The organism is Actinopolymorpha sp. B17G11, assembly GCF_040196095.1.
Lineage (GTDB): Bacteria > Actinomycetota > Actinomycetes > Propionibacteriales > Actinopolymorphaceae > Thermasporomyces.
On the sequence record NZ_JBEFTW010000012.1, the window covers coordinates 1 to 57,671 of the forward strand.

Consider the following 57,671-nt stretch of genomic DNA (forward strand, 5'->3'; position numbering starts at 1 on the left):
CACGTCGACCACTGGATCCTCGACGACACCGAAGTGCCCCGAGTGGAAGACCTCGACCAAGCCCTCCACACCGCCGACGTCACCCTCCTGCTCCAAGCCCACACCGCCTACAACCCCAAAACACTCCGAGCGGCCCGACTACTCTTCGACACCCGGGGCGTCAGCGACGGGACAGCCGAGGTGCTCTGACCATCGTGCTCTCACCACCCCGAGTACACCGCCGACCATGACGTCATCACTCGACCACGAAGTGGGGCACCTGACGGCATCCAGGCTCCCACCGAGCGGATCCGGAGTAGTCCTCTTTCGGATCAAAGCGCCGCTGACGGGACGTGCCCAGATCATGGCTGGATCTCGGGCGAGAGCGCTGCGACCTGGTTGGCCGCCCACGTGGCAATGGGGCCGTGCCGTGCCCTACCATCGCCCGATGGGCACCGCGCGGCTCGGCCCACGGAGACGTAGGAGACCCGCCCGCGAGTGTGGAGCGCACGAGCGGACTACGACGATTGGACGGACCGGCCAGTGAGAATGCGTGGGTATGCGGCCATCGGTGGCGTGGCGTGGCTGGCGATCGTGACACTCGCAGCAGCCGGTTCGGCCATCGGACTTGCTACAGCAGTATTGTTTGCCGTCCTCGGCCTCCTGGTGCTTGGCACCCTCGCCACCATCGTCACCACACACCGGTTGCTCCAGAGGGTTCTAGCAGGCGTATCGCGACTCGATACGTCGAAGATCGATGCAGATCTCAACGCGACCGGAAACCTTGTTCGCCGGGACCTTCGCAAGACCTTCCGGCAGGTCGAGGCGATGCAGAACCTCTACGCGATCCTCGACATTCAGCACGCGCTCCCTGCATCCAGAGGCTTCCCGGCCTCACCTGATCTGTTGCTGTTCCTGGTCGACCTGGTAGACCGCCACCGGCCACGAATGATCGTCGAGTGTGGGAGCGGCCTGTCCACCCTTTGCCTCGCGCTTGCCATGCGCCGCTTCGGTATCGACGGCAAGGTCGTGGCACTGGAGCACCTTGCCGAATACGCCGAACAGTCCGAAGAGCTTCTCCGCAGGCACGAAGTAGGCAACCTCGCCGAGGTTCGTCGCGCACCCCTGGAGCCGTTCGCGTTCGACGGCTCGTCGATCGACTGGTACGCGGAAGTTGCTTGGAAGGACCTCGACGGTATCGATCTGCTTTTCGTGGACGGGCCACCAAGCAAGCTGTCGCGGAACGCGCGTTACCCGTCGATCCCGTTGCTGTACGACCGACTGGCCGCCAGTGCGCACATCGTTCTCGACGACTACGCGCGTACGAAGGAGAAGGCCGTTGTCGAACGGTGGCGTAACGACTACCCGAGCCTCGTGGTCGAGAACATTTCGCTGGAGAAGGGCGCTGCGCTACTTACACGCCGCTGAGTCGCTGTAGAACCCGCGATCCGGCACGCCGTGCCCGCCATACAAGGTTGATCCGCCCAACGCGGATGGCAAGGCTCGCGGAGTCCGGCACCTGCCGCGCATACCTCGGCCACTGGAACGGCTTTCCCCACCGGACGCCGCCAGTAAGGCTGGGCTGAGACGGGACGGGGATGTCGCGGTAGGTGTCGGTCGTCCCCACGCGAATGTGCACCGTCCACTCTCCTTCGGGGAGATCGTCCACATCAAGCCGCGCGGTGAACCTCCCGCTGTCGGACACGATGGGCATGGTCCGGATGATGCCGTCCTCGGCGTGGAGCGCGACCGCGACAGGGTTGTGGTCGACGAGATCGAACCGTCCATCAACAGCAAGCGAGGTGCCGTCCCAGACCGCGCGGTCAAGCCGTACCGCGTCGCTCAAACTATGTTTGCTCTCGCCGATGTCGACGCTGAGGTTTCCGTACGGAACGGTGAAGTAGGTCGCTACCGCCTGCAGGCCAGCGTTGCCGTCATCGGCGAGATGCAGGGCTGTGGTGGTCCGAAGCTCAGACGTCCGCTGGCTTCCCAGCCGGGCTGTCCTGGTGAAGCCACCACGCCTGACTCTGAGATAGAGGTCCCAGATACCGTCGGGAAGTGGCCTGCCGTCGGCCACGTCAAGGATGTTCAGGCGTGCCTCGAATCCTCTTTCGTCAGTGTGGGACGCAGTCACGGAGTACTCCGGGGCCTCGGTGTCCCTCTCACGGACAGCGATCTCAATCGTGGAGTCCTCTGGAGCGAGCACCCGATCGAGCCCAGCAGTGCCGGTAAGGTGCAGCTCGGATCCCGTGAGGGTGTACGTCATCAGTTGGTGGCTGACCGTCAGGTAGTCGGTGACATCGAAGTACCTGTCGGCAATCGACACGTCGGGATCGCGGAAGTACGGCAGATTGGCGAAACAGCGATCACCCTCGACTGTGAGGTTGAAAGGCCGGTAGCTCCGCTCGAAGAGATGGACCTCCATCAGGACGTCAAGGAGCTCGCGTTCGACCAGGTGATACCGGAGCCGGAGCGACCACGGGTGCAGCCGCTGTGCAAGTTCTGGCGTGAGATGGGTTCGGACAAGTGCGACGATCCGCGCGAACAACGCTTCCTTCTTGGCCCGATTCTTTTCTCTGGAGAGGTGGCTCATCACGTGCCGCAGCTCCAACTCGAAGTGTCGCCGCAGCAGGTGCTCGCGCTTGTCTGCCGCGGGAACTTCACTGGCCAACAGCGCGCACATGCGTTCCAGGACGGTGAGCCGGGACTCGGTGCCGCCCGACCTGGTGACGTGCTTGCCGTCGTCGCGGCGGATGGCGAAGTAGCAGTCATAGTCGGCCACGACCGAGATCCGGCGTGCCCGAAGGTATGCCAACGCGGTGAAGGGCTGGTCCGAACAGTTCGACAGATCGGTGGGGAAACGTATCGAGTGCTCCTCGAGCAGGTCTCGACGGAACAGCTTCAAGCAGCACAACGTCCAATAGACCCTGGAGCTGAAGAGATCGGCATCGGGCTGGTTGCTACGGAACATCGACTCCGGCACGCCGCGTCCGCCGACTCCCTTCATCTTACCCAGCACGATGTCAGCGGCGTTTGTCTCGGCGGTCCGGAGCAGCCGCTCCAACGCCTCGCGACCGAGATAGTCGTCTGCATCGACGAAGTAGACATAACGACCCCGGGCGAGATCGAGACCCTTGTTGCGTGGGGCTGCCGGACCTCCAGACGCCTCCTGGTGAACTGGCTGGATCACATCCGGGTGCAGCGCCGCCCACCTGTCCAACTCCTCTCCGGTGCCGTCAGTCGAGCCGTCGTCGACCACGATGAGCTCCATACGCTCGGTCCCGAGAGACTGCGTAAGGACGGAATCAAGGCATTTGGTGAAATACGGCATCGCGTTATGCGCCGGAATGATGACGCTGATGTCAGGCACACGCATGCGGTCCTCCCCTGGATCGTCGCGATGATGAGCAGCCCGTTGACCTGCAGGATCACCTGGCTGCGGAGAGCAGGGCTTCACATTGAAGCCAGCTCGTAGGTCTCCAAGGCCCGGCCGCGAGCTGGCTTCCACTCACAACAAGCAATCGGTCGAGTCCGAATCGCAGGCAATGCCTACTAATTAGATCGGAATTGATTGAGGCTAACTTGACGACAAGGCAGGCTTCTTCGAGGCGTTGTGCTTGACACTCCACTCGGCTAAAGCTGCCTCGAGGTCCCCTTTCGCATTGATGCGGTCGAGAAAGGATGGAAAGTCCGTTTCGGCAGATTCGAGCCACATCGTCATGGCGCTCCGGCCATGAAGGAAGGTCTCTATGTTGGCCGTCACGGTGTCGACGTAGTGGCGACAAACCTCGAGGCGCCGCTCCTCTGGCCAATCCTTGACACGCTTGACGATTCCGTGTCCGAAAGCGCGAATCATCGATGCGCGGTACGCAGAGTTCCAGCGCTTGAGAAAGCTACGGGCAACGGCGTCAGGATCTCGGCGGAGGTGGACGTACAGAACCGGGCTGTCGCTGTATCGAGCACCGAGAGCCCCGAGGTGCCAGCTAAGCCGATTGTCGACCTCCACGTGGTCCGCCGGAAAGTCAAACCGCTCCGGGCCGACAAGCCGGGCTCGGGACTCGTGGCCGGAAGTGTAGTTCGTCAGGTGCCCGCATGCCCGAGAGAATGTAACCGATCCACACCGACCGGTGCAGAGCACGAATATATTCACCGCCGCATGGTTCCACAACGACGTCACCCAGGCAACCAGTCGCGGGATCCAACCACGGCCAACTGGTCAGCCCCACACGCGCTGTCTCACGCGACCCACGAGGGGACGACCTGGGCCAACCGGTCCGGGTCGGACAGCAGGCGGATCACCGTGACGGCGCCACCGGTGACCGTGAACGCCATGACCGAAACCGGCCGCCCACCCACCGTGATGAGGATGCCCGGGGCACCGTCGACGACCGCCGGATGACCCAGTGCGCCCGAGCGTGCGCCCAGCGTCGCCTTAGCCGCGACCTCGTTCGCGCCGCGGACGACACGGCTCCCCGCGGGGCTGGTTTGCCGGAGCTCGACATCGGGGGCGAGCACGGCGAGCAGTCCCGCAATGTCACCCCGGCCGGCTGCCGCGAGGAACGCGTCGACGACCTCCTGCTCCGCCGCCTCCGCTGCGGCCGCCGGCTTCCCCAGACGGATCCGTCCGCGTGCCCGGCTCGCCAGCATCTTCGTGGCGGCGGTGCTACGGCCGAGGATCGCGGCGATGCCGTCGAACGGGATCTCGAACACGTCGTGGAGGACGAAGGACACCCGCTCGGCCGGGGTGAGGGCGTCCATGACGACGTACAGCGCGAGGCCGACGGAGTCCGCGAGCAGGACTTCCTCCTCGGGATCCGCCCGGGAGCCCCCGGCGTCCTCCCGCCCGAGCACCCCGACGCTCAGCTCAAGCGGCTGCTCGCCCCGCACGCCGCGCCTGCGGAGCATGTCGAGGCAGATCCGTCCGGTCACGGTGGTGAGCCAGCCGCGCAGGTCTTCGATACCCCCTCCGCCGGTGCGGGCGAGGCGCAGCCACGCCTCCTGCACGGCATCGTCGGCGTCGGCGTGCGAGCCGAGGATGCGGAACGCGATCGCTTGCAGATAGGAACGATGGCTCTCGAACTCGGCGGCGATCTGTTCTTGCTCAGTCACGGTCTTCCCCCCGGCGCGGGCGGCTGTGTCACCTATCAGGACGCATCGCGAGCCCCTGAGGTAACGCCCGGACCGGTGCTACTTCCCGCCGCGGCCGGCGTTACCTCCTGCCGCCGCCGTACGTCGTAGTGCCGTCCAGAGATCCACGATCTGTCCCACGGAGGAACGATGAAAGCACGAATCCAGAACGCGGGGGTTCAGCCCGACGTCGCCACCGGCGTCCAGCACCTCTTCAAGGCCATCTACGCCGGGGGCGCACCCCGTCAGACGCTGGAGCTGGTGCATCTGCGCGCGAGCCAGATCAACGGCTGCAGCGCCTGCGTCGACGCCGGCGCCGAGACCTCGAGGAAGGCCGGTATCGGACCTGAGAAGCTACTGGCCCTCGCCGCGTGGTACGAAAGTCCGCATTTCGACGACGCGGAGCGGGCGGCGCTCGCCCTCACCGAGGCCGCGACCCGGCTCTCGGACCGACCCGGCGCGGTCACCGACGAGATCTGGGCGGAGGCCGCCAGGCACTACGACGAGGGGCAGCTCCATGTCCTGGTGCTGATGGTGGCGGTCACCAACTTCTTCAACCGCATCAACACAACTCTCCGGGTGCCGGCCGGGACCCGGTGGGACTGACGCCGAACAGGGCGGCACGCGGACGGTCGTACGCGTGCGTCTGTTCCCTTCAGACGAACGGACATGCCGGCACCGGCATCGCCGATCGCAGCACTTTCGGTGGCATCTCGACCCGCAGTCGAACGCTTGACAAGTGCTGCGTCGGTCAGCGATTGTGCCGCCACGGCGGTGACCGGTCGCCGAGCTGTGGAACATCCCGCCCCAGTCGGAGTTCCATTGACGAAGGGGAATTCGCCCTCTCGGTCGTCGATATCACAAGCCGTTCTCTCCACCACCGCGTCGCTGGGGGACGAAGGTGTTCAGAGGAGGCTTGTCATGACCAGGCACGCAAGCTTCAAGAAGGTCGTCCGGCGCCACGCCGAGCAGACCGGGCAGCGCTATACCGGGGCGTTGACCGATCTCGAGGGCCTCGGTGCGCGCATGGACCACGTGCCCGCCGCTGACCGGCTGCTCGCGCATCTACGGGATCGGTACGAAATCGACGCGACGGCGGCGACGAAGCTGAGTCTGCACGCCACGTACGTCTTCCGCATCGACAGGAATGACGGCGACCCGTGGATCGCCCGTGCGTTTCACCCCGCCCGTCCGAGGGCCGGCACCGAGGGCGACGCCGCGATCCTGCGATTCCTGGAGCGGCACGACAACCCCGCAGAAGCGTTGGGGGATGACCCCAGCCGTGAAGGCAGCCCGCGTCAGGACCTGCTGGCCTCCCTGTCGTTTCTCGACGCGGCGGACACGAAGGTCGCGGAGGCCCATCGCAAGCGATTCGAGCAGCTCCGCGACCAGGTGCGCGCGGCCGATGACGCTCACGGTCTTCCCGAGGCGTTGCTCCACGGCAACCTCATGGCCAGCCCCGATCACGTGGTCGTGACCGAGCAAGGTCCGGTGGCAATCCATTGGATGGGATCTGGGCGTGGTCCGCGCCTCGCCGACTTCGCCTACCTGATGTGGGGCACCTGGCTCAATGAGGAAGCGATCGACGCGGGCGTCAACGCCTACAGCCGACACATCGAGCTGACCGACGACGAACTCGACCGACTCGAGGCGGTGATGCGCAAGCGGCCGCTGTACCTCATGGCCTACACGTACCGGCGTCACATCGACAGGCACCACGACGGCGGCGCCGAAGTCGACTGGAAGTGGTTCAACCCCGAGTACATCCACGCAGCTGCGGCCGCGACCAGAGCCGCGTTTCGCAGATAGATGGCGTTCGCGAAATGGTGGGAAAGCTGAGGGTTCTGGGCGCGGCCGAGCACAACCTGCGTGACGTCAACGTCACGTTCGGGCCCGGCGTGACTGCCGTCGTCGGCGTGTCCGGCTCGGGGAAGTCGTCGCTCGCGTTCGACGTGATCTACACCGAGGCGCGGCGCCGGTTCATCGAGACGCTCGCACTCGGCCGTCGAGGCGGACGCGTGCCGGCCGCGCAGGTACGCAGCATCGAGGGGTTGGGGCCGGCGGTCGCGATTGCCCAGAACGTGCTGAACGTCAATCCGGCTTCGACGGTGGCGACGTCGGTTGGCTTGCACCCGTTCCTACGCATTCTCTACGCCCGATTCGCCGACGTCTCCTGCCCGCGTTGCGAGGTGCCGGTACGGGCGGTGTCGCGCGAAGAGCGGCTCGCGATCGCCTTGGACATGCTCGCGACCGCGGGCACTGTCGAGGTCGAGGTGGCGGTGGTGCGGAGCCTTCGCCGCAGCCACGCGCGTCTGCTTGCCGGGCTGCGCGGACAATTCGATTCGGTCACGATCGACGGGCGTCCGTGGGCGGCGAACAACTCCAGCCGCGTGCCGCGGCTCGACCCGACGGTCCCGCACGACGTGGTCGTACGCGTCGCCACGCTGCAACAGGGAGCGTCGGCGGCGGACGTTCGCGCCACGCTGGAGCGTGCTGACGCGTTGGGCTCACCGGAGGTCCGTCTCGGCGGTACTCCGGTGCTGCGGGAGCCGATCTGTCCGAGGTGCTCCGCCTGGGTCCGGCCGCTGGAGCCGTCCGCGTTTCGCGACGCGGCGGTTCCTCGTGGGGGGACGATCCCCACACCCCCGCTGCCTCGTGGGGGGACGATCCCCACACCCCCGTTGGACACGTCGTCGCATCGCATCGCCGGCGTCACCCTGACCGAGTTGCTGGCCCGTTCGGTGAGCGAGGTTCTCGAGTTCGTCGACCACCTGCCAGTCGGCCTGCGTGCTGCACGAATTCAGGATGAGCTGCTGCGGCGACTGAGGCCGCTGGTCACGTTGGGCCTCGGCCACCTCAGCCTCGACCGGTCGATGCCGACACTGTCGCGCGGAGAGGCGCAACGGACGCGACTCGCGGTCGTGCTCGGGGGCCGGCTCGAAGACCTCCTGCATGTCCTCGACGAGCCGACCATCGGGCTGCACCACACCGATCTCAAACGCCTGCTGGATGCCATCGCGTCGTTGCCGGGGCCCGTCCTGATGGTCGAACACGACCGGGCCGCGATCGCCATGGCCGACGATGTCGTCGAGATCGGCCCGGCCGGAGGCCGCGGCGGCGGCCAACTCGTCTTCCAAGGGACGCCCGCCGAACTGTGGCGCGCCGGCACGGCGTCCGGTCGCGGCTTCTCGGCGACGACGCGCACGCGTCGTGAGCGCCGCCCGCTCGCGGAGGGGCGGATCGGCATCACTGGCGCCCACCTGCGCAACCTGCGCGACCTCGACTGCGAGATCCCGCTCGGGGCGCTCACCGTCATCACGGGCCCGTCGGGAGCAGGCAAGACCACGCTCGCCCGCGACGTGTTGCTGGCCTCGATCCGAGCCAACGCACCGATCGGTTGCTCGACCTTCGACGCTCCAGCCGTACGCGCGATCGCCGTCGATCAGAAGCCGCTGGGCAACAACCCGCGTTCGAATCCGGCGACCTATACGAAGGTGCTCGACCGAATCCGCGACGTGTTCGCGAACGAGACCGGGCGGTCCGCGTCGGAGTTCACGTTCAACCGAGCCGAAGGGGCGTGCCCGGAGTGCGAGGGGATGGGCGCGGTCGCCATCAGCCTCAGCGACCTCGCGCCCATCTGGATGCCGTGCGAGGCCTGCGACGGCCGCCGCTACCGGCCGGAGGTCCTCGAAGCAACGTGGGAAGGTCGGTCGATCGCCGACGTGCTGGAGTTGAGCGTCGACGAGGCCCACACGCTGTTCGCCGAGCACCCGTCGGTGACGCGCATCCTCGCGACTCTGCAGGAGGTCGGGCTCGGCTACGTCACGCTCGGGCAAGCCTCACCCAGTCTCTCCGGCGGTGAAGCGCAACGCGTCCGCCTCGCTCGCGAGGTGACCAAGGCAAAGTCCGGCGACCTCGTGCTGCTCGACGAGCCCACGACCGGCCTTCACCCCGCAGACCTTGGCCGGCTCCTCGACGTGCTCGACACACTGACCGCCAACGGTTGCACGGTGGTCGTCGTCGAACACCAGGCAGACGTGATCGCCTCCGCCGACTGGCGCATCGATCTCGGCCCGGGCGGTGGCCCTGACGGCGGAGGTCTGCAGCACAGCGGCCCACCCGTTGCCGAGAAACAACCAAGAGTCACGCCGCGGGCCAAGCCACGCGCCGTCCGACGCTCGAGCGACGCCATCCGGGTGCGAGACGCCCGCGCCCACAACCTGCAGGGTGTCGACGTCGACTTCGCCAAGGGCCGATTCACGGTCGTGACGGGCGTGTCGGGTTCGGGCAAGTCGTCGTTGGTCCACGACGTCGTCGCCGCCGAAGCCACGCGGCGACTGCTCGAGTGTCTGTCGGTCTACGAGCGCCAGTCGGTACGCGAGGGACCGGAAGCCCCGGTCGACTCGCTCACCGGGCTGGGCCCGACGATGACCATCGACGCGGGCGGGACGAACCTCGGTCCGGGTGGGCCTGCCGCCGAGCATGCGGCCCGGACGACCGTCGGCCGCTCCAGCGACCTCGACCGCCTCATCACGCTCGTCCTGGCGCGCGCCGGTGTGAGGACCTGCCTCGCGTGCGGTGGTGACAACGTCTGCCGTACCTCACCTAAGCCTGAAGGGGTGTGGGCCTGCGACGACTGCGCGACGAGCGCGGTGCCGATCGAACCGCGTCACCTCATCGGGTCGCCCGCGGCCGTCTGCCCGCAGTGCCTCGGTCTCGGCGTCGAGCGGGAATTCAACTTCGACAAGGTGATCGTGAAGCCGGACGCACCGTTCGGCTCGGGAATCTTCGGCGGACCGCTCGCGTGGGTGCACGTGACCTCCGCGGACCAGTTCCTGCAGGCGCTCATCAGGCGCTACGACTTCGACCCGACCACCACGCCATGGTCCGAGATGTCAGACGAGGCCCGGCACGCGATCTTGTTCGGCGTCGAGGGTTGGGTCGGCCTGAACCACTGGGCCCAACACGACCTGGGCGGCAAGGAAACCACGGTGTTCCCGTGTCGGGAGTGCGGCGGGAAGCGGCTGCGCGCCGCGTACTTGGCGATTCGCCTCGATGGCCGCGACCGCAGCGACCTGTTCTCGGCGTCGTTCACAGAGCTCGAGGACCTACTGGCGTCGATGGACGAGCCGGACGACGAACACGCGGCGAACGCCCGCGCAGTCGCGTTGCAACGTCTCGGCTTCCTGGGCTCCGTCGGGCTGGGCTATCTCCAGCTGGACCGGATGACCTGGAACCTGTCCGCGGGCGAGGCGCAGCGGATCAAGCTGGCGTCGGTGCTCGGCGGCGGGCTCGTCGGCATGACCGTTCTGCTCGACGAACCGTCCCGAGGGCTGCATCCCTCAGAAGTAGCCGCGCTCGCCGGCGCCCTGAGCGAGTTGCGCGACGCCGGCAACACCGTGATCGCCGTCGAACACGACCCGACGCTCATCCGCGCCGCCGACGACGTCCTCGAGATCGGCCCCGGTCCGGGACGTGCCGGCGGCCGCCTCATCGATCTCGACAGCGACCAGTCGGTCACCCGGGCGGTGCGCGACGGAGGAATCTCGGTCCCTCGCCGCGACCGCCGGGTGCCGACTGGGTGGATGCACGTCACGGGCGTACGTGAGAACAACCTGCGCGGCCTCGACGTCCGCATCCCGCTCGGCGTGCAGGTCGGCGTGTGCGGTGTGTCCGGGTCGGGAAAGTCCTCGCTCGTCGTCGACACGATCGCGCTGGGGCTGGCGCGACCGAAGACCAACATCACCGGCGTCGGTGTCATCCGCGTCCAGCCCGGCGTTCACGACGCCATTTCGGGAGCGCCCGCCCGCACCATCGTCGCCGACCAGGCCCGCGCCGAGATCACCTCACCCGGCATGTTCCTCGGGCTCATCAACGCGGTCCGCAAGTCGTTCGCCGCCAGCGAAGTGGCCCGCGAGCAGGGCATCACGATCAAGGACCTCGCCTACGGCTGCGACGCCTGCGGCGGCAAGGGGACGTGGCAGGAGGGCATGTCGTTCCTGCCGTCGGTGACCCAGATCTGCGAGGCGTGCGGCGGTTCCGGCTACCGCCGCGAGGTCGCTGCCCTGGTCGAGCGGGGCCGAACCCTCGCCGACATCGAAGCCCTCACCATCGGCGAACTCGTCCAGGAGTGGGGCGACATCGACGCCGTACACCGCGTCGGCGACGCCGCTCTCGCGCTCGGCCTCGGCTACCTCATCGTCCGCCAGCCCGGTTGGAGCCTCTCGGGCGGCGAAGCGCAGCGACTCAAGCTCGCCAAACAGCTCGCGCGCCCCGCCAAGGAGGGCAGCCTCTACGTCCTCGACGAGCCCACCGTCGGTCTGCAGGTCACCGACGTCGCCGTGCTTGCTCGCGCCCTCGACACGATCGTCGACGCCGGCAACACCGTCCTCGTCGTCGAACACGACCCGATGTTGCTCGCCACCTGCGACTGGCTCATCGAGCTGGGTCCCGGTGCCGGACCCGACGGTGGCGAGATCGTTTTCGAGGGCCCACCCGAAGAACTCGCCAAGGCCGACACCGCCACCGCGCCGTACCTCCTCGAGGCCCTCACATGAAGATGACATCGCTCCTGCTCGGAGATCCGTCCCCGTCGCTCCAGTGGCGCGCGGCGGTCGAGCTCGAGGGAATCACCGCTGACAACGACGACGTGCAGGCGTCGCGCGCCGAGATCCGCGAGAGCGCCGTGGTCCGGTCGCTCCTCGCTCGGCTCGAAGCCGCGCGCCACCGGCCCAACGCTGCGGGCTACCTGCTCTGTCAGCTCGCGTACCTCGGGTACGCAGGCCCCGAGTTGGGTGACGCGGTCGACGCCATCTTCGCCCGCCAGCAGGCGGACGGGTCGTGGCGAGTTTGGCTCGACGACGACAACGATCAGCCCGCACCCAAGCCCACCCGGAAGGCACAGCCACAGTTGGCCCCATCAGACGGCCCGCGGTTCGTCCCCATGCAGACCGTCGTGCCGTTGCGCGGCATCGCCGCCGCGGGCTTTGCCACCGACCCTCGTGCCGAGCGCGCCTACGAGTGGCTCCTGGGCGTACGCCTCCCCGACGGGTCTTGGCCGTCCGGACCCAAAGCCGATCTCGGCGGTCCCGGACGCCCCTCACAGCCGGAGAAGGACTACCGGCGACTCACCCGAGGCGCTGGGTGCCGATCGTCGACGACCGGCGCCGTCGCCTGCTTCGCGCTGCACCCCGAGCGGAGACGATCGGACGCCGCCCGCATCGGCGTCGACCATCTCCTCGCCCGCGAGACCCGAGACGAATCGACGCTCGGCTGGGAAGTCTCCCGCCTCGTCGGGCTCGAACGTGCCATGGGACAGGTCACCTTCTACGTCACCTTCGATCTCGCCTTTCTCCTCGACCTCGCGTCCCGATGCGGCGTCTCACCGCAGGACCGACGAGTGCGAGAGCTCGTCGCCTACCTCGAGACGTTGCGAGGGCCGTATGGCCTGTGGCAGCACCGCGCCCACCCGCAGCTGTCCCGCTGGCTGACGTTCGACCTCGAAGCCAGCCTCCGCCGACTCGCCGACGGCGACTGGATCGGCAACGAAGAGCCCGCCGCCTTCACGCCCTACAGACGGGGGCGGCGGCGCTACTAGCGGGGCAACCTCCCGGCTCACGTCCGGCGGCTGCTGGGTTCACCAGGCAGGATTCTCCGGGCCGTCCCCGAAGTCCGGGATCGGCAACCGGGCACCACCCTGGCGGGCCGACTCGAACGCGATCACACCCGGCAGCGTGAACCGGGCCGCCTTCCAGGCGTTCACCGGCGGCTGCGTCTTGGTTGTCACCGCCCGGACGAAATCGTCGGCCAGGAAGTGGTGGGAGCCCTCGTGCCCGTTGTGCGCGCCCTCGAACTCCTTGGGCAGCCGGCTGCGGTCCTGCACCTTGGCGGTGCCGGAGGCGAAGCTCTGCATCAGTGCCGGGTCGACGTCGCCGAATCCCTCCGGCATCTGACGTTCGCGGGTGTAGAAGAGATCGCTGATGTCGAGGGTGTCGCCCTTGCGGTAGTCCTCGCCCTCGGTCTTGATGCTCCAGGTGGCGCCGTGACCGGTCTGCTCCATCACCGAATCGGTGCCGTAGAACCGGAACCGGGACTCATGCCCCTGCCAGTAGCCGACCCGGCGGAACTCGTTGGTGCGCATCGCGCCGCCGTCGGCGAGATGAAACAGCCCGCTCATGTTGGAGAAGTCGTTGCCCCACAGCGACACGTCCTTGTCGAAGACGCCGTCCCCGCGATCGTCGACGATGCCGATGCAGCTGACGCTTGTGGCGTACGTCGGCAGCGCGCCGAGGACGCCACCGATCGCGTGCGTCGGGTAGAGCATGGGCGGGTAGCTGGCGGTCTTCTTCCAGTCCTCGCCGCCGCTGTACTTGTAGGCGGCGTAGAAGCCGTTGTCCATGTCGTGGACGTAGTCGCCCTCGGCGTAGAACACCCGTCCGAACGCGCCCTCGGCGACCTTGTCGCGGGCCCAGACCACGGCCGGGTTGTAGTAGCTGGTCTCGCCCATCATGTAGATCAGCCCGGTCTCGGTGACCTTGTCGACGATCGCCTTGATCTCCTCGACGGTGATCGCCATCGGCACCGCGGAGTAGACGTTCTTGCCGGCCTCAAGGGCCTGCAGCACCAGCGAGCCGTGCGTCCAGCGCTGGGTCATCACCGCCACCGAGTCCACGTCGGAGGCCAGCATCTCCTCGACGTCGGCGAACGTGCCGGCCAGGTCGTACTTCTCCTGGTGCTCCTTGGCCCGTTCGGGAACGAGGTCACAGGCGTAGACCGCCTCGACGTCGGGATGCATCTGCCACAACGAGATGAAACTGCGGGCGAACTGCCCGGTACCGATGACGCCGATCTTCATGTAGATCATCCTTGCCGCTGGTCTTGGTCGTGTACGAGCGGGGATCGCCCTGCCGGGTTCACACCCACGTGAGGGTGCCGAGACAGGCTACGGGCCACCGCACTCCCGGACCACTCCCGGACCGAAGCAGGACACCAGGCTGACTCGCCTGGTCCCATGGCTTGCTCCCCCGACGTCCGCCGGGATGCGCCACCGGTAGAGCGACACCTTGATGTAGCTGAGCTCGCTCGCGATTCGCTGCAGGGAGATCGCGACTAGCCCTTCGGCGTCCGCGATCCGGACGCGAAATGTCGGCTTGCCGAACCGAGTAACTGTGTCTACGATACACAGTGTCTGGCAGACGCAGTGTTGGCCACGTCGCGTTGGATGCTGTGACAGAAAGCTCACCGGGAAGGCGACGGCGGGTCGCCACGAGGAGGACAGTGCAATGACCACACGTACGGGCAAGGTGATCGCCGAGATCACGATCTCGGCCGACGGGTACGTGGCCGGGCCCAACCAGAGCGAGGAACGCCCGTTCGGCGAGGACGGCGGCGACGGTTGGGGCGACAAGCTGCACGCCTGGATGTTCGACGGCTCCGAGGAGAACCCGGCCGAGGTCGAGCAGCCGACAGCGCCTGGGGCGTTCGTGATTGGCCGCAACATGTTCGGCCCCGTGCGTGGCGAGTGGGACCGGCAGTGGAACGGCTGGTGGGGCGACGATCCGCCGTTCCACGCCCCGGTCTTCGTGCTCACCCATCACGCGCGCGACCCGCAGCCGATGGACGGTGGAACCACGTACTACTTCGTCACCGACGGAATCGAGTCGGCACTGGCACAGGCACGCGCGGCGGCCGGCGACGGCGATGTCTCTCTCCAGGGCGGCGCGGCCACCATCAACCAGTACCTCGCCGCCGGCCTGGTCGACGAGCTACGGCTGCACATTGCGCCACTCACCCTCGGCGCCGGCGCGCGGCTGTTCGAGGGTGTCCCGCCGCTGAAACTCGAGCAGGTGGAATCGCGAGTAGCGAAGACGGTGACGCACGTGACCTACCGCGTGCTGTCCTGAGCAGGACGGCGGTGTCGCGCGACTACCGCGCACCCGGGGTTGTGACGTCCGGACAGATTGCCCTCCCTTGCGGCGCTGGGCGGTCAGCTCGCTGGTGTGCAGTCGAGAGTGTGGGGCGAGAGTGTGGCGACCAGGCGTAGCTCACCGATGACTGTGGAGGCGTCGTTGTCGACGTTCGCGCCGGTCCACTGGACCGCCTGCTTGCGCAGTCTCTCGTCTCGTGCGAGCAAGATGCCAGCCAGTTCGGTGAACAGTTCCTTGCAGGTCGGGTTGCCCGGTCCGTAGGCACACATCAGGTCTGCCTCTCGTACACGTTTCTCGGAGTCGTAGGCAATGGTGACCTCGAGCTCGCTCGCGGTATTACCTCGAGGACTGCACTCCGCGCGTCTGGATGATCGACTGTTGATGCGCGGGTGGAACTCGCACGTCCATTCCTTTTGGGCAAGCCAGTCCCTGGCAATTGCCGACACCGTCACTCCGCGTATGTAGCGTTGCGTCCCATGCGGAAAGTGGGCATCGACGGTTGGCGGGTCGGTCGGTCCCTTCGGGCCGGTACCTGCGACAACCCCGATCGCCGCCCCTGTTCCCCCGGCCACGAGCAGCATTAACACGAGCGCAACCACGATCGCCAGTCGCCGGCGCCGCCGCGGGAAGCCTTGTGCGGGCGGGTACGAACGATGCGGCTCCGGGCTGGGCGAGAGCGGAGGCTGCATTCCCCATTGCGGCTGATATTCCCACGCCCGCGGCGGTTCCTGATGCGGTGGCGGCGGTGGCGGCGGCGCCCATTGCGGCTGGTGCCGCCCTGCGAGCGGCGGTGGCGGTGGCTCCTGATGCGGTGGCAGTGCCGGCGTCGTGCGGTGTGGTCGCGGCTGCCACTGCGGGGAGGCTGGTGTGGTCATCGTCGAATCACCGCGTCCACGTCGAGGTCGACAATGTTCCCTGCTGTGGCATCGATCTCGTACCTGTAACCTCCGACGTCGGCCACTGCCGTGGCGCGGGTCTTTACCTGCCGGTGTAGCCACGTGTTGATCTGTGCTTCGAACTCCGGCTCATGTGCATAGGGGAGGTGGGCTGACCACTCCAGGTAGGAGATGGCCGCCTTGCCGGGCTGGGTCGCTTCGCTGCTGGGCGCGCCGTCGATCACCGTGCTGACTTGTGCCGAGTACGTGCGGATCTGACCGCCGACCATCTCCAGGGTGAAGGCGTACTGCGTGAGGCCGATCTGCAGCACGCAGTTTCGGTTGTCGGCGGACTTCGTGCACGTGTGGCCCTGCGCCTTCAACGTGCCGATGACACTCGCGGCATCGAGTTCCGGTATGCAGGCCTTGGCGGAACCGACACAGTGTGTGGGCCCGAACTGAGGTGTCAGCCTGCTCGCCGCGACGTAACCACCAATCCCGCCCGCGGTGAAGGCGAACAGGCCAGCCAGGACGGTGGTGGCCACGATGCGGCCCGTTCGGCGGCGGACCGGTCGACGGGCGGGGACAGCATCAGGTACGACGTGCGCAACGGATGGATGCGGCCACTGCCCGCCCGGCCCCGGCCACTGGCCCTGAAGCGGCTGCCACTGACCTCCGTACGGCCCAGGGTGTCCGTGCGACCTCGAATCTCCGTGCGACGCTGGCTGCCCGTGCGGCGGGCCATGTCCGTCCGATCCAGGGTGTCCGCGTTGGCTGGTGTAGGCCCGCGGGGTTTCCGTCATATCGCCCCCCTACGAACGAAGTCGGCCCACTGCTGGAGGAACGCAGGTCCTCTGATGCCCATCACCTGCTGGCAGATTCGGTCGAAGGCAGGTTCGTCGACCAACGGTGAGTCCGCGGGCTCGCTGTGCGCGATCAGACTGGCGTAGAACTCGACCACGGCGTCCCGCCCTTTCATCTGCTCGACGTAGACGAAGACCGAGGCGCCGAGGTCATAGCTGAAGACGACGTCCTCTGAGAAGAAGTCCTCCAGGCGCGGTGGCTTTCCGGAGAACTTGCCGGCGGCTACCGCGACCCGTACGACATAGCGCAGATAGTCCATCCGGCTTGGATTGTCGACCGTCTCGACCCATCGGGCGAAGCCCTCCATCGCCCACCGAGGCGCGGACACCACCAGGTTGCCGGAACTGCCTGCGACACTTGTCGCCCGGGCGGAAACCGCGTGTGCCAACTCGTGCCGCATCACCAGTTCTGGATCGTCGTTCCACGCCTCCGCAACTCGAAGGTTGACCACGATCCGCGAGCCCGCGTATTGGCCGCTGTAGACCTGCCCGTTCCGCCGTACGCCCTGTAACGGAATCTCGACGCCTTCGAGCGCGGAGCTGAAGCCGGCGAACGAGCCGAGGCCGAACCACTTCTTCATGTTCTTGGTGTTCCGCGTGAAGAACAGCAGATGGCCGGGAAACCTGATCCGATCTCCCCACAGGGCCTCAACGTCATGGAGGTGGGCCTTCGCCACGGCGGCGTAGCGGTCGAGATCGGTGACGCTCGAATCGCTGGCGAGCCAGACCTTCCCCGCTCGAATCACCTGCAGGCGCGTGAAGTTCCACGGCGCATTTGCCTTCGGACCATGGGCTATCTGTTCCGCATCCGTGGTCACGCCGTCGATCTCTGTGATGAACAGCTTGTCGTACCGCGGGACCAGTGTGTACTGGAACGTCTCCGCGGGTGCGACCCCGCCAGGTCCGGCGTCGGTGGTGAGCTGGGTGATCTGCAGGACCGGGACGAAACGGATGAGCGCACCGTCCTCCACATGGGTGGTCTGCTCTGTCACGTAGTCGAACCTGGTGAACTCGAACTGCCGCAGGTTGGCGAAGAGCAACTTCTGGCTCCTGACAAGCCGGTCGTTCCGTTCGTCAAGGTCAGCCAGGAACGTCCTCTCGTCATCGTTTCGGAGTGCCTTCACCCGACGGTCGAGGATCTCCCGAAACTCCCGAACCACGGGATCGCCGCCGACCTCGCGGCTGATCGTCCGAATGGTCGGCCGCGGCACCTGGCCACACCCGGCAACCAGCAGACCAGCCGACAACACCGCCCGCCTCGACAACCCCGACCGGCTCGAGCCCGAACCGGTGTCCAGCTCACACGGCGCCCTCACACGCCACCACCGCCTCAGACGAGGCGGTGGATCCGGCGCCGGCGATCGGCACGCCCTCGCGCAGCCCGCCAGAGAACCCCCGACGGTAGAGGCTGCGACACGTCGTCGGAGTCGAGCACACTGCAGTCTCGACAGGCCGGCACCAAGCAGACATGGACGACTCCCCACCCCAATGATGACGATTCCCCCGTCAGCTCAAAACTGGGCGTATTTCTACACCACGCCCGACGGCCCTGCGCCCGAGCCTCGGAGATCCCGCCCCTCCGCCGGCCTTCGGTCTCTTCCGGACAGCTAAGCAGGGCCGCTGCTTTTGTCGCTTTTGCCCAAGCCCACCACCGCATTTGAACATCGAGGCCTGGAGCGAATCGATCTGAAAGGTCCAGAAAGGTCCTCTTTCCGCCCTGCTTCCCTGCCGAATGGCGGTGACCGCGGCCAGGTGGCGAAGTCGGGTGAGCCTGGAAGCACCCGCAACCGTGCCCAACTCTGTAGCTGGTCCCAGCGATCACACTTGCGGTAGTCTCCGTCCGGTTTGGTGGACCTCGTGCAAGGGCCACCCTCTTTCCTTTCTGTTCAAATCGGACATTTTCATAAACGAATAGAGGAACTCAACGTGAGATCACGTCGGGTGTGGGGGACCGCCTTGCTGGCGGTCGCGGGCCTGACGGGGGGATTGGTTGCTGCCGGAGTGATTGGTGGCGTACCGGGAGTCGCGTAGGTGGGTGGAGCGACTACCCGGACCGCTTCGATCAGCCGAACTCCGGTCATCCTGCAGGAATCCGCCGCCACACGAACCGGCACCCATCACCACCGACGGCCTCACCTACCTCAAGTAGCCAGGTTCACCCAAGGCCTGAGCGTCCACAGACATCCCACGGGTTGGCCGGCGGGTCGCGCACTGCGCCCGCCGGCCACCCGACCACCCCCCCCCGCTCTCAGGACGTCGCGGCGACGAGCCCGTACGCCCGGATCGTGGTCATGCTGTAGACATAGGACCGGTCGGTGACCGTCTTGGCCCGGACCGAGACGAATCCGTTCGGCTTGTTCGGGTGGTTCACGATGCCGTGCCAGTCGAGGGTGGAGTCCCGGGTGGTCGGCACGTCCTTCCACGTCTTCCCGTCGTCGAACGACACCGACAGGGTGACCGTCTGTGGCGTCCCCGTTTCCCGGGGCGGGTCGACGGTGAGGTCGAGCCGGAACGGCTGGCCGGCAGGTGCCCGGCCGTACATGTCGAACGCGCCGGAGACCCGGATGTTCAGGAGCCTCATCGGGTGGACAACGTCCGGCGTGTGGCACTGGTACTTCCAGAACGCGTGCACGCTGGTGGCGTACTTCGACCAGGTGGGTGTGTGCCGCGCCAGGAGGTCGAGGGTGTACCACGCCGACGGCAGGGCCTGCGGACCGGTCTCTAGCAGGAACGGAGCGTCAACCGTGTCGGCGGGCACCCCGGTGCCCTTCAGCGTGGCTCCGCCGGTGATCCCGGTCGTGTCCCACCAGATGATCCGGTTGTTGTCGACCGACGGCGAGAACGGTTCGAAGGTGATGTTCATCGTCTGGTCGCCCTTGCGCTCGCCGCTGGCCTCGGGCCGGTAGGCGGCCGGGCTCCACGGCTGCTCGACGCTCTCCCCAGCGGGCAGGAGCACCGGCGTACGGAGCTCCGAGTACCTCAGGGCCAGGGGACTCGGCCCGACGTCCAGGGACGCCGACCACGGCAGTGGCTCCGAACCGAACGTGGGGCTGGTGAAGTGCACCTGCTTGGACGGCAGCCTGGTGTCGTAGAAGCCGCCGAGCCCGACCTGTACGTCACCCGGCAGCTGGGACTCGCGGAAGTACACACCGTCGAGGTCGAGACCTGTGCCGGGGGAATAGAAGGTGGACCTGATCTTGGCGAGGTCGGCGTTGCGGATCTCGTAGGACGTGGTCGCGGGGATCCGCTGCGGTGCGCCGACGAGCAGGTCGTACATGCCCCAGCCGGTGTTCAGCGACTGGAACATCGCGAAGTTGTACGCCCGGTCGGTCACCTCGGACGTGGTGTTCGCGAAAGCGCGGAAGTTCGTACCTGCCGGGATGGTGACCAGCGTGGTCCACGGCCGCCCGGCGAAGAACTCGACGGTTCCGAACGTCGTGACGATCGGTTTCGGGCTCGGCGCCTGGATCCTCGCGGTGACCTCGTGCGCGTTCCGGGCGTCGAGGGTCATCGTGAGGTTGCCGTTCACCGTGAAGTTGGGGCGTGCCAGGTCGGTGTAGCTCCTCGGCTTGAATCCATGTGCGGTCACGATGATCTCGCCGAAGCTGTACCTGCCGGGGGGCACCTGGGCACCCACACCGGTCTTACGGGGCTCCAGGTTGTAGATGTCCTCGGTGTCGAGGTTGAGGACCACCGGCTGGGTGATGAAGCCCTCGTCGAGGTTGGTGAGCAGCTTCCCGTTGCGGTCGATGATCCGCAGCAGGACGCTGTACGTCGCCGCCTGGGGGCCGGCTGCCGCTCGGGCGTGCGGGTGCGCCCCGCTGCCGCGCGCCGGTGCACCGGCGTCCGTGGTCGCGGCAGATGGCTGGGTCGCCGGGCGGACTGCCGACGGTCGGAGGCGCAGGGACAGGTTCTCGACACCGGCCGTAAGCGCTCCGCCGACCGGCCGGGGAGCACCCACCTCGGCCGGCTTCGGTCCGGTGAGCCAACGCCAGAACGCCGCCGCCTCGTTCTTCCGGACACCGAGCGGCGTCGAGTTCCCCGTGGTCTCCTGCCCCGCCAGGGTGGCTCCGTCGGCGTGACTCGCCACCGCTCCCCGGCCGGGTGCGTGTCGGGCGGCGACCGGAAGCACCTTCGTCGACGCGTCGTCGTAGCCGGCGGCGATCAAGCCCGCGACGTCGAACAGGCGCGGGTCAAGCCGCCCCGACCGCAGCAACGGCCGGGCGTCGGAGGGGACGACCTCGATCGCCGTGCCCCGGTAGCGGATGCTGTACGGCCGCGCCACCCGGCCCGACAGCGGCGTGGGGACCACAGTCCGCGACCCGTCAGCCTGGGTGGTGATCCGTACCCGGTCGCCGGTGACAAGGGTGACCATCGAGACCGTCGGCCTGCCGGATGCGGCACCGGCGACCTCGTGGGTTGCTGTGGTGTGGTGGGACGAAGCGACGGGGTCGGCGGCGGCGCCGGAGACGCCGACGACGACGAGCGTGCCTGCGAGACCGGCCAGCAACGTCGTCCAGGGGCGAGCCATGGTCATCCTCGTTTCGTGGGGTCGCCCCCAGCAGCCCGGGACCGTTCCGGCGGAACGTCGGGCAGAGCGGGGCAACTCGCAACAGTCCCCCACCACATGCCAGAAGCTCCGTAAATCGAAACCTCGTCCGCGGATTAAAGTCCTCTCTTGGCGGCCGCTTCCTCGGCTGGTCCGCCGGCACCACTGGTGCAGGCCGAGCGAGCCCGACCCCAGGCGTCGAGCACACCTTTTGCCCTGGCCACCGATGAGTTCCGCGACCGGGCACGGTCTATACCTGTGAGCCACCTGCCGTGGACACCGAGGATCATTTCGAGGAGCCCCATGACTGCCAGCGCACTACCGCAGATCGTCGACGCCGACACCTGGCAACACCAACTCGATGCACTGCGTGACCGGGAGAAGGCCGCGACCCGGGAGCTCGACGCGATCGCCGCGCAGCGTCGCCGAATGCCGATGGTCAAGATGCCCGACTACACCCTCGAGGGCGAGCAGGGACCGGTCCGGCTGGTGGACATCTTCGACGGTAGGTCACAGCTGATCGTCTACAACCACATGTGGTTCCCCGGCGAGCAGTGGCAGTGCGGCGGCTGCACCGGGTACACCTCACAGTTCACCCGGCTCGAGTTCCTGGACAACTACGACGCCCGGTTCGTCATCGTCACGCAAGGTCCGATCAACGACGCACTCGCCTACAAGCGACGGGTCGGGAACACGATGACGTGGTACTCCACGGCGAACAGCCCCTTCGGCACTGACGTCGGCGCGCCGCCCGGCGGCGGATTCGCCGTCAACGTGTTCCTGCGCGATGGCGACTCCGTTTATCGCACCTGGCACACCAACGGCCGTGGCACCGAGCAACTCAGCCACAGCTTCGCACTGATCGACCTCCTGCCGTACGGCCGACAGGAGGAGTGGCAGGACTCGCCCGAAGGCTGGCCGCAGTCACCCACCTACAGCCGATGGGCCACCTCTCAGGACATCGCCGCGTCCTACGGTCCCAGTACCTGAGCGGAGCTGCCGTTCTATGACGACTCCAGGATCTGTTTGAGCGTGGCCAGGTCCTTCTGGTTGGCGCGCCGGATCGCCGCCGCCATCATCGGTGCGGCGACCTTGGCGAACCCGGCCGGCTCGCCCCGGTTCCGCAACGTCATCCGGGTGGAGGAGGCGCCCGCGGAGTGCCAGGTGTAGGTGGTCTCCATCGGGAACGGTCCCTGCGCGGTACGCATGACCAGCCGGTCCGGGCCGTAGTCGACGACTTCGTAGGTGTAGGCGAGCGTTCGGCCGAGGAAACGGGCCACGAAATCCATCCGCGAGCCCACACCAACCGGCGGTGGCGTCTGCCAGCGCACCGAGTTGATGTTGGCGTACCACTCGGGCGCGTGGGACGGGTCGCCGGCATACGCGGCGACCTGCTCACACGGGCGCTCGATCACGATCTCGGTGGTGACATCGACAGGCATGCCACCATCATCGCCCACCAGAAATCCCTTCATCGGGCAGCAGGGACGAGACAGCGGTGGACGCGGCAGCCTCCCCTCGAACGGTGAGCACGGTTACGGTGAGCACGGTTACAGTGCGGACGCCAGCGGGCATGCCAGGTTGTCACTGGCCGTGGAGGAACTGCCAGGTCGATACCTGCCGCTCTCGACAGGGCTTGGGCCAGTTCATGGAGGTTTAGTGATGCGCACCCGGGCAGCTCTGCTCGTCCTCGTGGTTGTCGGCGCTGTCGTCACCGCCTGCGGAACCCAGAGCCCGGGCGCCGACGCCGCGCCCACCCGGTCGACGGCCACGCCGACCGCCGCCGGCACCGACGCGAAGGCCGGGTCGGGCACCGAAGCGACACCGGCGCAGGCGTCGGCCACGCTGGGATTCACCGCGGACACATTGGACGGTGACACTTTCGACGGACGGAGCCTGGCGGGTAGGCCGGCGGTGCTGTGGTTCTGGGCTCCGTGGTGCCCGACCTGCGTGGGGCAGGCACCCACCGTCACGAAGCTTGCCGAGACCTACGACGGCAAGGTCAATGTCGTCGGGGTAGCCGGGCTGGACCAGGCGGCGGCGATGGAGGAGTTCGTGACCCGAACAGGTGTCCAGGGGATGAGGCACCTGTCCGACGAGAAGGGTGCCGTGTGGAAGCGGTTCGGCGTCACTGCGCAGTCGACCTTCGTCCTCCTCGACGCAGACGGCGAGGTCGCCTTCAAGGGCTACCTCGAACCGTCCGATCTCGCCTCCCGCGTCGACGCACTCACCGGTTGACCCCACCGGCCTCACATGACGGAGCTGCCCCTCGCCGTAGCCGTGGCGGCCGGCATGCTGGCCGCGGTGAATCCGTGCGGATTCGCGCTGTTGCCGGCCTACCTGTCGCTGCTGGTGCTCGGTGACGACCCAGCGGGACGGGGGCCGGCGGTCGTCCGGGCGCTCGGACTGACGGCCGCGATGTCGGTGGGCTTCGTCGCCGTGTTCGGTGCGTTCGGACTGGCGGTCGCCCCGGTCGCGGGAGGCGTCCAGGAACACCTGCCGTGGTTCACCATCGTGCTCGGTCTGCTGGTCGCCGCGGCCGGTGGCTGGCTGCTGGCCGGCCGGGACCTCCCGGCGCCCAGGTTGAGGCGAGGTGCGGCGGTGACCGGAAGCGTCCGGTCGATGGTGACCTTCGGCTCCGCGTACGCGGTGGCCTCGCTCGGCTGCACGATCGGTCCGTTCCTGGCGATCGTCGTGACCAGCTTCCGCGCCGGATCCGTCGCCAACGGGTTCGCGCTGTTCGCCGCGTACGCGGCCGGTATGGGGCTGGTCGTGGGTGTGGCCGCGGTCGCCGTCGCCCTGGCCCAGACATCACTCCTCGGCCGGATCCGCCGCGTGGGCCGGCTCGTGCCCCGCCTCGGCGGAGCGCTGCTCCTGACGGCAGGGCTCTACGTCGCCTACTACGGCTGGTACGAGGTACGCACCTATCGCGGCGTCCCAGCGGCCGATCCCCTCATCGATGCCGCCGGTTACTTCCAGCACCGGCTGGCCGCGGGCGTGGAGCGACTCGGCGCTCCAGCGTTTGTCATGATCCTCATCGCCGTGCTCGCCGGCGTCCTGGCCGCCCGGGCACTCCTACGCGTCCGGCCCCGACGAGACCGACAGGTGGCGTCAGGCGACCCCAGCCCCGTTCCCGACACACCCGCCGACCACCGAGACTGACGCCTGAGGCCCAGCTCGGCGTCGTTCTATTGGTAGGCGCTGGCTTGGAGCGCGAAGAGCTCGGCGTAGGGCCCTCCGGTGGCCATGAGTTCGTCGTGGCTGCCGGACTCGGTGAGTTCGCCGTTGTCGAAAACGAGGATGAGGTCCGCCATCCGTACGGTGGAGAGCCGGTGTGACACCAGGAGGGTGATGCCGCCCGAGGCACGGGTGGCAGCGGATGCGGCGTTGAACCGGTCCAGAAGGGCGTGTTCGGATTCGGGGTCGAGCGCGGCCGCGGGTTCGTCGAGCAGCACCAGCAATGGACGTTCGCGCAGGAAGGCACGGGCGAGTGCAAGTCGTTGCCACTGGCCGCCGGAGAGGTCGGTGCCGCCGAACCGTCTGCCCAGCCGAGTGTCCAGACCGTCGGGGAGCCGATCGATCACGGCACGGGCGTCGCCGGCGTCGATAGCCACGTCATAACCAGCATCGTCATCGGTACGAGCAGGCGGTGCCGTTGGTGAACTTGCGTGGCTGGGCTTGTGCAGTCGAGTGGGTTCGCCGAGTCCGATGGCTTCGCGGGCTGTGTATTCGTACCGTACGAAGTCCTGGAATCCGGCCGAGATCCGGTGGCGCCACGCCTGGTGGTCGATCGTGCGGAGGTCGGTGCCGTCGACGAGGATGGCGCCGCCCGTGGGGTCGTAGAGCCGGGCCAGCAGTTTCACCACGGTGGTCTTCCCTGCGCCGTTGTCCCCGACAAGGGCGACGGTGCTGCCCGCTGGGAGATGCACGTTGAGTTCGCGTAGCACCGGGTGGGCCGTTCCCGGATAGGCGAAGGACACGTTCTGGAGCTCGATTCCGCTCCGCAGAGCGGTGGGGGGCTCATCGGATCCGGCCCACGCGACCTGCTCGTCGCCGTACCGCCGCAGCCATTGGATGTGTCCGGCGACGTCCAGCAGGCCGATGAACACCCGTACGGAGTCGGAGAGTCGTTGTGCGGCCTGGTCGGTCTGCGGTGCGAGGAGCAGCACCATCACCACGTCTCCGGGCGTCGCGCGTCCTGCCCGTGCGAGCCACAGGACGAACACGATCGCGCCACCGTAGGCGAGGCCGAAGAGTACGCGAGCGGCGATCTCCAGCAGCTTGCCCTGCCGGATGGCCTGCCAACGCGGGCCGTTCTGCGAGCGGAACTGCTCCGCGATCTTGTCGGTGAGCAGTCCACGCACCCCGAACGCGCGTACTTCCAGACCGTGCCCTGGGTCGCTGACGATATCCAACAAGCTGGCCTGGCGCCGGTTGTACTCCATGGTTGCGGTGATCGCATGCCGAAACTGCCTGGCGCCGCTGGCCGTCGCCCACAGTCGCAGGAGACCCAGCAGGGGCAGCATCAACAGCAGAGGGTGGATTCCCGCGAGCAGGACGAGCACGGTGGCGGTACTGACCAGGACTGCCAACCCGCTGCCGATGGTGCCCGCGGTTCCTTTCAGGCGGCGGAACTCATCCCGAGCGGCACCCAACCGGTCGGCGATCTCGGGCTGCTCGTGGTGGGCGATCCCGGGCGGTGTGGTGGCCAGGTCCAGCAGTTCGCGCTGTAACCCGATCTCGATCCCGTCCTCGAGCCGATGCCGTACGGCGTCGGAAAGGACCAGAGCACCGAACGCGACCGCGAGCGCTCCGAACAGGATTGCCGCGCCCAACGTCACCGAGCCCTGCCCGGACACCGCGTTCACCACCCGGGCCACGCCGTAGGCCTGCAACGGCCCCGAGACGGCCATCGCCACCACGAGCAGCAACTCGGTCGCAGCCAACAGCGGAGACGCCGCGACCGTGAGGCGCACCAGGACCACCAGCGAGCCCCACCGCTCACGCATCACAGCTCGCCTCCCACGTACCGCGCCGCCTGCAGCGTGAACATCGCCGCGTAACGGCCGCCCGCTTGCAGCAGCTCGTCGTGTGTTCCGTACTCGCCGATCACGCCCGCTTCCAGGACGCAGATCCGGTCGGCGTTACGCACCACCGAGAACCGGTGCGAGATCAACAGCGAGGTCACTCCGGTGGCGAGCCGCAGATAGCGGTCCACCAGCTCCGCCTCGGACCGGACGTCCAGGGCTGCCGCCGGCTCGTCGAGCACCAGCATCCCGGCGCCGTCGTTCACCGCCCACAGAGCGCGCGCCAGCGCCAGCCGCTGCCACTGCCCGCCCGACAGCTCCCCGCCATCGGTGACCGAACGGTCCAGCATCGTGTCCCAACCCCGCGGCAGGTTCGCCACTGCACCGTCGGCTCCCGCGGTCGCCGCCACGGCGGCCAACTGCTTCCGGGCCGCTGGTTCGGCGAAGGTCACGTTCTCCGCCGCGGTCAGCGGTAACCGCAGGAACTCCTGGGTGACCGGCGCCAGCCGGCGCTGCCATGCCGCCAGCTCGTGATCATCCAGCTCGGCCAGATCCACCCCGTCCACGGTGACCCGCCCCGCGGTCGGCTGGTACGCGCCCGCCAACAGATGCACCAACGTCGACTTGCCCGCGCCGTTCAACCCCACCAGCCCGATCGCCTCGCCGGCGCCGATCCGCAGATCCAGTCCGCGCAGCACATCGACGTCAGAGCCCGGGTACCGGAACCACACGTTCTCCAACCGCACCTCCGGTGGACCCGACGGCGGGCGCGGCGGGTCCACCACGGCAGGCCCGGACACCCGCGCTGCCGGCGCTCCATCGGTTCCGCCGGCTCGGTACGTGCCCTCCCGCACCGCCAACGCCGTCCCCGGCAGCCGGTACAGGGCCCGCAACGCCGAGGTCGCCCGCTCCATCGAAGCGGCGCCGGCGCCGTTGGCCGACATCGCAAGCCGCAACAACGCGGTCAGCACGGTCGCGACCTCGGCAAACCCCAGCGACCCCGCGTTCACATCCCGCACCAGCACCCAGACAGCGACCGCCAACGCACCAAGGTGAGCCGCGTACACCGCCATGGTCCGCAGCGTCGCCGTCCGGCGGACCCGCCACAGTGGCACCATCCCGGCCCGCCAGTCACGCACAAACCGGTCCATCAGCCACGGCGCGAAACCGAACACCCGCAGCTCCTTGGCAGCCGTCCCCATCCCCAGCTCGTACGCATAGTCGGCTTCCCGACCGGACCGGGTCCCCCCGCGCCACGTCAACTCCTCCGAGGCCGACATCCGCGCCGACCACCACTCGACCAAGCCAGTGGTCGACAACAGCAGAACGGCGACCGGCCACGAGAACAACGCCCCCACGACCACGGCCGCACCGATCGCCAGCAGCCGCGAACGAACAAGCTCCGCCAGCGCGATCAACCCCACCCAGACCGCACGGTTCCCGATCCCCCGAGCTCGCCGAGACTCATCCGCCACCACCGTCGACTCCAGGTGGCCGATCCTCGGCGATGCCGTCATCGTCGCCGAGATCGCTCGGTTGATGACGAGATCAGCGTCGTACGTCAGTCGCGTCGTCACCATGCTCGACACCACGGTCAGCACACCGTCGACCGTGAACACGAAGACCAACGCGACCACCAACAGCGCGAACGCCGTCGGCGACGAACCACCCGGACCACCGGCCACGAACGCCGGCGTCGCACCCACGACCTGGCCGATCAGCACGGTCGCGGCAAGACTCGTCAGCGCGCTCAGGATCGCCAGCGCCAGCAAACCCCCACCAGCCCGTGGGGTCACCGCTATCGAGAAACGCAGCAACGCGAACATCGATCTCCCCTCACCGGTTCACCAGGCGACTAAGGGAGATGGACCGGATAGTCGCTGCCGGTGAAGCTCCGCCAGAGTCTGGCGTAGGTGCCGTCCGCGGCGACCAGGTCGTCGTGCGTCCCCTGCTCGACGACCGCGCCGCGGTCGATGACGACGATCCGGTCGGCTCGCTGCGCGGTCGTGAGACGGTGGGCGATGACCATCGTGGTCGGTGTGGTGGCCAGCTGGGCCATGCCGTTGTTGACGGCGGCCTCGCTCGCCAGGTCCAGTGCCGCGGTGGCCTCGTCGAGCAACAGGATGTCGGGTTCGACGAGCCGGGCCCGAGCGAGGGCGAGCAGTTGCCGCTGGCCGGCCGACAGTCCGCCGCCGCCCTCGCCGACGGGGTGGAGGTAGCCGTAGCGCAGGGCGCAGATCATCTCGTGGGCGCCGACGGCCCGGGCCGCGGCCTCGACGTCTGCATCGGAGGCGTCCGGTCGGGCGTAGGAGATCGCGTCTCGTACCGTGCCCGAGAAGAGGTAGGTCTCCTGCGGTACGACGCCGAGCCGCCGGCGGTACGACGGCAGGTCCAGCTGGGTGAGGTCGGTCCCGTCGACGCGTACGCTTCCCGCCGTCGGGTCGTAGAACCGGGCGACCAGCTTCATCAGTGTCGACTTCCCGGCGCCGGTCTCCCCCACCAGGGCGACCGTCTCGCCGGGCGCGATCCGCAACGTCACGTCGCGTACGGCATCGTCGGCACCTCCGTAGCCGAATCGCACGTTCTCGAGGGACACCTCGCCAGCGAGCCTGTCTGGCGCGCGGGCGTGCGCAGGCGAGGGCGTGGAGACCGGTGTGTCGAGGACCTCGGCCACCCGGCGCAGACCAACCCGGGCCCGCTGGTAGCTGTCGAAGATCCCCGACATCTGCTGGACCGGCGCGAACAGCATGGTGGCGTAGAGCATGATCGCGGCCATGCCGCCCACCGTGAGGGTGCCCCCCGCGATCCGGTGGGCGCCGACCCCGAGCACGAGCGCGGTGGTGAACTCCACCACCGCCCACCCGAACGCCAGCAGGAGCGCGATGCACATCTGGGCCCGCAGCTGCGCGGCGCGGTAGTCCGACGCGACCGTACGGAACCGTTCGATGGTGACCTCTTCGCGGCCGTAGCACTGCGCCACGCGGATTCCGGCGACGTTCTCCTGGAAGGTCGCGTTGAGCTCGCCGAGGCGTCGCCGCGCGGTCTCGTACTCCCGCCGGGAGTACCTGCGGTAGAGCAGCGCCGCCGCCGCGAGCGGCAGGCACATCGCCGCCACGGCCGCGGTGAGACCGACGTCGATGGTGGCCATGACGACCAGCACCCCCACGAACGTCATCACGGCGACCACCGCCTGACCCAGGCCGGTCTGGATGAACGTCTTGACCGCCTCGATGTCGCTCGTCATCCGGGTCATGAGCTGACCTGCGCGCTCGCGTTCGTAGAAGTCCATACCGAGCCGCTGCAGCTGGGCGTACAGCTTGACGCGAAGCCACAGCAGGACCCGCTCACCCGTACGTCCTGTCAGCCGCTCCTGCCCGGTCCGGACGATCCAGTCGGCGACCACGACGCCAAGGGCCACACCGGACAGCAGGAAGACAACGTGCACCTGGCCCGGGGTGACACCGCGGTCGATGACGGCACGCGTCAGCCACGGAATGGCGAGCTGCGCAGCGGTGTCCAGGGCCAGAAGGACCAGCGAGACCGCAAGGGCCGCGGCGAACGGCCTGAGCAGCCGTCGCAGGCGTAGGTCCTGGTCGAGCCGTCGACACTCCTCCAGGTCGAGGTCCGGCGAGGCGGCCGACGGCGGCGGCGGGAGGGCGGCGACCCGGGCCGCCTGGTCGGCAGGGAGCGCCGCGCCGCCGAACAGCCCTTCGGTCTCGGCGGGCGGTGGGGTGGACCACGGGTCGGCGGACTCGCGGGCGGCGTCGTCTTCGCGTCCGCCGATCTCCTCGTCTTCGCGTCCGCCGATCTCCTCGTCGTGTCCCGACAGCAGCAGGCGGTACCGCCGGCATCGGGCCAGCAGCTCGGCGTGAGTCCCCACGTCGACGACCTCGCCGTGGTGCAGGACCGCGATCCGGTCCGCGAGCTGCAGGGTGCTGTGCCGGTGGGCGATGAGCAGCGTCGTACGTCCCCGCATCACCCGTCGCAGCGTGGCGTGGATATCGGCCTCGACCCCCGCGTCGACGGCGGACGTCGCGTCGTCGAGCACCAGCAGCCGCGGGTCGGTCAGGAGCGCGCGGGCCAGGGCGATGCGCTGCCGCTGGCCGCCGGAGAGGGTGAGACCCCGCTCCCCCACCACCGTGTCGTAGCCGTCGGCGAGGCCGTTGACGAAGCCGTCCACCTCCGCCGCACGCGCGGCCGCGCGGACCTCGGCGTCGGTCGCGTCGGGCCGGCCGAACGCGATGTTCGCGCGGACGGTGTCGGAGAACAGGAAGCTCTCCTCCAGCACGGTGCCCATCCGCGCCCGCAGCGACCCGATCGTGAGCGCGCGGATGTCGCGACCGTCGAGGCGGACCGCGCCACCCTGTGGGTCGTAGAGGCGGGCGAGCAGCAGGGCGACGGTCGACTTCCCGGACCCGGTGCCTCCCACCAGGGCAAGAGACTCACCCGGCTCCACCCGCAACGACACGCCCCTGAGGACAGGGTGGTCGGGGTCGTATCCGAACGTCACGTCGTCGAGTTCGACCGGCACCGCGCCCTGCGGCGCTGAATCGGCATCGGGCGCGTCGGTGATCGTGGGCCTTGCGTCGATGATCTCCAGGACCCGGACGACCGCCGCCCTGGTGGTGTTCCACTGGGCGAACTGCCCGACGAACGTCCGTACGGGAGCCACCATCAGCGCGAGGTAGCTCGCGAACGCGAGGAACGTCCCGAGCGTGATGTCGCCGCGCAGGGTGAGCCAGCCTCCGAGCGCGAGCACGCCCACCTGCCCCACCGCGGGAATCGCGGTCAGCGCCGGGACATACGTACTCGTGAACCGCGTCCGCCTGATCCCCGACCTGAACTGCGCACTCGCCGCTGCCTCCAGCTTCGCGAGCTCCTGTCCCTCCTGGCCGAAGCCCTTCACGACCCGCACACCCGTCACCGCCGCCTCGACCACGGCGGCCACCCGGCCGGACTGGTGCGAGTAGTCCCACGACGAGGGGAACAGCACCGCGTTGCCGCGGCGGGCCACCAGGTACAGCACCGGCAGCATCACCAGCGCCACGAGCGACAGCGTCGGGGCGAGCACGAGCATGATGGCCAGGGCCATCACGAACCACACGAGGTTGGTGACCAGCTGTTGCGCGGTCTCGATCGACCGCTCGATCATCGCCACGTCCGACGTGCTGCGGCTCACGACCTGGCCCGTCCGCAGCCGGTCCTGCTGGTGCCCGTCCAGCCTTTGCAGGGACGCGAAGAGGTCGGTACGCAGCGCGTAGCCGACCCGGTTGGCGAGCTGGCTCGCGTAGTAGCGGCGCAGCATGCTCAACCCGAAGCGGGCGACGCCGGCCGCGACCAACAGGATCAGCCACGGGGCGAGCGGAGAGCGGTGGGCCAGGATCACCTCGTCGACGACCTGGCGGACGACGAGCGGCGTGAACGCGGGAATGACGGTCCCGCCGATACCGCCGAGCAGAGACAGGAAGATCGTCGTCGGATGGGCTCGGCAGTACGCCCACAACCGCCGCCACCACTTGCCCCCCACCTCCGCACCCACTCTCTGCCGGCACACGCGGCGAGGATGCAGCCCATCGAACTCTGAGCGCCTTAGTCAAGGCGGAACGACCGCAGCTGGTCAGGTCCAGGTTCGCTCCACGATGACACGCGCCCCGTCAGGGCAACGGCGGCCTGGCCCGACTCGGCTGTCCAACGGCTTGGCCCCCGTGGCGCTCACGGCTGTTTGGTCTGACGCGTCATTTTGCGTACGCCGAAATAGCTACGCTCGATGCGCCCCTCGAACAGGCGTGGACCGAAACGGTGCAATGCCGAAATCCCGGCTGCCTTCTGCGTTCATGCAATCCGATTGTCCTTCGGCGACCGGACGTCGGTATGCCGTCCGCCGGGCAGTCCGCGTGCCCAAACATGCCTTCAGCCGGCAGCCCTACTCCCAGCCAGTGCGGTGAGCTGGAGGCATGAGCCAGGCAGACGCGAGAGAAGGACGTCCTTTGCAGCCGGGTCGCCGGAGCATCATGGCGGCGGCGGTCTCGGGAGCGCTGGCAGGGTCGTGGTTCCGGCCGGCAGCAGCGGCGGCGAGCCCGGCAGCAGCACAGGTGCAGAGGCCGCCGTCGTCGCGGGTCGCGATCCGCATCATGCCGCAACGCCCGTCGTATCCCCCCTTCATCGATGCGTATGCACCGTACGTCGGAGGCACGACCTGCGACCTGACGGACAAGCGCGGTCCGATAGACCTCAGAAACATCATCTTCGACACGTATGGCAGCCGGGCATGGAGCATCACGCACCCCTGCTCGTCGAGGGTCAACGAGCACAAGGAAGGTCGCGCCCTGGACGTCATGTTCGACGCGACGATGGACGGGAGTCGGCAGGCCGCAAACGACTTCCTGTACTGGTTGCTACGCACCGACGAGTACGGCAACCGCCATGCCTTCGCGCGTCGATTCGGGATCATGTACATCATCTGGAACCGCAAGATGTGGCGCTCCTACCGTCCGGACGAGGGCTGGTTGCCCTACACCGGAACCAGTAATCCGCACACCGACCACATCCATTTCAGCTTCAGTTGGGACGGCGCCCTCAGGCGTACGACCTGGTGGACAGTCATAACGGAACTATCCGAGGAGGATTTCGTGGCCGGCATTCCCGCACAACTCGTCCGCATATCCGGACAGGCCGCCGTGTACGCGGTCACCCTTCAGGGTGCGGTACACGTCAAGAATCCCACCCACCTGAGGTTCCTCCAGGCGCAGGGCTGGGTGACGACCGACGTGCAGAACATCACCGCCGCTGAGCTCGCCGGGCTTCTCGAGCGCGAGATGTGAGCGACTGGCCTCCACCCGACGTCAGCACCACCTGCACGCCGGGTGAGGCGTTCTGGGAGCTGGGCGGCGACGTCATCCACGACCAGGACGGGAAAACCGCGACGACAGGGTCCGCTAGCTGGCCGGTGGGATTGAGCTCGGCAGGCCCGGCCACGACCCTGCCGTTCGTCGCCGCCGTGGTGCTCTCCTTCGTCTGGCTCAGCACCCTGTCTGCGCGGATGTAGCGCGAACAAGCCAACGCATAGTTCGCCCACCCGTCCTCAAGGGCCTAGCCCCCCAGGAACGCGTCGTAGTCCATCCTCGGGTCCGGTGTGAGCCACAGGCTGGTGGCGACCTACTGGAAGCACTAGCCGCGAGGAGATCTACCGGCGGATCGGACTGCTCCCCTGCCAGCGGAAGCACCGCTTTAGCTGGCAGGTCGGGCGAGTCGCAGGACTGTGGGGGCGATGGTGATGGAGATTTGTTGTCCCCAGGGGAGTGTGAGGTGGTCCGTTTCGATGCCGTCGCCGAATGCGACCAAGCCGTCGGTTTCTGCGGTGATGGCGAAAGTGTCGTCTGCGGTGATGAGTCCTTCGGTGCAGTTGGTGTCGGTCGCGGGGGACGGCCAGGCTTCGCGGACGAACCACGCCAATGCCGCGTCGCAGGGCTCGGGCAGCCGAAGGTGGCTGCGGCGTTCGAGCCAGATCGATCGGCACCAGCCGGTAGCCCCGGTGCCGGTGCTGATGATGAGGCCAGATGAGGATTGGCGTTCGATGTTCCCCGCTGGTGGGCGCAGCTGATATCTCGCGGACTGGTGGCTGGGGTGACCGATGAAGATCTCGTTGAGCGCGAGGAGTCGCTGGCCGTCATCGGTGGTGGCGGCGACCATGGTGCGTTGCTCGACCTCGAGCTTGCCGGCGGCGGTCGCCGCAAGTGTGGTGGCGAAAGTAGGGACGGTGACGGGAACGAGGACGCCAGGATTAATGGCGGGTTGCGGGTTGACGCCGATGACGGCCTGCCCATGGAGATACTTCGCGACATTGGCCACCAGACCGTCTTGACCCACCGCGACGACGATGTCATCGGGCTCGAAAAGAAATCGATCGAGGTCGGCGCGCTCAACCATGCCACGGCGCCAGTCGGTGGGGATCGCGGCACTGACTGTGCCGAGTGTGGCTTCCACGGCTTCGTGCCTGTCCTGGATATCGCTGAGATCGCGACCGCGGGTACGGAGGAAGAACTCTGCTGCGCCGCGGGTGCCGTGTCTGGCAAGGAGTTCGTCCAGTTCGGTGTGCCGGTGCACGACGACGGCGCGTGGGGACAGGACGGTCATTTCTGGTCGCCAGGTTGGACTAGTGTGCCGAGCGCGGTGGTGATGAGGTCGGGTGAGAGGTTCAAGGTGCCAATGTTTGGTAGGGCGCCGGCGAGCTGGCGCAGCGCGAGTGCGAGCAGGATTCTTGGGTCAACGTCTTGGTATGCGGCGAGCTTGGCGGCCTCTGCTGCGCCGTCCGCCGCACCGATGACTCGGGTGGCATCGGCCTGCCCGGCCGCGAGCACCCGCTGCCGTTCGGCCTTGGCGTCGGCGCCAACTCGATCGGCTGCGGCGGTTTCCTCCGCTTGCCGGCGCTGGTTCTGGCCGCGCTGGGTGACCAGTTGCTCCTCCCGAACCGCCAGTTCGATCTGATTCTGCAGTTCGTTCTCGGCGATCGCCCGCTCCCTTTCGACGGCGAGCGCCCGCCTTTCAAAGGTGGCTCGGTCCGCCTCCTGCTGTACTCCCTCCCGGGCCGGCGTCTGCAGTGCCTTCTCCATCTCCGGTTCCGGCCGCAGTGCGACCACACGGACGCCGAGCACGGCGATGCCGAGGCCGCGCAACCGAGCATCGTCGGCGAGTGCGCTGAGGATCCGATCGCGAATGCTGCCGACGCCAGCGGCCAATGCCTCAGCCAAGGTGGTGGCGGCGAGTAGTTCGAGGGCAGGCTGCTGGGCGAGCTCAGCAACGAGGCTGCCCAACAGTTCGAGCGGAGTCGAGCGCCAGCGGCCGGTATCCGGGTCGACGCTGAAGTCCAGCCGTCCCGCAGCGGTCGCCGGGTCGGTCACCCGGTAAGTGACAGTGGCCTGGACGGTGACGTCCTGGAAGTCGCTGGAGCGGGCATGGAAGAGCATTGGAAGCTCTCGGTCATCGACCGGGACCTCGCTGAGTACAGCAGAAAGCGGCCGGAACCAGAACGCCAGGCCGGCACCTTCCCGAACCAACCTGCCTCGTCGCTGGTGACGCACGTGCACCGTGGGAGCGCCGCGCAAGTGCCGTACGAAGGGGTATCGCTGAATGTCCGCCATCACATCCTCCTCTTATCGTCACAACGACGATAACGATCTGGATGGTTATCGTCAAGGTGACGAGATATAGTTATACCTATGGCATACGCCCCGCCACCATCGGCAGTCACCGTGGACCTGACCCTGCTCACGGTCCGGGCCGGACAGCTCTGCGCACTGTTGGTCCGGCGCGCCACCGCCCCGCACAAGGGCAGGTGGGCACTGCCCGGTGGCTTCGTCCAGCCCGACGAGGACCTGGACGCGGCAGCCGCGCGCGAACTCGCTGAAGAAACCGGCCTTGTCGACCTGCCGGTGCACCTTGAGCAACTACGCAGCTACGGCGGGCCGCGCCGCGACCCACGGATGCGCGTGGTGACCATCGCCTATCTGGCCCTCGGCCCCGACCTGCCCGACCCCGTGGCCGGCTCCGACGCCGCCGACGCCAGGTGGGCCCCCGTCGCATCGGCGCTCGCCGGTACTCCGCGTCTGGCCTTCGACCATGCCGCCATCCTCGCCGACGGCGTCGAGCGGGCCAGGGCCAAGCTGGAGTACACCCCACTTGCCACTGCGTTCTGCCCCACCGAGTTCACCGTCGGCGAGCTGCGCGAGGTCTACCAGATCGTATGGGGCGTCGAACTGGACCCACGGAACTTCCACCGCAAGGTAACCAGTGCCCAGCGGTTCCTGACTGCAACTGGCCGTACCACCACCCGCAAAGGTGGGCGCCCCGCCATGCTCTACCGCCGAGCCGATGCCACGCTACTGATGCCACCCCTACTCCGGCCCGCGTAGCCTCTCAGGGCGGATGTGCCGCGAACGGGCTAACGCATAGTTTCACCTGCGGACTGGTCCTGCGCGGGCGCGCTCTCGTGCTTGGGAGGCCTGAGGGGATTCGGATCATCGGACCGGACGCGGGTCTCGCGGCCTGTCTCGGCGTCGAGTTCAACCGCCACCTCAGCGTCAGCAAGGACGGTCTGGATCCCCTGCAGGAACGGCGCAATCACGGTCGGCGGCACCCGCTTGGCCGGTGAGGTGACGGTGGACCCGGCCAAGCCGATGTCGAGTGCGTTCATCGCCGACGCCGTGGTGCGGTGCACGGCGGACCATCCGCGAAAGTGACCCAGCAGGCCCAGCCGTGCGAGCCGCTCACCGGTCAGGCAGGGCGGCCGTCGTACGCCTCGCGATTGGCGTGCACCTCGTCCATGTGCGCCTCGGCCCACACTTTGATGCCGCGCATCACGTGGTGGAGCGAGAGACCGAGGTCGGTCAGTTCGTAGGTGACGGTGACCGGCACGGTCGGGGTCACGGTGCGGGTGAGCAGGCCGTCGCGCTCGAGCGAGCGCAGCGTTTGGGTGAGCATCTTCTGGCTCACCCCGGCCAGCCGGCGGGCCAGCTCGGAGTAGCGCATCGACCGCGGTTCACCGACGCAGTCACCCCCTGGTTGGTACGGACCGTCGCTGCAGAGCGCGGCCAGGATCAACGCGACCCACTTGTCGGAGATCCGGTCAAGCAGCTGCCGGCTGGGGCAGCCCGCCAGGAACGCGTCGTAGTCCACCTTCGCCTGTGTCCGCTGCTGGGCCGCCGTCCTCGTAGGCATCGACCGCTCCTTCCTACCCAGGGGTGACCTACGCACTTCGAAGTGCCTACTTCCCGGTGGAGAGTAACCCATCCACAGTGATGCAGGTCAACCGTCGAAGGCAAGCCACGAGGAGCGAACCCATGAGCACCTCCACTTTCCGCGCCGCCACCTTCCGTGCCGCCACATTCCGCGCCGCCGTCGTCCGCAGCCCGAGCGGGCCGGACTCGATCGAGATCATCGACGTTCCCCTCGTTCAGCCCGGACCCGGCGAGGTCCGGGTCGAGATCGCTGCCGCAGCGGTCAACCCCGTCGACCTCGGGGTCGCGAGCGGCCTCTTCCATGCCATGGGGCTGGTCGACCAGCCCGAGCACACCGGCCTGGGCTGGGACTTCTCCGGCACCGTCGTCGCCACCGGCCCTGGCGTGGACCTGGCCGTCGGTACCCGGGTCGCCGGCCTGGTCGCCGGCTTCGACCGCGACTTCGGCACCTACGCCGAGCAGCTCGTCGTGTCGGCCGCCGACCTGGCCGTCGTACCCGACGGACTGGACCTGACAGCGGCGTCGACGGTACCGCTCAACGGGCTGGCCGGCGCCCAGATCGTCGATTTGCTGGGCGACGCGCCCGCGGACGGCAACCGGCTGCTGGTGACCGGGGCGGCCGGCGCGGTCGGGGGGTACGTCGCCAGGCTCGCCCAAGACCGCGGCTGGCAGGTGACTGGTCTGGCCCGAGCCGAGGACGAGCAGTTCGTCCGCGGCCTCGGCGCCGACTTCACCACGCACGCCGAGCCGGGCTGGGACGCGGTCGCCGACGGTGCGGTGCTGCAGGAGCGGGGCCTTGCCCTTGTCCGCGACGGCGGGGCCTTTGTCGGCGTCCGGCCGAACGCCGAGCCGGCTCCCGAGCGCGGAATCACCGTGGTCGCCGTGGTCACGCACCCCGACGGTCCTCGACTGGGCGACCTGCTCGCCCGCACCGCGTCCGGCGAGCTACCAGCCCGAGTGCACGCGGTCGTGCCGCTGGACCAGGTCGCCGACGCCCACCGGGCCGTCGCCAAGGGCGGGCTGCGCGGCCGCTACGTGCTCGAGCCCTGACCGGCTCGCCCGCCCAGGCGCTCGCGCGCTTACCTCACCAGGGGCAAGGTCAAGGACTCGAGCCCACCTTGTCAACACCGCATCAACCGGCAAGGCCGCCGGTGTCGAAGTCACAGTTCCGTAAGCAGCATTGAGCTATCTCGCCACCTCGGATGTCCCTAGCGTGACTGCCGTGGTGGTTGACGTGGCATTCGTACGCGCGCCGCAGACCGGCCCGCACAGTGGTGGACGACTGTGAACGGGCAGGTGCTGGTGGACCTGGCGTGGTGGGACCGCCCCCCGGACGCGGTCGACGACCAGGTGTTGCGGCGGTGTGGTGGTCCCACACTGGATGTCGGCTGCGGTCCTGGGCGGATGGTAGTCGAGCTTGCCCGGCGTGGCGTGCCGGCGTTGGGCATCGACGTGCTGGCGAGCGCTGTCCGGCAGGTGCTGGCACGCGGCGGACATGCACTCACCCGTTCGGTGTTCGACGAGCTGCCATGTGAGGGGCGTTGGCAGACCGTCCTGCTGCTGGATGGCTGTGTCGGGATCGGTGGTGACCCGAAGATTCTGCTGGCCCGGATCCGCGAACTGCTCGCGCCGGGCGGTGTCGCCTACATCGAGCATGATCGGGAGCCGGACCGGGCCGAGTACACCACGGCGCGGCTCCGCTATGCCGGTGGCGAGGAGGCGACCGTGGACTGGACGGAGGTCGGTTGGTGCCTGCTCGCCCGCGTCGCGGGTGAGGTCGACCTCGTTGTCGAGGACACCTGGACAGCCGGCGGGCGGTCGTTCGCCGCGTTCAGCCGGCCGGTCGAGAGAAGGGCGGAGTGGTCATGAACGCGCCGCCTGGCAAGGACATCTGGCGCAGCCCGATCCGAGGCGCCTGGCTGACGTCGATCCTCGGGCTTGTCCTGCTGGTAGGACTTCCCGTGCTGTTCCTGACCGGGCTGTTGTCGTACGCGGCGTACGATCCCGCGCTCGGCGGCCGGTTCAACGATCCCACGCCAGGTAAGGGAATTCTGGGCTTCTACCTGTTCGAGTGGCCGACCCGGCCGGCCTGGCTGTTCTGGTTGACCCAGGGCATCCATGTCATCGGCGGGTTGATGCTCGTACCAGTGCTACTGGCGAAGCTCTGGTCGGTGATCCCGAAGCTCTTCGCGTTGCCACCGGTCAGGTCGCTCGCGCACCTGCTGGAACGGCTCAGCCTCCTGCTCCTGGTGGGTGGCGGGATCTTCGTGTTCGTGACCGGCATCCTCAACATCCAGTACGTCTACGTCTTGCCCGCGGGCTTCTACGCGTCCCACTTCTACGGGGCCTGGGTCTTCGTCGCGGCACTGGCCCTTCACGTCATCCTCAAGGCGCGGACGATGGTGACCGCACTCCGCTCGCGCAGCATCTGGAACGAACTCCGAACCGGTCTTGCCGACACCCGGCCAGAGCCGGCGGACGCAACCGGACTGGTCTCCACGGTGCCTGCGGAACCGACGGTGTCGCGGCGCGGAGCACTCGGCTTCGTGGCAGCCGGCTCCGCCCTCCTGGCGTTGCTGTCGGCGGGCCAGACGATCGGTGGACCCCTACGGCGGCTGGCCGTCCTGGCACCCCGCGGCGGAGCCGAGGGTCCCGGACCGAACGACTTCGTGGTCAACAAGACCGCGGCGTACCGGAGGATCACGCCGGCACAGACCGGGCCCTCGTGGCGGCTGGACCTGCGCGGCTTCGAGAGCGTTTCGCTGTCCAGAAGCGACCTTCTGGCGCTGACGTTGCACAGCGAGCGCCTGCCGATCGCATGCGTCGAAGGCTGGACGACGGTTCAGACCTGGACCGGCGTACGCCTGGCAGACCTGGCCGCGCTGGTGGGAGTCCGCGAGGCGACGGGCGTCGCGGTGGAGTCGCTGCAACGGGGAGGCGGCTTCGGCTCGGCCAACCTGGCAGGTAACCAGGTGCGCGACCTCCGGTCACTGCTGGCGCTCCGGGTCAATGGTGCCGACCTTTCACTCGACCATGGCTTCCCGGCGCGCATCATCGTCCCGAACACGCCCGGGGTGCACTGCACCAAGTGGGTTTCCCGGCTGACCTTCTGGACCTGACCCCCGGACGTGATCATGACGACGATTCTGCGCAATCTCGCCACTGGGCGGGTCGCCCGTTGGTACGGCGCCAATCCTCTCCACCTGTTGGCATGCGTGGGCGCTTTCAGCCTCGCCGGCTATGCGGCGCTGCGGTTCGTACCCGCCAATCCGCTCGGGGTCGCGGCGTGGTTCGTCGGTGGCGCGCTCGGCCATGACCTGTTGCTGTTGCCGTTGTACAGCCTGGCAGACCGGTCGGTGGCGGTGGTCGTACGACGTCGGGCTCCGAAGGCGACGCGGCTCAACCATGTCAGGGTTCCGGCGGCCCTGTCCGCTCTGGCGTTCGCGGTGTTCTTCCCGCTGATCCTGCGGCTGCCGCGAAATCTCGAGGGAGTCACCGGTCGCCCGCCGCCCGACTACTTCGGACGGTGGCTGTTGCTCACCGGCGTGCTGTTCGCCGGCTCGGCGTTCCTGCTTGCCTGCCGCCTACGCCTGAGCCGGCTCCGGCGGCGCGGGTCTGATTCACCAGCTCGTCAGGACGAGGTGCTGGACGCCTAGCGCGGTGACGGCCTGCGCCGCGAGCCACCAGCGATGGGTGCGTGGGGGAAGGAGCGCACAGGCGGCCATCAGCCAGAGCGCGAAGGGCAGCCAGATCCGTTCGACCTCGGCCTTGCTGAGCCCGGACAGGGTAGCGGCGGTCACCGCGAGCAGGGTGGGCAGCACAAGGGCGGCCAGCGGTCCCGCAGATCGCAGGCCGGCCACTCCCCCGCCCAGTCCGGCCACTGCCCCGCCCAGTCCGGCCACTGCCCCGCCCAGTCCGGCCACTGCCCGGCGCAGTCCGGCGACGGCGGCCGGTCCGACGCAGATGGCAAGGGCAGCCAGGTCCGCCCACACCCAGTACGCGTAGGGCCGTTCGCCACCCCAGCCCTGGTAGTAACGGACCCTCAGCTGTGCGTACCCCTCCCACCACCAGAAGCCGCCCACGGTGTAGCTGACCACGACGCCCACCACCACGACGCCGGCAACGAGTAGGGGCATGAGCCGGCGTCCGGCGATCAGTACGCCCAACGCGACCAAGCCGATCAGCGCCAGGCCGTAGGAGAGGTAGAGGGCCAATCCGAGCAGCATCCCGGCCGATCCGGCGGCGGCCCACCCGGAAGGACCCGAGCGCCTGGTCGCGATCGCCAACAGGGCGAGGCCCCATGCCGATACGGCGAGGAACACCGCGTCGGCTGAGACGCCGATCCACAAGGCGGCCGGCGCGAGCACGAGAAACGGGAACCCGCGCCTCGCCAGCGCCTCGCCTGCCATCGCACGCACCGCGACAGCAACGGCCACGCAGGCAGAGGATCCGAGCACCATACAGATCACGGCTGCCCATCCGCCGCCTCGCAGGCCCAGCCGGTCCACCAGGATCCAGAACTCCAGCGCTGCCGGGGGGTGCCCCGCCACATGGGTCACCCACGCATCGGGTTCGCCTGGCCCGGCCGGACCACGGGCGATGCGGTCGGCGAACGTGGGCAGCAACTCACTTCGCGGCGGCGCACCCGGCACCTCCGCGAGGTACTCGCCTGGCCTGGCCAACCGGTGGGCCAGCCGGGTCCATCCGTCGACCAGGCCGAGTGCGAGGACCCAGCCGAACGACGCCGCCCAGGCGGTGGCTAGCAACGCGCGCCAGGGCAGTCGCGCCGCGACGGCCGGACCGGTGGCGACGAACAACAACGCGAGCGCGACGGCCACCGCTGTCGTCGGGCCGACTCGGGGGTCCCAGACCCCGCGCAGCGGCGCGGTCGACGCGTAGATGGGTACCTCACGGTCGCGCAGCACCGCACCGACCACAACGGCAGCGACGACGAGCAAGGCCGCGGTCGACGCCGCCACGAGGTCGGCGACGTGCCCGGGCGGCCGCCGTGGCGGGACACCCTCGTCAGCTCCGCTGGCTGTTCCGGGTTCGAGCATCCCGTCCGTCACCCGGGACAGCGTAGAAAGCCCCCAAGCTCGGTGGTGCCCGGCGAGGCCGGCCGTAAGAACCCCGTAATCGAACGCTCCGGCCACCCGAACACGGCCGCCACTAGCGTCGACACATGCGCATCCTGGTTACCGGAGGAGCCGGGTTCGTCGGCTCCCACGTCGCCGATGTCCTCGTCCGACGCGGCCACGAGGTCGTCCTGGTCGACGCCCTGCTGCCGGAGGCACATGGTGCACGGGGCGGCGCGCCAGCCGCAGCGTCGGCTGAGGCGCCCGCCGAGTCCGGGGGTGCTGGTCATGGGCGGCCGCTCGTTCACGCCCTGATCCAGGAGCCTGGAGTCCTGGCCGATCTTCTGCGTGGCGTCGATGTCGTCTGTCACCAGGCGGCGATGGTGGGTCACGGTGTCGATCCTGGCGACGCACCTGCCTATGCGCGGCACAACGACTATGCGACCGCGTGCCTGCTGGCGGCGATGTACGCCCACGGCGTCAGGCGGCTCGTCCTCGCCTCGTCGATGGTCGTCTACGGGGAAGGCGCATACCGCTGCGTCGAGCATGGAGGCGTACGCCCTGGCCCGCGGCGCGATGCCGACCTGGACGCCGGAAGGTACGAGCCACTCTGTCCCCGGTGCGGCAGTGCGCTGGAAGCCGAGCTGATCCCCGAAGACGTGGCGCTCGATCCACGCAGCCTCTACGCCGCGTCGAAACTCGCCCAGGAGAACTACGCGGCGGCCTGGGCTCGGCAGGCCGGCGGCACCGTATGGGCCCTGCGCTACCACAACGTCTACGGTCCGCGGATGCCGCGGGACACGCCGTACGCCGGTGTCGCCTCGCTGTTCCGGTCGGCGTTGGCGCGTGGCGAAGCCCCGCTCGTCCTCGAGGACGGCCGGCAACGTCGCGACTTCGTTCACGTACGGGACATCGCGATGGCGAACGCACTCGCCGCCGAGTCCGCACCGCCAAGCGCCTTCGAAGCGGTCAACGTCTGCTCCGGCGACCCGCACACCATCGGTGAGCTCGCCGAAACCCTCGCGCTCGCCAGCGCGGGTAAGCCGCCCCGCATCGTCGGCGGTGCTCGGGCGGGCGACGTCCGCCACATCGTCGCCGACCCGGCCAAGGCGAGGCGTCTGCTGGGCTTCGCCGCGGCGACGTCGTTCGCCGACGGCATTCGTGCCTTCGCCGACGATCCCCTGCGCTCATAGCGGATCGCGGCGTCCCAGCGGCGTCCCAACCCGGTCGGTCGACGCGAACCGTCAGGTCAGTAACGGCAGCCGCACCTCGAACCGGCAGCCGGCGCCCTGGTTGCTGGCGCGGATCCGGCCGCGATGTGCCTCGACCAGGCCACGGGCGATCGCGAGGCCGAGTCCGCTGCCCGCGGGTTGTTCGGCTCCGCCGCCGCGCTCTCGCGGCGTCCGCGCATGGCTGCCACGGAACGCGACGTCGAACACGCGGCCCAGCTCGTTCTCGGGGATGCCGCCACATGCGTCGTCGACCCACACGGACGCCTCCCCGTCGGTGCTGGCGACGTACACGGTGACGCTCGACCCTGGTGCGGTGTGGTGAACGGCGTTGGAGACGAGGTTGCGGACTACGCGCGCCAGCTCGGGAGAGCTGCCCAGCACAGCCGGACCCGGCGGACCCGCCGCCACCCGCGAACGCAGCACGACCCCCTTGCGGTCCGCGACCGGCCGCTCGGCCGCCACCGCCTCGTCGACCACCTCACACAGGTCGACCGTGGAGAGGGTGAGGCGGAGTGCCCCGGCCGTGATCCTCGAGTACTCGAACAGGTCGTCGACCATGCGGGACAGCCGTTGCGCCTCGCCGGTGATCTTGTGCGCGTACGCACCCACCTCGTCCGGCTGTGCCACCACCCCGTCGGAGAGCGCCTCTGCCATGGCCCGGATCCCGGCCAAGGGTGTACGAAGGTCGTGGCTCACCCAGGCGACGAGCTCGCGGCGGGCGGCTTCGGCGGCGCGTTCGCGGGCGCGGGCGTCCCGCTCCCACACACTGCGCCGGGCGAGCGCGCGCCCGAGCAGAACAGCGGTCGGCACTGTCACGGCCGTAACCAGCGCACAGATCACCAGCGTCGTCGTCAGGATCGGCGTGAACATGAACCCGCTCACGCCGACCACGCCGGCAAGGGTGGCGGCCAGTGGCGTCAGCACGAGCATCGTCATCGAGGTGGCGAGGCGCCGGTTGCGCAGCTGATGAAGGACGACCGCCCCGACAAGTGCCACCGGAAGCGAGAACGCGACCGCGTACGGCGCGACGTGCACGATCTCGGTGAACACGTCCGGCGCCGCGACGGAGAATGCCGGCGCCCCTACGGAGACTGTCTGCACGGGTGTCAACCTTGCCGGTCGTAGCGGTAGCCGACGCCCCACACGGTCACGATCCGGCGCGGCTGGGTGGGGAGGGCCTCGATCTTCTCCCTGAGCCTGCGTACGTGCACCGTGACCGTCGACTGGTCGCCGAAGTCCCAACCCCAGACGCGTTCGAGGAGCTGGGTGCGGGTGAAGGCGGTCCCCGGATGGACGATCAGGAAGCTCAGCAGGTCGAACTCGCGGATGGTGAGCGCAAGCTCGCGGCCACCCAGCGTCGCCCGGCGGGCCGCCAGGTCGATCATGAGGTCCGCGTCGGCGAGCTGCCGCTGTCCACTGGCGCCGTCCAACCCGTCGGGTGCGGGACCGTCGGCGGTCACGCGACCGTCGGACCGCCGGAGGATGGACTGGACCCGGAGGGCCAGCTCGCGCGGACTGAACGGCTTCGTCACGTAGTCGTCGGCTCCGACCTCCAGGCCGAGGATCCGATCGTCCTCCTCACCCAACGCGGTCAGCATGAGGACGGGCAACGCCGAGCTTCGGCGGATCCGGGCGCACACCTCGATGCCGCCGATGCCCGGCAGCATCAGGTCGAGCACCACCAGGTCGGGATGGCGCTCGTTGACCATCGCGAGGGCGGTCTCGCCGTCCCCGGCCATGATCACCTCGTGGCCGGACCTCTCGAGGTAGCGGCGTACGACGTCACGCACCATCACGTCATCGTCGACGACCAGCACCCGGCGTGGCGAGGCGCCGCCGGTCACCGCCTCCCGGTCCGTTCGTTCATCCATGTATCGCCTCACCGCGATGGTCGCACCGTCTTGGTCCGACGGGTGTGGTCGGCCTCCAGCCCGCAGGGTACGGGCAGCGGTGGTGAACCACTCCGGACACCCAGCCTGCAACTGAGCCACCGAGGACGGCGCACGCGGTGGCGAGCCGTCAGGAATTGGTAATACGTACCTTGCGCCTTGATGCGCGTATTGCGCCCTATCGTCGGGCCGTGGACGAGATCGACGTCGTGCTGCCGTGCCTCGACGAGGCCGCGGCACTTCCGGGTGTGCTGTCGATGTTTCCCGCCCACTATCGCGCCATCGTCGTCGACAACGGGTCGACCGACGGATCGCCTGAGATCGCTCGGCAACACGGCGCGGTCGTGGTGACCGAACCTCGCCGCGGTTATGGCGCCGCTGTGCACACAGGGATGCTGGCCAGCCGGAGCCAAATCGTGTGCGTCCTCGACGCCGACGGCTCGCTCGATCCGGGTGAGCTGCCGCGGCTGGTCGATCCACTCACCAGCGGAGCCGCCGATCTTGTCCTCGGGCGGCGGGTGGCCAGCACACCCAAGGCCTGGCCCTGGCATGCCCGCTGGGGAAACGCCGTTCTTGCCGGGCTGGTACGCCGCCGCGGTCTGAACGTCCACGACATCGGCCCGATGCGGGCTGGTTACCGCACCCGGTTGCTCGACCTGGGGATGACCGACCGGGCGTTCGGTTACCCGCTCGAACTCCTGCTCCGGGCCGCCCGCGCCGGGTGGCGAGTGCACGAGCTCGACGTCGCCTATCGGCCGCGAGCCGCGGGCACCCGGTCGAAGGTGTCGGGCTCGCTGCGAGGAACGCTGCGAGCCGTGCGGGACATGACGACCGCCATGCACCGGGTGTGACCACATGCCGACAGGTGTGCTCGTCGTCGCAAAAGCACCGGAAGCGGGGCGTGTCAAGACACGGTTGACGCCGATCGCGACCCCGGTCGAGGCAGCGGACATCGCGGCAGCCGCACTGCTCGACACCCTGGACGCGGTGCACGCCACCGGAGCGGTCGTCATCGTCGCCCTCGCGGGCGACCTGGACCGAACCCTTCGTGGCAGGGAGATTCGGTCTCAGCTCGCCCGTGGCGTCGTCCTTTCCCAACGCGGCGACAGCTTCGGCGACCGGCTCGCGAACGCGCACCTCGACGCGCGCGAAATCCATCCGTACGGGCCGATCCTGCAGATCGGTGGCGACACTCCGCAGGTCACGCCCGAGCTACTGTCACAAGCCGCCGACCGGCTCCGGAACCGCGAGGTCGACGGTGTGCTGGGACCGGCAGCCGACGGTGGCTGGTGGGCGATCGGCCTCCGCACCGCGAAACACGCCGACACACTCCGAACGGTGCCCATGTCGCGCAGCGACACCGGAGCGCGCACCCTGGCCGCCCTTCGTACGTTGGGCATTCGCATCACCACGCTGCCCCAACTGCGTGACGTCGACACCGTCGAGGACGCCGTGGCGACCGCCGCCCAGATCCCGGGCAGCCGGTTCGCACGGGCGGTGGCCACACTGCGGGACCGGACTCCCACACCGGTGGAGCCCTAAACTGCAGCATGGGCAGGAAACCGGACCTGAACAGTACTGACGTCCGTAGGCTCGCGCGGGAACTGCTTGCGAGCGACGACGTGAACATCTCGTCGGTGCAAACGGAAGGCGAGGAGACTCACGCCTACCGCGTGGCGAGTAGGGAGCGTGTCGGCTGCCTCCGCATTGGTCGCTCGACCCGCGGCTTCGCCAAGGACCACTGGGCACACGAGATGCTTGGCGACAGAGTGTCAGTCCCTCGCATCTGGGAGATCGGCCAACTCGACGACAAGCGTGCGTTCTGCCTGAGTGAGTGGATACCCGGTGCGACTCTGCAGGATCTCACCGCAGCGGAGGTGGAACAGGCACTGCCGGCGGTTTTCGACGCCTGGTCGATCATCGCCGGCTGCGATGTCGAGAACATCTCCGGTTACGGCACCTTCGACCCTGAGACCCAGGTCGCCGCTCACGAAACATGGCACGGGCTCCTTCGGGCACCCGCCGACAAAGCCGCGTCCTGGGACTCCGCCTGGACCGCCCCTCGATCCGGACAACTCGCCGAACTGCTGGACACCTACACCGCCCTCGTTGGCCGCTGCCCCGGCGAACGGAGACTCGTACACGGCGACTGGGGATCCAACAACCTGCTCGTCGCCGACGGCCGCGTAGCCGCAGTACTGGACTGGGAGGACGCCGCCATAGGCGATCCGCTTCAAGACGTGGGAAAACGCTTCTGGGCAACCTGGCCACCGGTGACCACCTGCGTGACGCTGCAAGCCGCATACTGCGAGGCACGGTTCGGCGACGTGCCGGGCTACCGCGACCGAGTGCTGTGCTACGACCTGCACCGCGGGCTTGACGGCATCGGCGCCGCCCTTGCCGACGGTGCTCACACTTGGGCGGACTGGGCCTTTCGCCGCTGCCTCGAGCTTGTCCAGCAAGCCCGATAGCCGTCGCTTCGGCGACTTGGCATGAGTTGACCGATCGGCTCGCCGAGAACCAACGCAAGCTACGTCGCTCGGCACTATCGACGCACACAAGGTGCGGCAGAGCTCGTCTTCGAGCTTGCTGCGGTGCGATACCTGGCGGAGCAGGGGTTCCCGGTCGCAGATGTCGTCGAAGCAGGAGACGGAGCACGCTTCGACTACGTTCAGGGTCGCCCATGCGCCCTCTTCCACTATGTGGCCGGGACGGCCGGGGACAGCCCTGGGGAGTCGGGTTGTGCCGACCTGACCTCCGGTATTACCGCAGCGCGCCTCCTGGCTCAGATGCACCTGGTCACTCGGGGCCGGACCTTTCCTGGGTCTCGATCCGAGCGCAGCGACCCCCTCATGCGCTTGACGCAATGGGTCAGGCAGGATGGCGCCGATCCCGAGTTCTTGGATATTCCGGGCGGTCCCGCGTTCCTGCATCATCTGCAGCGGCTGCTGCACACCCTGAACTTCGAGTTGGCGCAGAGAACCCACATGTGGGTTGGCTTGGTGCATGGTGACGTAGCACCCAACAATCTGGTGCTGGACAGCGCGGGTACCGTCGCCGCCTTGATCGACTTCGACGACTGCTTGTACTCGTATGTCATCTACGACCTCGCCTCGATCCTTTGGTACTGGGGCCGTTCGGCAGGCGGCAACCTCGACGTCACGCGAACTCGACGCTTGATCGAGGCCTACTGCGATGTTCGTGAGCTGACAGCGGACGAACGCCACCTGCTGGCGCCACTGCTTGCCGCCTACCTCGCGGCGGACGCGATCGGGCAGATCACCTGGTGGTGGCGAGGAGCAGGAAAACCACGACCCGTAGCGGAGATCGACACGGCCCGGGGTTACCTCGAGTTGACAACCAACCCTTCGGCAGAGGATCTCTTCGCAGACCAGTCGTGACGCACGCCGCATGGGATCAGGCCACAGCGTCGTTCATGGCACGTTGGTCCTGGGTATCGGCCGCCTGTTCGCTTGCCGCTCGGACACCTGCGCGATCGGCTGCGAATCGCGCTGCCACGCCGATGTATCAATCTTATTTGACCTAACTCTGTTTGATGTATCCTCCAGTCATCCCTGTGTCCTGTCAACCATCGACGTCAGGAGGTCCGGCCGTGTCGCCGTCCGATCAGTTCGCCAGTGTCCGCTACCTCGTCGACGACGTCCAAGCGGCCGTTGACTTCTACACCAGCCACCTCGGATTCGCCCTAGGCTTCAGCGCCGCACCTGCCTTCGCCGAAGTCACCGCGGGTCGACTGCGGCTGCTGCTGTCCGGACCCACCAGCTCCGGCGCCCGCGCGACCCCGGACGACGCCGCCGGCGGCGGAGGCAACCGCATCCATCTGATCGTCGACGACCTCGATGCCGAGATCGGCAGGCTGCGCAACGCCGGGCTGTCCTTCCGCAGCGACGTGGTCGCCGGGCCCGGCGGACGCCAGATTCTCCTCGCCGACCCTGCCGACAACCTCATCGAACTGTTCGAGCCCGCCAACTGAGCTGATCAGGTGTTCGGGCTGCGCGAGGCGGGCACGTGCAGGAGACTGGCGGCTCACCGATCGAGGAGATCCACCGCGCATGACTGATGACAGCACCCGCCTCGCCGTCCTGATCGACGCCGACAACACCTCTCCAAAGCTGATCAAGGAGATGTTCGAGGAACTGGCCGGCTACGGGACCATCACCGTCAAGCGGGCGTACGGCGACTGGACCAACCCGCACCTCACCGGCTGGCGCGACATTCTCCTCGCCAATGCCATCTCCCCGGAGCAGCAGTTCGCCTACACCTACGGCAAGAACGCCACCGACTCGGCGCTGATCATCGACGCCATGGACCTGCTGTACTCCGGCAACGTCGAGGGCTTCGCCATCGTCTCCAGCGACAGCGACTTCACCCCACTTGCCACCCGACTGCGCGAGTCGGGCAAGCGGGTCATCGGCGTCGGGCGGCGCAAGACGCCGAAGGCCTTCGTGGAGGCGTGCGAGAAGTTCGTGTTCCTCGAGGTCCTCGCCGGCGACGGCGGTGCGACGGAGCCGGCGAAGGATGACCAACCGCGTCCGATCCAGAGCGTGCTGACCAAGGCGCTGAACAGGGTGGACACCGACGACGACGACTGGGCCTCGCTCAGTGCGCTCGGCAACCACCTGAACCGCACCGACCCGGCGTTCGACTCGCGCAACTACGGGTTCGGCAAACTCAGCGATCTGGTCAAGGCGCAGCCATTCGTCGAGACGAAGACCGTCACCGGGCAGGGTGGACGCGGGCGGCTGTGGGTGCGGCTCAAGGGTCGTCGACCTGTCGACGCGGTGCCGACGGCGAAAGCGGTGAAGAACACGACCAAGAAGGCGGCCGCGAAGAAGTCCACCGAGAAGACAGCGAAGAAGGCCGCCGCCCCGAAGACGGCCCGGAAGACGGCGCGGAAGGCGGCGGCGAAGGCTCCGAACCGCGACAGCCGCCCGTAGTCCGAGAAGACGCTCAGCCACCGCTTCCGCTCGCCTTGACGGCTCGCCGTCGGCCGGCCCGGTCCCGGCCCGCGCTGCAGTGCGCACCGCTTCCATCCACCCCGGTGGCCTGCCATCATTCGAGCGTGAAGACGATGGTGGCTCGGCTGCCCTGGGAGGTGCTCGTCGCCGCGGCCATCGTCGCGCCTCTCGTCTACGTCGTCCTGGGACTCGGGCGAGGCCCAGGTGACCGTGAATTCGTCGAGGAGCAGCTCACCGACGGTCTGCATGGCCTGCCAATCGTCCTGCCCGTGGAACTGCCCGACGGCTATTCGCCCCCAAGCTGGTACCACTCCGAAGGCCACAGCGTAAGAACCGCGTGGTTCGTCGGCTTCGACACGTTCAACTTTGGTGTCTTCGGGGACGACCCTCCGCCTGTCGAGCTGTGCATCCAGCGCGCTGACAGCAACAGCCGACGCTGTGCAGGAACCAGCGGGTCCAGGCCCAGTCCCGAAGCCGAGCGCGGGCTCCACGTCGAGAGGCAGGTCGGCGCGATCCGCGTAGTCGTCAACCCCTTGGTCGACCCCCCGAACATTGTCGAATCGGACCTCAACGCATGGGATGACGTCGAGTTCACCACCGACCTCGACACGGTGACCTGGTTGCGATAGCAACCCGCGCCGATACACGCATACAGCGGAAAGGTTCAGCAACACCGCCCACCACGGCCGCCCGAGCGAGACCGTCAATGCCCGTAGGGCCAGAGCGAATGTCCTCGTCGACCGACGTGCCCGCATCTCCACGTACTTCCTGGTCTGCCATGCCGCGGAAATGAACCCCACGCGGCGGCCGATCCCATCTGGGTGGTCGCTCCTGCTCGGCACGGCAGCCATCCTGGCCTTACCTGTCCTGTTCGTAGCCGATCACCTGACGGTCCGGGCGCCCGACATCACAGACCGCGCCACCGTTCGCGAGATGATCGGACCACCAGGAGGGATTCCGATCGCCCTTCCCGTCGAGCTGCCGCCCGGCTACGAGCCGCCTGACTTCTGGGAGCACTCCACAGACCTCAACGGCAGGGTCGACGCTCGGAGCGTCGCCTTCTTCCCGACCGCAGAGGCACGAGAGGACCGCCAGGTCGCAACCGTTCGGATGTGCGTCGAGGCCGACAGCATTGGCCACGGTCCCTGCGGTTTCGGCGCAAACCCCGTCGAACGCCACGTCGGGAATGTTCGAGTACTCATCTGGCTTCCCGACCACGACCCAGACAACCGAGCCGCCTGGCGCACCGTTCCGTTCACCGCGGACCTCAACGAGGTCCGATGGCTGCGCTGACCTGACCAGGAAGTGCGTCGATGCGTCGGCGGCTCGAGCCCGACGCGATGCGCCCGTCGGGTCCGCCGCAGTGGCGCTCGTTGCTACGCTGCCGGCGTGACCTCGGAAATGCGGCAACTCCGCGCCGCTCTCGATGGTCTGCGGGCTGGCGTCCTGAAGAAGCTTGCCGGGCTCAGCGAAGCTGACGCTCGGCGCAGCACGGTGGATTCCGGGACGAACCTCGCCGGGCTGTTGCAGCACCTCACCTACGTCGAGTCCCTGTGGTTCGAGGAGGTCGTCGCCGGTGGCACGGCGAGCGGGATCCGGTCGATGCAGGTCGATCCCTCGGTTTCCTTGCGGACCCTGCGGGCCGGCTACAAGGCTGCCTGCGAGACCAGCAACCGGATCGTCGAAGCGATCGGCGACCTGGACGCGCCGGTGACCCGCAACCGCAAGACCCACGACCTGCGGTGGGTGTTGGTCTCGGTCATCCAGGAAACGGCCCGGCACGCCGGGCATGCCGACATCATCCGCGAACAGATCGACGGCCAGACCGGGCGGTGACGCTGAGGTCCGCGCCGCGCTTCCGAAGGTGGTGCTGGGGACGGCGGCCGTGCGTTCAACAACGCCCCATGGTGCTGTCACAGGAGCTGGTGGCGTAGCTCCGGCCCTACGAGTGGCGGCATGTTCCATTCGGCTGATGCGCTGGTTCCCGCGATGGTGAGGCGTACCCGGCTCGGGCTGGTGATGACGTAGAGGTCGACGATCAACACCTCGCCCTGCCATGCGCCGGCAGCGACAACTGGGCGGCGAAGCGGCGTGCTTTCCCGCCACGTGTCGTGGCCTACCTGGAACTGAAATGCTGTGGCGCCGTCACCGATGCGGACCCTCCAGCCGTGAGCGTCTGGTGTTGCCTCGACTCGTGTTCCCCGTGCGAGGGGCGGTGCCTGGTCGAGGTGGTCCACGACTGCCTCGACGGCGCGGTCGGGGCGGTGCTCGCCGGCGATCCGGGGAAGCGCAAGAGCCGAGAGGCGACTGCGAACTTCGGCGTCGGCGTCGACCTGCCCGGGCTGGTCCAACGCTGGTAGGAGACATTCCCACACGGCGTCGAGCGGGGATTGCATGCTCGTGGTCGCCGCTGTCATCGCCACGACGACATCGGCTTCGGGGACGACGAGACAGAACTGCCCCATCGCGCCGTCGGCTCGGTAGCCGTGACGGGACATCCAGAACTGGTAGCCGTAACCCTGAAGCCAGTCGGGCGCTCGCGTGCCGTCCTCGAACTGCAGCGTGGGAATGTGACGCCGGGTGGCGAGATCCAGCCAGCCCCGAGGCACGACCTGGTGGCCGTTCCACTGACCACGGCGCAGCAGTAACTCGCCGAATGCCGCGGCCGCCTCGGTCGTGAGATGCAAGCCGTGGAAGCCGAAGGCGTGGCCGGTGATGTCCCGGTCCCACTCGCCCGGCCCGATACCCATCGGGCGGAACAGACGTTCGTCCAACATCTCCGGCAGCGGCCGGCCCGTGACGTGTTCGACGATCCGGGCCAGCACGTAGGTGGTGGGGTTGTTGTACGCATGGACCGTCCCCGCTGGTCTCGCCGGCGGTATCCGCAGAAAACCTCGTACCAGATCCAGCGGCTCGAGCGCCCACGCGTCTTCGAGTACGTCCTCGGTATGTCCGGTGGTCATCAACAACAGATGGTGAACGGTCAGTTCTGACACCTGTGGAGCCACGTCGTCCGGTACATGGTCTGGGAGGAGATCGACCACACGATCGTTGAGCCCGACCAGCCCGTCTGCCACGGCAAGCCCCACCGCGATCGAGGTGAAGGACTTCGACATCGAATAGAGCAGGTGCGGCCGGTCGGCGGTAAACGGATCCCACCACCCCTCCGCCACCACGTGACCGTGCCGAACAACCATGATCGAGTGCAGCTCGATGCCCTGCTCGCAGACCCGATCGAGGAACGCAATCAACCGGACGGGTCGATCAGCTGATCGGAAGGAGCCGAACGCGGAAGGAGATTCACAGGTGCAGTCTGCAAGGGGCCGCCTCGAGAACCTATTCCTTATCGCTCTGTTCGATCGGTCTGTTCGGATCAGCGGAGGGTTGCCTGGAGAGAGGATGTCCGCAAGAGTCGGGCCCATGCAGATGCTTCCCCTGTTCCCCACCTCGCTGGTCGGCAGCTACGCGCAGCCGGAGTGGCTCATCGACCGCGCCAAGCTGGCCGGCCGATTTCCACCTCGGGTCCGCGCCCGTGAGCTGTGGCGACCGGAGGCGGATCATCTGGCCGAGGCGCAGGACGACGCCACTCTGCTCGCCATCCGGGCGCAGGAACGCTCCGGCCTCGACATCCTGACCGACGGCGAGATGCGCCGGGAGAGCTACTCCAACCACTTCGCCACGGCTCTGGAGGGTGTCGACATCGACCACCCCGGCGAGGCACTCGACCGCAGCGGTCACCCGAACCCGGTGCCTCGGGTGGTCGGACCCATCCGGCGGCCGCGGACCGTCCAGGCCGACGACGTCCGATTCCTGCGCGCCAACACCGACCGCGTCATCAAGGTGACAGTGCCCGGCCCGTTCACGATGTCGCAGCAGGCGCAGGACGACCACTATGGACGTCCGGAGGCGCTCGCGATGGCCTACGCCGAGGCTGTCAACGCCGAGGTACACGACCTCTTCGCCGCCGGTGCCGACATCGTGCAGCTCGACGAGCCCTACATGCAGGCGCGTCCAGAGAGCGCACGGGAGTTCGGCCTGCAGGCGTTGAACCGAGCGCTGGAGAACGCTCCGGGGACGACCGCCGTGCACATCTGCTTCGGCTATGCCGCGATCATCCACGACCGGCCCTCCGGCTACTCCTTCCTTCCCGAGCTCGCCGGCTGTTCCTGCGACCAGGTCTCCATCGAAACCGCACAGTCCAACCTCGACACGTCCGTGCTCAAGCACCTGCCCGACAAGACCATCATCCTGGGCGTGATCGACCTCTCCGACCACACCGTCGAGTCGGCCGAGACCGTGGCCGCGAGGGTCAGGAGGGCCCTGCCGTTCGTCGAACCCGAACGCATTGTCGTGGCGACCGACTGTGGCATGAAGTACCTCCCGCGCCGTTCCGCAGAGGGCAAGCTCCGCGCCATGGCAGCGGCCGCGCGTATGCTGCGCGCCGAAGCCAAGGGGTGAGGGATGAGGGCTGAGAAACCGCATCGCTCACAGCATTTCCGGCCTCATCTGCGATAGCTAACCGCTCGCCTGGTGTGTGGCCGCGCTGCGGTAGTCGGTGTACGTGTACGGGTTGTCCAGCACCTTCGTCTGTGGGATGTCCGGATTCATGCCCTGCTGCCAGGCCTCGGCACCCAGTGCGCCCTGCAGGTACTCGACGGTCGCCTCGATCGCGCGGCGTGCCGGGGCCAGGTCGACGCCGACCAGCCGGTGATTGTGCTTGACGACTCGGCCGTCGACGATGACGGTGTGGACGTCGGCCCGCTGGGCCTGGAAGACGACGTGCCCGTAGGGATTGAGGATCGGGAACATGACCGGCGAGTCGTCGTTCTTGAGCAGCACGACATCGGCCTTCTTTCCGACTTCGAGGCTGCCGATCTTCTCGTCGAGACCTAGCGCCCTCGCACCACCGCGGGTGGCCCACTCCACTGCCTGGTCGGCACGCAGATGGCAGTGCGTGATCGTTTCTCCCTTGGCATGCGCCTCCAGGTGCTCGCGGGCCCGGTCGGCGCCAAGTGTCGACCGCATCGCCGAGAACAGGTCCGCGCTCCACCACACGCTGGTGTCCACGGACAACGCGACCGGGATGTCGTGGGACCGGAGGATCCACGTGGGCGGGTAGCCCTGGCCACAGCTCTGCTCGCTTTCGGTGGACACCGAGACCGTCCCGCCGGTGGCGGCGATCCGGTGGTACGAATCGGCGCTCAGCGTCGCCGCGTGTACGTACACGGTCTGCGGAGTCATGAACCCGTGGTCGTACATCAGCTGGATGCTGTCGTTGTTGGTGGCGCCCCAGACACCGGCATGCGTCGTCACCGGTGCGCCGAGCTCGCGCGCCACCTCGAACGCGGGACGCTCGGGAAACGCCGGGTCCCCGGTCACGTCGAAGGCCAGCTGGAAGCCCAGCATGTCGTCGCCGGTGAAGCGCCGGTCGACGAAGGCACGGAACTCGGGTTGGGTGGACCATTCCCAAGGCCCTGCGTGGATGTTGCCGTAGGCGAGGACGAACCGACCGGGTACGGCCTGGAGGGCTTCGACCGCGGCCTCGGCGTGGTCGATGGTCTGCAGCCCGTGTGACCAGTCCACCGTGGTGGTGACGCCGGCATCGATCGACTCGATGGCCGATGCCAGGTTGCCGGCGTGGATGTCCTCGGGCCGGAACTTCTTGCCGTGTTCGAGGTAGTTCCAGACGAAGTACTGCGTCAGCGTCCAGTCGGCGCCGTACCCGCGCATCGCCGTCTGCCACATGTGCCGGTGCGTGTCCACCATCCCCGGCATGATGATCCCGCCCGTGGCATCGATCTCCACGGTCCCCTCGGGCACGTCGAGCTGTCGTCCTACGGCCTCGATGCGTTCGCCGACGACCAGAACGTCGGCGTCGGTGAGCACCGACTTTCCGTCGTCCATGGTCAGAACCGTCCCGTGGCGGAGCACCACCGGCCGGCCCGCCCCGAATGTCGCGTCAGGCGCATTGCTGGTTTCCATGAGCGCTCCTTCGTCCAGACGCCCACCTGCGCTGGTTTGTGGGGAGAGTCGTCCGTACGGGCCGATGGGTGACCTACCTGCCGGCGCGGTGAGGGACCAGCATCCTGGATGTCTTCACCAGTGCCACCGCCGCGACCCCGACGATCGGCAGCACCGTCAGCTGCCACAGGCCCGCACCGTTCCATCCGAACTCGCCGACAAGGCGGGCGAACAACAAACCAGAGAAGGCCGCGCCCACGTAGTAGGTGAGCATGAAGAGGCCGGCGCCGCGTCCGACGTGTTCGGGCCGGACCGCCCGCTGCATGGCGGTCGTGCAGTTGGTGAACAGGAAGCCGCTGGCAAAGGTGCCGATGAGGAAAGCGAGTACGTAGTGAGCCGCCGGCGTCGTCGCCACCTGGTAGGCGAGGAACGTGCAAGCAGAGGCGCCGACGAAGCCGAGAGCGAGCAGTTTGCGCTGGTCGTAACGGTCGCCCAGCCAACCGGCCGGCAGGGCCATCATCGCCCCGAAGCCCGCCATGGACAGGGCAAACGCGGCCTGCCCGGGTGTGAAGCCGTGCTGCTCCTGGAGGAAGGTGGGATACAGGCCGAGGAAGCCGTAGAACACCACGCCGGAGACCACACAGGCGACTCCCAGCCCGAGTGTGTTGCGGTTGAACGGGCTCGCGGGCACGTGGTCGAACGCCTGCGGGGAGCCTGCCGCCTTGCCCGTAACCGCCTCGGTCAGCCGCTTCGACACGACAGTGACGATGAGGACGGACATGACCAGACCGACACCCGCGAAGACGTAGAACGGTCCCCGCCAGTCTCCCCAGGAGGCCACGATCTGGGTCCCGATGAGTGGCCCGAGGAAGACGCCGAGTCCGAACGCGACACCGACGACCCCGGCGGCCACCGCACGGCGGTGGAAGAAGAACGCCCCGAGGACGGCGTACACGGCCGCGGCATGCATCCCTTCTCCGATGCCGGAGAGCAGGCGGTACGCGCTCATGTCCACGAATCCTGCGGCGAGCGGAACGCCCAGCGTGCCGACCGAGTACATGAGGACGGCGATCACGAGAATGTTCCGCCGCGACAGCCGGTCGGTCAGGAAGCCACCGACCAGCCCGGCGATGGCGAGACCCAGGGTGAAGCCCGTCGCCAGCGAACCGCCCTGCTCCAGGCTGAACCCGAACTCGCTGCTGATGTCGGGAAGCAGCGGGTAGAAGATCTGCCGGTCCATCGCGTTGAGCATGTACGACAGACACAGCACACCGAACCCGACGGCGACGACCGCCGGTGAGATCTCGACGTTTCCTGACGTGGTCGTCCCGGTCTCTACGCGTTCGTTCGGGATGCTCGCCATCGGGCGCTCCTCGAGGGTGTCGCGTCCACCTGTCCGTTCTACGGACACTCGTCCGTAAGGCAGCAAAGTATGGCCGCTCCCACACGTTGTCAA

Annotated in this window: 49 protein-coding genes and 1 pseudogene; 28 read left to right on the plus strand and 22 right to left on the minus strand. The window is 68.1% G+C overall.

Going from position 1 to position 57,671, the window contains the following annotated elements:
• Positions 1-189, plus strand: a pseudogene (locus tag ABN028_RS14540) (nucleotide sugar dehydrogenase); the annotation flags it as partial.
• Between the two features lie 339 nt (positions 190-528).
• Positions 529-1,407, plus strand: a complete 879-nt coding sequence (locus ABN028_RS14545) for a class I SAM-dependent methyltransferase (protein ID WP_349696946.1) — start codon at positions 529-531, stop codon at positions 1,405-1,407.
• Here the strand turns inward: ABN028_RS14545 and ABN028_RS14550 are convergent.
• The 3 genes from ABN028_RS14550 to ABN028_RS14560 form a co-directional block, all read right to left on the minus strand.
• Positions 1,394-3,355, minus strand: coding sequence for a glycosyltransferase (locus ABN028_RS14550; RefSeq protein ID WP_349696947.1), 1,962 nt, complete (start codon positions 3,353-3,355; stop codon positions 1,394-1,396). The genes ABN028_RS14545 and ABN028_RS14550 overlap by 14 nt on opposite strands.
• Positions 3,356-3,556: 201 nt before the next feature.
• Positions 3,557-3,835: a hypothetical protein gene (locus ABN028_RS14555; protein ID WP_349696948.1), complete on the minus strand. Its 279-nt coding sequence runs from the start codon at positions 3,833-3,835 to the stop codon at positions 3,557-3,559.
• 380 nt (positions 3,836-4,215) lie between these two features.
• Positions 4,216-5,088, minus strand: coding sequence for a sigma-70 family RNA polymerase sigma factor (locus tag ABN028_RS14560; RefSeq protein WP_349696949.1), 873 nt, complete (start codon positions 5,086-5,088; stop codon positions 4,216-4,218).
• 168 nt (positions 5,089-5,256) lie between these two features.
• Between ABN028_RS14560 and ABN028_RS14565 the strand changes: the two genes are divergently transcribed.
• From ABN028_RS14565 to ABN028_RS14580, 4 genes are all read left to right on the plus strand, one after another.
• On the plus strand, positions 5,257-5,712 hold the full coding sequence (locus tag ABN028_RS14565; protein ID WP_349696950.1) for a carboxymuconolactone decarboxylase family protein: 456 nt from the start codon (positions 5,257-5,259) through the stop codon (positions 5,710-5,712).
• A gap of 315 nt (positions 5,713-6,027) precedes the next feature.
• On the plus strand, positions 6,028-6,915 hold the full coding sequence (locus tag ABN028_RS14570; protein ID WP_349331114.1) for an aminoglycoside phosphotransferase/kinase family protein: 888 nt from the start codon (positions 6,028-6,030) through the stop codon (positions 6,913-6,915).
• Positions 6,916-6,929: 14 nt separating this feature from the next.
• Entirely contained in the window at positions 6,930-11,663 is a 4,734-nt protein-coding gene (locus ABN028_RS14575) for an excinuclease ABC subunit UvrA (RefSeq protein WP_349696951.1), read from the plus strand.
• Positions 11,660-12,703 (plus strand): hypothetical protein, encoded by a 1,044-nt coding sequence (locus ABN028_RS14580; protein WP_349696952.1) that lies wholly within the window; start codon positions 11,660-11,662, stop codon positions 12,701-12,703. The genes ABN028_RS14575 and ABN028_RS14580 overlap by 4 nt, the downstream gene beginning before the upstream one ends.
• A 39-nt stretch (positions 12,704-12,742) precedes the next feature.
• On the opposite strand, the gene ABN028_RS14585 is transcribed toward ABN028_RS14580, so the two are convergent.
• Positions 12,743-13,960 (minus strand): Gfo/Idh/MocA family protein, encoded by a 1,218-nt coding sequence (locus ABN028_RS14585; protein WP_349331111.1) that lies wholly within the window; start codon positions 13,958-13,960, stop codon positions 12,743-12,745.
• Between the two features lie 427 nt (positions 13,961-14,387).
• On the opposite strand from ABN028_RS14585, the gene ABN028_RS14590 reads away from it, so the two are divergent.
• Positions 14,388-15,008, plus strand: a complete 621-nt coding sequence (locus tag ABN028_RS14590) for a dihydrofolate reductase family protein (RefSeq protein ID WP_349331110.1) — start codon at positions 14,388-14,390, stop codon at positions 15,006-15,008.
• Positions 15,009-15,091: 83 nt separating this feature from the next.
• Here ABN028_RS14590 and ABN028_RS14595 read toward each other — a convergent pair whose 3' ends face one another.
• The 4 genes from ABN028_RS14595 to ABN028_RS14610 all read right to left on the minus strand — a co-directional run bounded on the left by ABN028_RS14595 (position 15,092) and on the right by ABN028_RS14610 (position 21,301).
• Positions 15,092-15,631, minus strand: a complete 540-nt coding sequence (locus ABN028_RS14595) for a hypothetical protein (protein WP_349696953.1) — start codon at positions 15,629-15,631, stop codon at positions 15,092-15,094.
• Between the two features lie 272 nt (positions 15,632-15,903).
• Complete coding sequence (locus ABN028_RS14600; protein ID WP_349331108.1) at positions 15,904-16,452, minus strand: hypothetical protein; 549 nt, start codon at positions 16,450-16,452, stop codon at positions 15,904-15,906.
• 254 nt (positions 16,453-16,706) lie between these two features.
• The gene (locus tag ABN028_RS14605) at positions 16,707-17,981 is read right to left on the minus strand and encodes a hypothetical protein (RefSeq protein ID WP_349331107.1); all 1,275 of its coding nucleotides are present in this window, start codon (positions 17,979-17,981) and stop codon (positions 16,707-16,709) included.
• 1,037 nt (positions 17,982-19,018) lie between these two features.
• Positions 19,019-21,301 carry a hypothetical protein gene (locus tag ABN028_RS14610; protein ID WP_349331106.1) on the minus strand — a complete coding sequence of 761 codons (2,283 nt, stop codon included), beginning with the start codon at positions 21,299-21,301 and terminating at the stop codon, positions 19,019-19,021.
• Positions 21,302-21,622: 321 nt separating this feature from the next.
• Here ABN028_RS14610 and ABN028_RS14615 point away from each other — a divergent pair, with 321 nt between their 5' ends.
• Positions 21,623-22,309 carry a DUF899 domain-containing protein gene (locus tag ABN028_RS14615; RefSeq protein ID WP_349696954.1) on the plus strand — a complete coding sequence of 229 codons (687 nt, stop codon included), beginning with the start codon at positions 21,623-21,625 and terminating at the stop codon, positions 22,307-22,309.
• 14 nt (positions 22,310-22,323) lie between these two features.
• On the opposite strand, the gene ABN028_RS14620 is transcribed toward ABN028_RS14615, so the two are convergent.
• On the minus strand, positions 22,324-22,761 hold the full coding sequence (locus ABN028_RS14620) for an SRPBCC family protein (protein ID WP_349696955.1): 438 nt from the start codon (positions 22,759-22,761) through the stop codon (positions 22,324-22,326).
• 220 nt (positions 22,762-22,981) lie between these two features.
• Here ABN028_RS14620 and ABN028_RS14625 point away from each other — a divergent pair, with 220 nt between their 5' ends.
• Complete coding sequence (locus ABN028_RS14625) at positions 22,982-23,557, plus strand: TlpA family protein disulfide reductase (protein WP_349696956.1); 576 nt, start codon at positions 22,982-22,984, stop codon at positions 23,555-23,557.
• Between the two features lie 15 nt (positions 23,558-23,572).
• A complete protein-coding gene (locus tag ABN028_RS14630; RefSeq protein WP_349696957.1) occupies positions 23,573-24,481 on the plus strand; it encodes a cytochrome c biogenesis CcdA family protein in 909 nt (302 codons plus the stop codon).
• A 26-nt stretch (positions 24,482-24,507) separates the two neighbouring features.
• On the opposite strand, the gene ABN028_RS14635 is transcribed toward ABN028_RS14630, so the two are convergent.
• From ABN028_RS14635 to ABN028_RS14645, 3 genes are read right to left on the minus strand one after another with little or no spacing between them, the layout of a single operon-like run.
• Complete coding sequence (locus tag ABN028_RS14635; RefSeq protein ID WP_349696958.1) at positions 24,508-26,328, minus strand: ABC transporter ATP-binding protein; 1,821 nt, start codon at positions 26,326-26,328, stop codon at positions 24,508-24,510.
• Positions 26,328-28,172: an ATP-binding cassette domain-containing protein gene (locus ABN028_RS14640; RefSeq protein WP_349696959.1), complete on the minus strand. Its 1,845-nt coding sequence runs from the start codon at positions 28,170-28,172 to the stop codon at positions 26,328-26,330. The genes ABN028_RS14635 and ABN028_RS14640 overlap by 1 nt, the downstream gene beginning before the upstream one ends.
• Before the next feature lie 29 nt (positions 28,173-28,201).
• Positions 28,202-31,900 carry an ABC transporter ATP-binding protein gene (locus ABN028_RS14645; protein WP_349696960.1) on the minus strand — a complete coding sequence of 1,233 codons (3,699 nt, stop codon included), beginning with the start codon at positions 31,898-31,900 and terminating at the stop codon, positions 28,202-28,204.
• Positions 31,901-32,300: 400 nt separating this feature from the next.
• On the opposite strand from ABN028_RS14645, the gene ABN028_RS14650 reads away from it, so the two are divergent.
• Both ABN028_RS14650 and ABN028_RS14655 read left to right on the plus strand, forming a co-directional pair.
• A complete protein-coding gene (locus tag ABN028_RS14650) occupies positions 32,301-33,167 on the plus strand; it encodes a VldE C-terminal domain-containing protein (RefSeq protein ID WP_349331097.1) in 867 nt (288 codons plus the stop codon).
• Positions 33,164-33,391 carry a hypothetical protein gene (locus ABN028_RS14655; RefSeq protein WP_349696961.1) on the plus strand — a complete coding sequence of 76 codons (228 nt, stop codon included), beginning with the start codon at positions 33,164-33,166 and terminating at the stop codon, positions 33,389-33,391. The genes ABN028_RS14650 and ABN028_RS14655 overlap by 4 nt, the downstream gene beginning before the upstream one ends.
• A 182-nt stretch (positions 33,392-33,573) precedes the next feature.
• Here the strand turns inward: ABN028_RS14655 and ABN028_RS14660 are convergent, their stop codons facing one another.
• Together ABN028_RS14660 and ABN028_RS14665 are read right to left on the minus strand one after the other, a co-directional pair.
• A complete protein-coding gene (locus ABN028_RS14660; protein ID WP_349331095.1) occupies positions 33,574-34,479 on the minus strand; it encodes a diacylglycerol kinase catalytic domain-containing protein in 906 nt (301 codons plus the stop codon).
• Positions 34,476-35,483, minus strand: coding sequence for an SPFH domain-containing protein (locus ABN028_RS14665; protein WP_349331094.1), 1,008 nt, complete (start codon positions 35,481-35,483; stop codon positions 34,476-34,478). The genes ABN028_RS14660 and ABN028_RS14665 overlap by 4 nt, the downstream gene beginning before the upstream one ends.
• 78 nt (positions 35,484-35,561) lie before the next feature.
• Here ABN028_RS14665 and ABN028_RS14670 point away from each other — a divergent pair, with 78 nt between their 5' ends.
• Positions 35,562-36,254: an NUDIX hydrolase gene (locus ABN028_RS14670; RefSeq protein WP_349331093.1), complete on the plus strand. Its 693-nt coding sequence runs from the start codon at positions 35,562-35,564 to the stop codon at positions 36,252-36,254.
• A 29-nt stretch (positions 36,255-36,283) separates the two neighbouring features.
• Here ABN028_RS14670 and ABN028_RS14675 read toward each other — a convergent pair whose 3' ends face one another.
• Both ABN028_RS14675 and ABN028_RS14680 read right to left on the minus strand, forming a co-directional pair.
• A complete protein-coding gene (locus ABN028_RS14675; protein WP_349331092.1) occupies positions 36,284-36,559 on the minus strand; it encodes a hypothetical protein in 276 nt (91 codons plus the stop codon).
• 56 nt (positions 36,560-36,615) lie between these two features.
• Positions 36,616-37,059 (minus strand): winged helix-turn-helix transcriptional regulator, encoded by a 444-nt coding sequence (locus ABN028_RS14680; protein WP_349331091.1) that lies wholly within the window; start codon positions 37,057-37,059, stop codon positions 36,616-36,618.
• 122 nt (positions 37,060-37,181) lie between these two features.
• Here ABN028_RS14680 and ABN028_RS14685 point away from each other — a divergent pair, with 122 nt between their 5' ends.
• The 4 genes from ABN028_RS14685 (at position 37,182) to ABN028_RS14700 (ending at position 40,735) form a co-directional block, all read left to right on the plus strand.
• The gene (locus tag ABN028_RS14685; RefSeq protein ID WP_349696962.1) at positions 37,182-38,129 is read left to right on the plus strand and encodes an NADP-dependent oxidoreductase; all 948 of its coding nucleotides are present in this window, start codon (positions 37,182-37,184) and stop codon (positions 38,127-38,129) included.
• A gap of 234 nt (positions 38,130-38,363) precedes the next feature.
• Positions 38,364-38,948: a class I SAM-dependent methyltransferase gene (locus ABN028_RS14690; RefSeq protein ID WP_349696963.1), complete on the plus strand. Its 585-nt coding sequence runs from the start codon at positions 38,364-38,366 to the stop codon at positions 38,946-38,948.
• Entirely contained in the window at positions 38,945-40,198 is a 1,254-nt protein-coding gene (locus tag ABN028_RS14695; RefSeq protein WP_349696964.1) for a molybdopterin-dependent oxidoreductase, read from the plus strand. The genes ABN028_RS14690 and ABN028_RS14695 overlap by 4 nt, the downstream gene beginning before the upstream one ends.
• A 15-nt stretch (positions 40,199-40,213) precedes the next feature.
• Entirely contained in the window at positions 40,214-40,735 is a 522-nt protein-coding gene (locus tag ABN028_RS14700; RefSeq protein ID WP_349696965.1) for a hypothetical protein, read from the plus strand.
• Here ABN028_RS14700 and ABN028_RS14705 read toward each other — a convergent pair.
• A complete protein-coding gene (locus tag ABN028_RS14705) occupies positions 40,700-42,148 on the minus strand; it encodes a hypothetical protein (protein ID WP_349331086.1) in 1,449 nt (482 codons plus the stop codon). The two genes, ABN028_RS14700 and ABN028_RS14705, sit on opposite strands and share 36 nt — an antisense overlap.
• 113 nt (positions 42,149-42,261) lie before the next feature.
• On the opposite strand from ABN028_RS14705, the gene ABN028_RS14710 reads away from it, so the two are divergent.
• Entirely contained in the window at positions 42,262-43,347 is a 1,086-nt protein-coding gene (locus ABN028_RS14710; protein WP_349331085.1) for an NAD-dependent epimerase/dehydratase family protein, read from the plus strand.
• Between the two features lie 51 nt (positions 43,348-43,398).
• Here the strand turns inward: ABN028_RS14710 and ABN028_RS14715 are convergent, their stop codons facing one another.
• Together ABN028_RS14715 and ABN028_RS14720 are read right to left on the minus strand one after the other, a co-directional pair.
• Positions 43,399-44,487 carry a sensor histidine kinase gene (locus ABN028_RS14715; protein ID WP_349331084.1) on the minus strand — a complete coding sequence of 363 codons (1,089 nt, stop codon included), beginning with the start codon at positions 44,485-44,487 and terminating at the stop codon, positions 43,399-43,401.
• A gap of 5 nt (positions 44,488-44,492) precedes the next feature.
• Complete coding sequence (locus tag ABN028_RS14720; RefSeq protein ID WP_349696966.1) at positions 44,493-45,257, minus strand: response regulator transcription factor; 765 nt, start codon at positions 45,255-45,257, stop codon at positions 44,493-44,495.
• A 209-nt stretch (positions 45,258-45,466) separates the two neighbouring features.
• Here ABN028_RS14720 and ABN028_RS14725 point away from each other — a divergent pair, with 209 nt between their 5' ends.
• The 9 genes from ABN028_RS14725 (at position 45,467) to ABN028_RS14765 (ending at position 52,090) form a co-directional block, all read left to right on the plus strand.
• The gene (locus ABN028_RS14725) at positions 45,467-46,126 is read left to right on the plus strand and encodes a glycosyltransferase family 2 protein (protein WP_349331082.1); all 660 of its coding nucleotides are present in this window, start codon (positions 45,467-45,469) and stop codon (positions 46,124-46,126) included.
• Positions 46,127-46,130: 4 nt separating this feature from the next.
• Positions 46,131-46,817 (plus strand): TIGR04282 family arsenosugar biosynthesis glycosyltransferase, encoded by a 687-nt coding sequence (locus ABN028_RS14730; protein WP_349331081.1) that lies wholly within the window; start codon positions 46,131-46,133, stop codon positions 46,815-46,817.
• Between the two features lie 95 nt (positions 46,818-46,912).
• Positions 46,913-47,746, plus strand: coding sequence for a phosphotransferase family protein (locus tag ABN028_RS14735; protein ID WP_349696967.1), 834 nt, complete (start codon positions 46,913-46,915; stop codon positions 47,744-47,746).
• Between the two features lie 33 nt (positions 47,747-47,779).
• Positions 47,780-48,676 (plus strand): phosphotransferase enzyme family protein, encoded by an 897-nt coding sequence (locus tag ABN028_RS14740; RefSeq protein WP_349697041.1) that lies wholly within the window; start codon positions 47,780-47,782, stop codon positions 48,674-48,676.
• 212 nt (positions 48,677-48,888) lie between these two features.
• A complete protein-coding gene (locus ABN028_RS14745) occupies positions 48,889-49,269 on the plus strand; it encodes a VOC family protein (protein WP_349696968.1) in 381 nt (126 codons plus the stop codon).
• 79 nt (positions 49,270-49,348) lie between these two features.
• Positions 49,349-50,233: an NYN domain-containing protein gene (locus tag ABN028_RS14750; protein ID WP_349331078.1), complete on the plus strand. Its 885-nt coding sequence runs from the start codon at positions 49,349-49,351 to the stop codon at positions 50,231-50,233.
• A gap of 125 nt (positions 50,234-50,358) precedes the next feature.
• On the plus strand, positions 50,359-50,883 hold the full coding sequence (locus ABN028_RS14755; protein WP_349696969.1) for a hypothetical protein: 525 nt from the start codon (positions 50,359-50,361) through the stop codon (positions 50,881-50,883).
• A 160-nt stretch (positions 50,884-51,043) separates the two neighbouring features.
• Positions 51,044-51,547, plus strand: a complete 504-nt coding sequence (locus ABN028_RS14760; RefSeq protein ID WP_349696970.1) for a hypothetical protein — start codon at positions 51,044-51,046, stop codon at positions 51,545-51,547.
• Positions 51,548-51,643: 96 nt separating this feature from the next.
• The gene (locus tag ABN028_RS14765) at positions 51,644-52,090 is read left to right on the plus strand and encodes a DinB family protein (RefSeq protein WP_349696971.1); all 447 of its coding nucleotides are present in this window, start codon (positions 51,644-51,646) and stop codon (positions 52,088-52,090) included.
• Positions 52,091-52,167: 77 nt separating this feature from the next.
• Here the strand turns inward: ABN028_RS14765 and ABN028_RS14770 are convergent, their stop codons facing one another.
• Entirely contained in the window at positions 52,168-53,505 is a 1,338-nt protein-coding gene (locus ABN028_RS14770; protein WP_349696972.1) for a serine hydrolase domain-containing protein, read from the minus strand.
• A 169-nt stretch (positions 53,506-53,674) separates the two neighbouring features.
• On the opposite strand from ABN028_RS14770, the gene ABN028_RS14775 reads away from it, so the two are divergent.
• On the plus strand, positions 53,675-54,712 hold the full coding sequence (locus tag ABN028_RS14775; protein WP_349696973.1) for a uroporphyrinogen decarboxylase family protein: 1,038 nt from the start codon (positions 53,675-53,677) through the stop codon (positions 54,710-54,712).
• Between the two features lie 57 nt (positions 54,713-54,769).
• Here ABN028_RS14775 and ABN028_RS14780 read toward each other — a convergent pair whose 3' ends face one another.
• The gene (locus tag ABN028_RS14780) at positions 54,770-56,236 is read right to left on the minus strand and encodes an amidohydrolase family protein (RefSeq protein ID WP_349696974.1); all 1,467 of its coding nucleotides are present in this window, start codon (positions 56,234-56,236) and stop codon (positions 54,770-54,772) included.
• Between the two features lie 73 nt (positions 56,237-56,309).
• Complete coding sequence (locus ABN028_RS14785; RefSeq protein ID WP_349331071.1) at positions 56,310-57,578, minus strand: MFS transporter; 1,269 nt, start codon at positions 57,576-57,578, stop codon at positions 56,310-56,312.
• Positions 57,579-57,671: the final 93 nt, after the last annotated feature.

Bases quoted from the DNA above. Each gene is read 5' to 3' on its own strand.
- ABN028_RS14545 (WP_349696946.1), top strand. From the start codon at position 529: ATGCGTGGGTATGCGGCCATCGGTGGCGTGGCGTGGCTGGCGATCGTG.
- ABN028_RS14550 (WP_349696947.1), bottom strand. From the start codon at position 3,355: ATGCGTGTGCCTGACATCAGCGTCATCATTCCGGCGCATAACGCGATG.
- ABN028_RS14555 (WP_349696948.1), bottom strand. From the start codon at position 3,835: ATGATTCGCGCTTTCGGACACGGAATCGTCAAGCGTGTCAAGGATTGG.
- ABN028_RS14565 (WP_349696950.1), top strand. From the start codon at position 5,257: ATGAAAGCACGAATCCAGAACGCGGGGGTTCAGCCCGACGTCGCCACC.
- ABN028_RS14570 (WP_349331114.1), top strand. From the start codon at position 6,028: ATGACCAGGCACGCAAGCTTCAAGAAGGTCGTCCGGCGCCACGCCGAG.
- ABN028_RS14575 (WP_349696951.1), top strand. From the start codon at position 6,930: ATGGTGGGAAAGCTGAGGGTTCTGGGCGCGGCCGAGCACAACCTGCGT.
- ABN028_RS14580 (WP_349696952.1), top strand. From the start codon at position 11,660: ATGAAGATGACATCGCTCCTGCTCGGAGATCCGTCCCCGTCGCTCCAG.
- ABN028_RS14585 (WP_349331111.1), bottom strand. From the start codon at position 13,960: ATGAAGATCGGCGTCATCGGTACCGGGCAGTTCGCCCGCAGTTTCATC.
- ABN028_RS14590 (WP_349331110.1), top strand. From the start codon at position 14,388: ATGACCACACGTACGGGCAAGGTGATCGCCGAGATCACGATCTCGGCC.
- ABN028_RS14610 (WP_349331106.1), bottom strand. From the start codon at position 21,301: ATGGCTCGCCCCTGGACGACGTTGCTGGCCGGTCTCGCAGGCACGCTC.
- ABN028_RS14615 (WP_349696954.1), top strand. From the start codon at position 21,623: ATGACTGCCAGCGCACTACCGCAGATCGTCGACGCCGACACCTGGCAA.
- ABN028_RS14620 (WP_349696955.1), bottom strand. From the start codon at position 22,761: ATGCCTGTCGATGTCACCACCGAGATCGTGATCGAGCGCCCGTGTGAG.
- ABN028_RS14625 (WP_349696956.1), top strand. From the start codon at position 22,982: ATGCGCACCCGGGCAGCTCTGCTCGTCCTCGTGGTTGTCGGCGCTGTC.
- ABN028_RS14630 (WP_349696957.1), top strand. From the start codon at position 23,573: ATGACGGAGCTGCCCCTCGCCGTAGCCGTGGCGGCCGGCATGCTGGCC.
- ABN028_RS14635 (WP_349696958.1), bottom strand. From the start codon at position 26,328: ATGCGTGAGCGGTGGGGCTCGCTGGTGGTCCTGGTGCGCCTCACGGTC.
- ABN028_RS14640 (WP_349696959.1), bottom strand. From the start codon at position 28,172: ATGTTCGCGTTGCTGCGTTTCTCGATAGCGGTGACCCCACGGGCTGGT.
- ABN028_RS14650 (WP_349331097.1), top strand. From the start codon at position 32,301: ATGAGCCAGGCAGACGCGAGAGAAGGACGTCCTTTGCAGCCGGGTCGC.
- ABN028_RS14660 (WP_349331095.1), bottom strand. From the start codon at position 34,479: ATGACCGTCCTGTCCCCACGCGCCGTCGTCGTGCACCGGCACACCGAA.
- ABN028_RS14665 (WP_349331094.1), bottom strand. From the start codon at position 35,483: ATGGCGGACATTCAGCGATACCCCTTCGTACGGCACTTGCGCGGCGCT.
- ABN028_RS14670 (WP_349331093.1), top strand. From the start codon at position 35,562: ATGGCATACGCCCCGCCACCATCGGCAGTCACCGTGGACCTGACCCTG.
- ABN028_RS14680 (WP_349331091.1), bottom strand. From the start codon at position 37,059: ATGCCTACGAGGACGGCGGCCCAGCAGCGGACACAGGCGAAGGTGGAC.
- ABN028_RS14685 (WP_349696962.1), top strand. From the start codon at position 37,182: ATGAGCACCTCCACTTTCCGCGCCGCCACCTTCCGTGCCGCCACATTC.
- ABN028_RS14695 (WP_349696964.1), top strand. From the start codon at position 38,945: ATGAACGCGCCGCCTGGCAAGGACATCTGGCGCAGCCCGATCCGAGGC.
- ABN028_RS14700 (WP_349696965.1), top strand. From the start codon at position 40,214: ATGACGACGATTCTGCGCAATCTCGCCACTGGGCGGGTCGCCCGTTGG.
- ABN028_RS14710 (WP_349331085.1), top strand. From the start codon at position 42,262: ATGCGCATCCTGGTTACCGGAGGAGCCGGGTTCGTCGGCTCCCACGTC.
- ABN028_RS14720 (WP_349696966.1), bottom strand. From the start codon at position 45,257: ATGGATGAACGAACGGACCGGGAGGCGGTGACCGGCGGCGCCTCGCCA.
- ABN028_RS14730 (WP_349331081.1), top strand. From the start codon at position 46,131: ATGCCGACAGGTGTGCTCGTCGTCGCAAAAGCACCGGAAGCGGGGCGT.
- ABN028_RS14750 (WP_349331078.1), top strand. From the start codon at position 49,349: ATGACTGATGACAGCACCCGCCTCGCCGTCCTGATCGACGCCGACAAC.
- ABN028_RS14760 (WP_349696970.1), top strand. From the start codon at position 51,044: ATGAACCCCACGCGGCGGCCGATCCCATCTGGGTGGTCGCTCCTGCTC.
- ABN028_RS14775 (WP_349696973.1), top strand. From the start codon at position 53,675: ATGCAGATGCTTCCCCTGTTCCCCACCTCGCTGGTCGGCAGCTACGCG.
- ABN028_RS14780 (WP_349696974.1), bottom strand. From the start codon at position 56,236: ATGGAAACCAGCAATGCGCCTGACGCGACATTCGGGGCGGGCCGGCCG.
- ABN028_RS14785 (WP_349331071.1), bottom strand. From the start codon at position 57,578: ATGGCGAGCATCCCGAACGAACGCGTAGAGACCGGGACGACCACGTCA.